The sequence below is a fragment of the Streptomyces sp. NPDC090025 genome (assembly GCF_044748125.1).
In the GTDB taxonomy this organism is placed as follows: Bacteria; Actinomycetota; Actinomycetes; order Streptomycetales; family Streptomycetaceae; genus Streptomyces.
In genome coordinates this window covers 67,513-122,599 of sequence record NZ_JBIVFL010000014.1, presented here as the reverse complement: position 1 = coordinate 122,599, position 55,087 = coordinate 67,513, and the positions used below count along the sequence as shown (strand labels likewise).

Genomic DNA, 55,087 nt, shown 5'->3' with positions numbered 1-55,087 from the left:
CCCACCACCCCCCGCCCGACCCCCGACGCCCCCGAGACCACGGGGACGACCGACCCGACCGACACCGGTGACCGGGGCGCGGCCCGCCGCTTCGGCCTGCCCGTCGCCACCGCACTCGTGGCGGGAAACATCATCGGCGGCGGGATCTTCCTGCTCCCCGCCTCCGTCGCCCCCTACGGCACCATCAGCCTGGTCGCGTTCGGCGTGCTCACCCTCGGTGCGATCGCCCTCGCCCTGGTCTTCGGGCGGCTTGCTCACCGGCTGCCGCACACCGGCGGCCCCTACGTCTACGCCCGCGCCGCCTTCGGCGACTTCGCCGGATTCCTCGCCGCCTGGTCGTACTGGATCACCGCCTGGGTCTCCAACGCGGCGCTCGCCGTCGCCGCCGTCGGCTACCTCGACGTGCTGATCCCGGTCCACGAGTCCAAGGCCGCCACCATCGCCGCCGCGCTGCTCTTCCAGTGGCTGCCCGCGCTCGCCAACCTGGCCGGCACCCGCTACGTCGGCGCGGTGCAGATCGTGGCGACCGTGCTGAAGTTCGTGCCGCTGCTCCTGGTCGCGGTCGGCGGCCTGTTCTTCTTCGACAGCGCCAACCTCGGGCCGTTCCGGGGCACCGACGGCAGCGCGCTCGGCGCGGTCTCCGCGTCCGCCGCGATCCTGCTGTTCAGCTACCTCGGCGTCGAGTCCGCCGCCGTCAGCGCGGGCGAGGTCCGCGACCCGCGCCGCAACGTCGGGCGCGCCACCGTCCTCGGCACCCTCGGCGCCGCGGCCCTCTACCTCCTCGGCACCGTGTCCGTCTTCGGCACCGTCGCCCACGACAAGCTGGTCGCCTCCACCGCGCCCTTCTCGGACGCCGTGAACGTGATGTTCGGCGGCTCCTGGGGCGGCACCGCCATCGCCTGCATGGCCATGGTGTCGATGCTCGGCGCGCTCAACGGCTGGACCCTGCTGAGCGCCCAGGCGCCGTACGCCGCCGCCCGCGACGGCCTGTTCCCGAAGGTCTTCACCGTCAAGCGGCGGGGCGTCCCGACCGTCGGCGTCCTGGTCACCGTCGTCCTCGCCTCGCTCCTGACCGTCTACAACTACACGGCCGGCACCAAGGGCGTCTTCGAGACCCTGGTCCTGGTCACCACCTTCACCGCCACCGTGCCCTACCTGCTGTCCACCGCCGCGCAGATCTACTTCCTGCTCACGGGCCGCGCCGACCAGGTCTCCAAGGCCCGGCTCGCCCGCGACGGCGTGCTCGCCGCCGCCGCCTTCGGCTTCTCGCTGTGGCTCGTCGCGGGCTCCGGCTACGCCGCCGTCTACCAGGGCGTCCTCTTCCTCTTCGTCGGCGTCCTGGTGTACGCGGTGATGGCCGCCCGCAAGGGGCGCGTCAACGGCGACGCCGCGCCGGACGCCCAGGACAACCCCGAGGGGTGAAAACCGGGGCCGTGACGTAGGCCGGGCGGGCGGATCTGCCGCCCCCGCCGGATCCGCCGGGCCCGCGCGGGGCAGTACGGATCACCGTGAGGCCCGTCCCCCGGTTCGCCTGCCGGTCCCTGCTCGCGGTGCTGCTCGTGCTCGCCGCGCTGCTCGGCGCGGGCACCGGCGGCGGGCCGACGGCCGCCGAGGGCGAGCCCCGGTCCCTCGCGGCAGCGGCCGCGGCCGCGACGACGGGCGGCGCCGAGCCCGGCCCTGGCCAGGGCCCCGCCCCCGGCCAGGGTTCCGCCCCCGGCTCGGGTACGGGCTCCGCCCCGGGGCCCGGCTCCGGCTCCGGCTCCGGCCAGGAGACCCTGGACGCCGCCGAGGCCGAATCCGCCACCCCGCCCGTACGACGGGACCGCAGGGAGCGCCGGCCCGCGCCGCCGCTCCGCGTCCGGCCGCTGCCGTCCCCGCGCGGACCGGCCGCCGGGCCCGTCCCCGTGCCCACCCCGCGCTCCGGCGCTCCCCGGTCGACGGTGATGCGGTGCTGAGAGGTCCCACCTCTCCCACGCACCCCCTCCTCATCACCTTCCACCGCAAGGAGCTCCACCATGCCCGTCGACCCCTTCGCCGTGCTCAACGCGATGCTGCGGGCCGAGGCCGCCCGCAACCGCACCGACGCGGCCGACACCGCTCAGCGACCCCCGAAGTCCACGAAGGCGGAACGCGAAACGGAACGGGCCGTCGCGCCCACCGCCTCCACCCCGGCCGGTGAACCGGAAGCCTGACCGGAAGCGAAATGCCCCGATCGGGGGCGGTGGGATGATTTGCGTCAGCCCGTACGGTGTAAGAGGCTGAGCGGATGACCTCGACCGACCGGCACCCCACCGCCCCCGATCGGTCCCCGGGCGACACCCCTCGTGCCGCCCGGCTGCTCGCCTTCGCCCGCCGCCCCTACACCGACCGGCACTGGCCCGATCTGGTCGCGCTCTGCGCCGGGACGCTGTTCTTCTGGGCCTCGCTCAGCCCCTCCCTGGTGCCCAGACCGTGGTACCTCCAGGGTCTGGTCGGCGGCATCACCGCGGCCATCGGCTACGCGCTCGGCGCGATGCTGTCCTGGCTGGTCCGGCTCGTCGTGCCGTGGCGGCCGAGCGCGCGGACCCGGGCCCGGCTCTGGCAGGGGTACTGGGTGCTCGCCCCGGCCGGCTCGGTCTGGCTGATCTCGGAGAGCGCCCGACTCCAGCGCGAACTGCGCGTCCTGCAGGGCCTGCCGCCCTCGCTGACCTGGCACACCCCGATGATCGCGCTGTTCGCGCTGCTGCTCTGGCTGGCGCTGCTGCTGATCGCCCGGGGCGTCCGGCTCGGCGGCCGGAAACTGATCCGGCTGCTCGGACGGCTGCTGCCGCGCCCCCTCGCGTTCGGGCTCGGCGCGCTGATCACCGCGCTGTGCGTGCTCGTCGGGGTCCGCGACATCGTCTTCGACCGGGGGATCGTCGACATCGCCGACCGGATCGCCGAGGCCACCAACCGCGACACCAAGGACAACATCCACCGCCCCGCCTCCCCCGCCGTGTCCGGCGGCCCGGGATCGCTGATCCGCTGGGAGGACCTCGGCTACCAGGGCCGCAACTTCACCGGCTCGGTGCCGAGCCGGGACGCCCTCACCGCCTGGACCGGGCGGCCCGCCCACGACCCGGTGCGGGTCTACATACCGTCGGCGCTGCCCGCCGCCTTCGAGGACGAGCGGCCGTTCGACGCGCAGGCCCGGCTCGCCGTCCGCGAACTGCGCCGCACCGGCGCCTTCGACCGCGCGGTGCTCGCCGTCGCGGGCACCACCGGCACCGGCTGGGTCAACCCGAACGTCGCCGAACCGCTGGAGTACATGTACGGCGGCGACACCGCGATCGTCGCCGTCCAGTACTCGTACCTGCCGAGCTGGGTGTCCTTCCTCGTCGACAAGGAGAAGGCGGGCCAGGCCACCCGGGCCCTCCTCGACGCCGTACGCGCCGAGCTCGACGCCCGGCCCGCAGGGCACCGGCCCAAGCTCGTGGTCACCGGCGAGAGCCTCGGCGCCTACGCCGTCGAGGCGTCCTTCGACAGCGCCGACGAACTGCTCGCCGCCACCGACGGCGCCCTGCTGCTCGGCGCGCCCAACTTCTCGCCGATCTCCGAGGAGATCCGCCGCGACCGCGACCAGGGCAGCCCGGTCTGGCGCCCGCAGTACCAGGGCGGCGCCCACTACCGCTTCGCCCAGTTCCCGCGCACCGACCTGGCCAGGCCCCCGGCCCGCTGGGAGTTCCCGCGCGCGGTCTACCTCCAGAACGCCTCCGACCCGGTCGTCTGGTGGTCGCCCGACCTGCTCCTGGAACGCCCGGCCTGGCTCCACGAACCCCTGGGCCCCGACATCACCCCCGCCATCGACTGGTTCCCGTTCGTGGCCTTCTGGCAGACCTCGGTCGACATGGCCGTCTCGTACGGGGTGCAGGCGCCGCACGGACACCGGTACGGCGCGGGCGCGGCCGACGGCTGGGCCGCGGTGGTCCCGCCCCCGGGCTGGACGCCGACGGACACCGACCGGCTGCGGGCGTTCATCGGCCACCGCAAGGCCGCCTACTGAGGCGTTCTGGCGGGTCCCACCCCCGTCACGGCATGACCGCGAACGCCTGCGCCACCAGGGTCCGTTCGAGCCGCTGCCGCAGCAGCCGGGCGGTGGGCCGCAGCCGGGACCGCTCCGCCAGCGGCAGCGAGAACCCGACCGCCGACACCACCCCGCCCACCGTGAGCGGAACCGCCGCGCACACCGTGCCGAGCACGTACTCCTCGATCTCGTGCACCGGCGCGCCCCGCCGCACCGCGGCGAGCCGCCGCATCAGCGCTTCCTCGTCCCGTACCGTCCGGGGCGTGAGCCGGGTCACCGGGTGGTGGGCGAGATAGCCGCGGCGGGCGTCGGCGTCGAGCTGGGCGAGCAGGCACTGGCCCACCGCGTGGGCGTGCGCGCTGGTGGCGAACGGCGTCCACTCCTCGATGGCGGGCAGGTCCGGCGAGTCCGCGTACGCGACCAGCTCGACCTCGCCGCCGTCGAGCACCCCGTAGTAGACCGGTGCCGTCAGCTCGTCCCTGAGCACCCGCAGCCAGTCCGGCAGCCGGGTGGCAGGACCGTGCCGCTGCCCGGCGAGCCTGGGCACTGAGGTGCCGAGCCGGTACGCGCCGTGCTCATGGTGCAGATAGCCGTCGTGCGCCAGGGTGCGGAGCAGGTGGTAGGTGGTGGCGAGCGGGATGCCGGTCATCCGGGAGAGGCGCTTGGCGGTGATCTCGCCGTGTTCGGCGACGGTTTCGAGGAGCAGCAGTGCCCGGCGGACGGAGCCGATGAGGGTGGGCGCGGTGGGAGGCATGGGGCCAGTGTGCATATCCGGAACGCCTCCCACCGCCGGGCCGGGCGGCCCTTGGAGGATCACCCGGTCACCGCGGGACCGCCCGGCGGGATCCTCCAAGGGGCGTCAGTTCCCGGCGGTGGCCGCGGAGTCGGCGCCGGCGGCGGTCCCGGCGGGGTGCGCCGGACGGTGCCGCGCGGGCTCGCCGCGGCCGTGCAGAAACACCAGGCCGAGCACGGCGGCGGCCAGCACCGCGAGCGCCACCAGGGCCGGGACCAACTCGACCAGCGGTCCCGCGGCGAGCCCGCAGACCCCGCCGACGAGCAGGACGGTGGGTCGCCGCCCGGTCGAGCGGAGCGTGATCAGGGCCGCCCCCAGCAGGAACACCCCGACCCCGCCCGGCAGCGACCAGGCGACCGTGCCGTGCAGCGGATCCGTCAGCGCGTAGTGCCCGGTGTCCGCCACCTGGGTGAGGACCTTCTTCATGCCGAGGGCGACCAGCACCACCCCCGCGACCAGCGGCAGATGCAGGAAGGTGTAGACGTCCCGGGCGAACCGGGTCCGCGCCTCGCCGTCGAGCGAGCCGAGCCGGTGCTCGGCGGGCTCGCCGAACCGCCGGAAGTACAGCGCCCACAGCCCGGCGGACAGCAGCAGCCCGGCCGCGCAGGCCGCGATCACGGCGACGGTCAGCGGGAAGTCGGCCACCCCGACGCCCATCGCCACGATCGACTCGCCGAGCGCGATGATGACGATGAGGCCGTGCCGTTCGGCGAAGTGCCCGGGGGAGTTGACCCGCCAGCCGGACGAACCGGTGACGTACACACCGCCGTAGTCGATCACCACCGCGCCGAGCCAGAGGAGCAGCCGCGGGGTCCCCTCGTACCAGCAGCCGATCAGGAGCAGCGCGAACGGCGGCAGGATCGAGAGCACGGCGGTGTGCCACAGGGTGCGGTGCAGGGCCGCGTCGCCGGGGCTGGAGATCCAGTACGAGGTCCAGTGCAGCGCCCGGACCAGGCCGTAGCAGACCACGAACACCACCGGCGCCGAGAGCCCGCCGGGCGCGTCCGCGAACACCTCGGGCACCGCGAGCGACACCACGAACACCACCGTCATCACGGTGACGAGCACCGCGAACAGCGCCCCGGCGTCCGCCCGTACGACATTCCCCAGCCAGGCGAAACAGCACCAGCACCACCACAGCAGCGCGAGCACCGTCATCGCCCCGACCACCCGCACCGGCGACGGCGCCGCCGCCATCAACGCGGTCACCTGGGTGATCGCGTACACGAAGACCAGATCGAAGAACAGTTCGGCGGGCGTCACCTTGTGATCCCCCTCGGCCGCGACCATCCGCGACCGTTCCCTGCCAGCCACCGCATTCCCCCCGAAACACCGGCCGCACACTTTCGGCCACCGGCGCGCACCCTACCGGCTGCGGTCGGCCGGATGCGCCGAACAGGACTCCGGAGCCGCGGAGTTGCGGCATCATCCGCCTCCATGAACGGGATACGGGGATGGCTGCGCACCCGCCGGGCGGGCGGACCGCGCGGCCGGACGGAGCGGACGATCGCCCGCGCGGAGGCGGACCTGCGGAGCCTGGGCCTCGACCCGCGGCTGCCGGGCCGGGTGCGGGCCGGGGTCCGGATCGGGAAGGCGGCTGCGACGCGCGCCGCGGCGGTGTCCAGCCTGTCCGTGGCCTTCTGCGTCCTCTTCGCCCTGGCGTGGTGGCAGGCACAGCTCCAGCGCACGCCCGGCTTCGGTGTGGAGTTCGAGCCGAGGGCCCGGGACTACTGGATCCACTCGGCCGACCGCGTGGCCCGGATCTGGTCGGACACCCACCGGGACGTGCTCGACGTTCTGGAGCTGTCCATGGTCGAGATCGCCTTCGTGGCGACCTTCGTGGCGCTCGGCGCGCTGCCCGCGCTCTACGCCCTGGGCGCCCTCGCCGGGTCGGCCGTGCCCCGCTGGCGCGTCTTCCACTACGCCCAGCGCCAGCTCCCGCTGCTCAACATCCTCGCCGCCGTGCACGCCTGCGCCGTCGCCCACCGGGCCACCCTGCTGCGCCGCCCGCACCGCCTCAAAGCCGTGTCGAGCCGGATCTCGGGCGTCGTCTTCGTCCTGCAACGCCTCCACCGCGGCCGGTCGGGGCTGCTGATCGGCCGCCGCCGACGCGCCCCGCTCAAGCACCACACCGCCCTCGTCGTCGCCGCCCTGCGGCGTGCCGAAGCCCGGCTCGACACCGAAGGCCCCGCCGCGCTGCCCGACCTCGCCGCGCTGCTGCTCACCATCGCCGACCGGTACGCGGCCGGACGCCACGGCGCCCTGCTCGACGACGCCGAACTGGCCGGACTGACCCCGGTCCGCGACTGGGAACCCGTCCGGATGGCCGTCTCCGCCGTCCTCATCGCGGCCTCGGCACTCACCGTCACCTGGCTGGACCTGCCGGAGGGCGCCGACACCTACGTCATCGGCGGCAGCGCCCTGCTGGTCCTGGTGCTCGTCTACGGCCGCCGGGTCCGCCAGGCCCTCGGCGTCCTCGCCGCGGTGCGCGGCGCCTGACCCGGGAATCCGCGCGGGCCCACGGCATTACCTGGGACGTAATCGACCCGCCCACCACCCCGACGGCATGCTCGGTGCACCGGGTCCCGGGCGGCGCACTCCGCTCGGGGGCCGGGCTCACGAGTCGTTCCCGTACGCCTTCCACGAAGGGTGATCCGCCATGTCCCAGGCCCTCCTCACCGGTCTCTCCCGCACCACCCGGCCCCGGTCCATGGTGCGCCGCTTCCTCGGGCTCGACGCGCTGGTCACCGGGGCGAACGGGGTCGCCTACCTCGTCGCCGCCGGGCCGCTCGGGGAGCTGTTCGGCGTCGACCGGGGCCTGCTGTCCGAGCTCGGGATCGTGCTCGTCGCCTACGCCGCCGGGGTCGCCTGGCTGGCCGGGCGGGCCGAGCCCGCCGCCGGCGGGGTGAAGGCCGTCGTCGACATCAACCTGGTCTGGACGGCGGCCAGTCTGGTCGCCCTGGTGGCCTGGCTGGAGCCGACCACCGTCGGCGCCGTCTGGACCGTCGCCCAGGCCGGCACCGTCGCCGGGTTCGCCGCGCTCCAGTGGGGCGCGCTGCGGCTCACCCGCTGACGGCGTCAGTCGGCGAGCGACTGGAGGTAGGCGACCGTCGCCGGGTCGGCCGGGAGCAGCGTCTCGATGGCCAGCTCGGCGACGGTCACGTCCATCGGCGTGTTGAACGTCGAGATCGACGACACGAACGACAGCACCCGCCCGTCGTGCTCGATCCGCAGCGGCAGCGCGAAGTACGGGTACGGCTCCGGGTCCTCCCGGTCGTCCGGCTCCGCCACGCCGTCCACCGGCGGCGGATACGCCGCCACCTCCTCGTACAGCGCGCGCAGCGGCTCCGAGCGGGCGAGCCCGATCTGCCGTTCCATCTGGGCCAGCAGATGCCCCCGCCACTCGCGCAGATTGCGGATCCGCGGCGCCAGGCCCTCCGGGTGCAGCGTGATCCGCATCGCGTTCAGCGGCGGCGTGAGCAGGTGCTCCGGCAGCCCCGCGAGCAGCAGTTGGATGCCCTTGTTCGCGGCCACCACGTCGTACGAGGCGTCGACCACCAGCGCCGGATAGGGCTCGTAGCCCTCCAGGAGCCGCGCGATGCCCTCGCGCAGCAGCTCCAACTCCGGTGCGTCGAGCGGCGACTCGGTGTAGCGGGGGGCGTAACCCGCCGCCAGGAGCAGGGCGTTGCGCTCCCGGACCGGTACGTCCAGATGCTCGGCGAGCCGCAGGATCATCTCCTCGCTCGGCCGCGACCGGCCGGTCTCGACGAACGAGATGTGCCGCGCCGAGGAGTCCGCCCGCAGCGCCAGCTCCAGCTGGCTCAGCCGCCGCCGCTCCCGCCAGCCGCGCAGCAGCGGGCCCACACCGGTCCCCGCGCCCGCGCCCGATGCCGCGCCCGTCCGCGTCCCCGCACCCGTGTCGCTCGCGACTGTCGTCATGACCAGACGGTATCCCAGAGGGGGAGCCGGGTACCTTCACCCGAGAACCCCACCCATGCGGCACCCCGGCATCGCGCGGTGCGTCGCACGACCGGAGGGAGCATCACGTGTCCACTCAGCCACAGCCGTTGTCGCAGAAGGAGATCGAGGACCGACTGCGGGAGCTCCCCGGCTGGTCCGTGGACGGCGACCGGCTCGGCCGCGGCTACCGCCTCGCCGACCACTTCGCCGCCACCGCCTTCGTCGTCCACATCGCCCAGATTCAGCAGGACCTGAACCACCACAGCGAGGTGACGCTCGGCTACAACACCGTCGCCCTCTCCGTGCACACCCACTCGGCGGGCGGCACCGTCACCGAGAAGGACTTCGAACTCGCCGAACGCGTCCAGGCGGTGGCCGCGGACCACGGCGCGAGCTGACCGACGGGACCCTCCGGACCACCGGCGCTCTACGATCCCCGCATGGCGGAGACACCGGAGACACCGGAGACACTGCTCGACTACGAGGCCGAGGCCGCGCACTACGACGAGACCCGCGGCGGGGTGCCCCGCGCCGCCGCCGCGGCCGGGGCCGTCCTCCGGCTGCTGCCGCCCGGCACCCGCACACTGCTCGACCTCGCCTGCGGCACCGGTCTCGTCACCGAGCGGATCGTCCGCCCCGGACTCACCGTGTACGGGGCCGACGCCGCCCACGCCATGCTGCGGGTCGCGTCGGTCCGGCTGCCCGGCCGGACCGTGCGCGCCGACGCCCGCCGACTGCCGCTGCCGGCCGGCGCGCTCGACGCGGTCAGCGCCGTCTGGCTGCTCCATCTGGTGCCGTTCACCGAGGAGATCGTCGCCGAGGCGGCCCGGGTGCTCCGCCCCGGCGGGGTCCTGCTCACCACCGTCGACAAGGACGCGAGCCACGACGTCGGCAGCGACATCGACGCCCTGCTCCGCCCGCACCGCTCCCACGCCGAGGGCCGTGACGGCGCCCGGCGGGTCACCGCCCTCGCCGCCGCCCACGGCCTCGACCCGGCGCCCGGCACCCGCTTCACCGGGCACGGCCAGGGCGCCACCCCGCGCGGCACCGCCACCAGGCTGCGCCGGGGCTACTACGCCTCCTGGTTCCACGGCACCGACACCGACGCCGCCGCGCTCGGCGCCGCCCTCGCCGCCCTCCCGGACCAGGACCGGCCGCGCCCCGAACCCGGCTACCGGCTCGCCCGCTTCGTCAGGCGCGGCTGAAGTCCATCACCCAGTTCCGCACCCACACCCCCGCGTCGTCGCCGCCGTCCGTGGCGCCGCCGTCCGTGGGGGCGAACCACTGCTCCCAGCGGGCCGTGTCCGGGCCGATCCCGGACCACCGGAACCGCACCCGCACCGGCCGCCCCGCGTAGTGGTCGTCGCCGAAGAACTCGCCCGTGCCGTCGGCCGCGAAGCGGCCCCGTACCGGCGGATCGAGCTTGCCGGTCCGGCTGTTGGACCAGTTCAGGGTCCACTCGTCGGTCTCCGGCTCGTACAGCCGCAGCGTCAGGCCGCGGAACCCCTTCGACGGGAACACGATCTCGTCGACATGGGCCCGGTCGCCCCAGAACAGCCGCCCGGTGGTGTAGCCGTCGAACTCCTCCCAGCCGCTGTCCGGGTCGAGGAAGTCGAGCAGCCGCCGGTTGCGCACCGCCCACCGGCCGTCCAGGAACCCGAACCCGCGCACCTCCGCACCGGCGGCCGTCGCCGCGCCCGCGCTCACGCGGTCACCGCCACGGCGTCCGTGCGGTCCGCCCGGATCCCCGCCGTCGTCCCCGCGCGCAGCGGGTCCGCCAGATAACCGGACAGATCAGGGACCTCCGGCGCCAGCATGTGCCGCACCCAGGCGTTCCGCTCGTGCACCAGCGGCGCCAGCTCCCAGACGCAGCCGATCCAGGACCGGTCGCGCTCGGTGCCGGACAGCGGCACGAAATGGGTCGGGTCGGTGTCCGGGCAGTCGAGCGCGGACTGACCGGCCGCCGCGCCCGCGAAGTGCAGCACGTTGTCCCACACCCAGCTGTAGACGTTCAGGTACGCGCCGGTGTCACCGCCCCGGTGCAGCACCACGAATCCGGCCGCCGGGGTGCCGTCCGACTCCGGCAGCAGCTCGGGGAGCAGCGCGTACGCCGCCTGGGCCACCTCCGGCTCGATGCCCGCCGGGTCCGAGGTCACGTGGTAGCGCTTCAGCGTCCGGCCGCCGACGGTGACCGGGTCGAGCACGATGAGGTTCTTCTCTTCGAAAGCCATGGCTGGACCGTAGGCCCCCTTCACTGACATCTTGTGTCAGTGAAGTCCAGCCGACTCCTGACGATCCTGCTGATGCTCCAGACCCGCGGCCGGCTGACCGCCGCCCAGCTCGCCGAGGAGCTGGAGGTCTCGGTCCGCACCGTCTACCGGGACGTCGAGGCGCTGCACGCCGCGGGCGTGCCGCTGTACGGGGACGCCGGGCACCGCGGCGGCTACCAGCTGCTCGCCGGACACCGCTCCCGGCTCACCGGCCTGTACGCGCGGGAGGCCGAGGCCCTGGTCCTGTCCGGACTCCCGGTCGCCGCCGACGAACTCGGCCTCGGCGGCCACTTCGCCGACGCCCAGCTGAAACTGCGGGCCGCACTCCCCGCCCCGCTGCGCGAGCACGTCGACCGGCTGCGCACCCGCTTCCACATCGACGCACCCGGCTGGTACACCCCGGACACCGAGGCCCCGTTCCTGCCGCTGGTCGCCGACGCGGTGCGGGAGGGGCGGGTGCTCGCCGTCCGCTACCGGCGCTGGAAGGCGCCCACCGACGTCGACCGGCGCCTCGAACCGTACGGACTCGTCCTCAAGGCCGGCCGCTGGTACCTGGTCGCGGGACCCGGGCCGCGCACCTACCGGGTCGACCAGATCCTCGACCTCACCGTCACCGACGAGGCGGCGGTCATCCCGGACGGCTTCGACCTGGCCGCCCACTGGCGGGCCGGACAGGCCGACTTCCACCGGCGGTTGCACCAGGGCGACGCGGAGGTACGGATCTCCCCGCGCGGCGCGGCCAAACTGACCGGCGCCGCCGCCCGGGCCCTCGCCGAGCACGGGGTGGCCGAGCCGGACGGCTGGACCCGCGCCACCCTGCCCGTCGAGGGGCCCGAACACGCCCACGACACGCTGCTCGCGCTCGGCACGGAGGTGGAGGTCCTCGGCCCCCCTGACCTCCGCGACCGGATCGCCGCCACCGTCCGCGCCCTCGCGGCCCGTTACGCCTGAGCCGACGGCACGGGCAGCGGCTCGGGCCGCGCCCCGGCCGCCGGGGCGGCGCCGTACGCCCGGTCCGCCCAGACCGAGAAGTCGCGCGGCGCCCGGCCGAGCACCCGCTCCACCCCGTCGGTCACCGCGCTGTTGTGCCCGTCGAGCAGCATCGCGAACAGGCCGGCCAGCCACACCGCCTCGGGCTCCGGAAGCCCGAACCCGACCATCATCGCGGCGAATTCGGCCTCGCTCAGCGGGGCGTACGTCACCTGCCGCCCGGTGACCCGGGTCAGCTCGGCCGCCACCTCGGCGAAGGTCAGCGCGCGCGGCCCGGTCACCTCGTGCGTACGGCCCGCGTGCGCGTCCCGCAGCAGCGTCGCCACGATCACCTCGGCCAGGTCGTCGGCGTCGACGAACGGCTCGGCCGTGCCGCCCGCCGGGAACGCGATCGTCCCGGCCGCGACCCCCTCCGCGAGCAGCCCGTCGTCGAAGTTCTGCGTGAAGAACGCGGCCCGTACCACGGCGAGTTCGACGCCCGGGGCGCCGAGCGCCCGCTCCGCCCGCTCGGCCTCCGGCTCGCCGCGCCCCGAGAGCAGCGTCAGCCGCCGCACCCCGTACACCGTCGCCCACTCCGCCGACGCCCCGCCGACCGCCGTCATCGGGCCCGGCGGCGCGTGCGCCACCCTCAGCGGGGAGCCGCTCGCCGAGACGATGAGCCTGGGCGTACGGACCTGGGGCAACGCCCCCGACGGCGGCACCACCGTGCTGGTCGGCACCTATCAGCTGGCCGGAGAGGTCAGCCGCCGCCTGCTCGACGCGCTGCCCGATCTGCTGCACCTGCCCGCCGAGGTGTGGCGCTGTCCGCTGATGCCGTTCCTGGAGGAGGAGATCACCCGCGACGACCCCGGGCAGAGCGTCGTCCTCGACCGGGTGCTCGACCTGCTCCTGATCGCCGTCGTCCGCGAATGGTTCGCCCGGCCCGGCGCGGCGGCGCCCGGCTGGTACCTGGCCATGGGCGACCCGGTCGTCGGCCGGGCGCTGCGGCTCCTGGAGGGCGACCCGGCGCACCCGTGGACGGTGGCGGCGCTCGCCGAGAAGGCGGGCGTCTCACGGGCCGCGCTCGCCCGCCGGTTCACCGAACTGGTCGGCGAGCCGCCGATGGCCTACCTCACCGGGCGGCGCATCGACCGCGCCGCCGACCTGCTGCGCGGCACCGGCACGACCGTGGAGGCGGTGGCCCGCCAGGTCGGCTACAGCAGCGCGTTCGCGCTCAGCGCCGCGTTCAAACGGGTACGGGGCGTCAGCCCGCAGGAACACCGGGCCACCGGCTGAGCCCGCACTTGCCGTACCGGCAAGTTTTCTCGCGCTTACGGCACCGGGCGCGCACCCTGTTCCCATGAGCGCACACCAGCACACCGGACACGACCACGGCCAGGGTCACGGCGAGGGCCACGACCACGGCCACGGGCACCAGGACAAGGGCCACGGCCACCACGACCACACCCACCTCGACTGGGCCGAGATGGCCCCGCTGCTCACCGCGCAGGCCGAGACCCAGAGCCCGATGTACGCGGCCGCCGCCGACTGGCTCGCCTCGCTCGCCCCGGCCACCGGTGCGGTGCGCCGGGTGCTCGACGTCGGCAGCGGTCCCGGTGTGGTCACCGCGCTGCTCGCCGAGGCGTTCCCCGAGGCCGAGGTGGTCGCCGTCGACGGCAGCCCCGAGCTCCTCGCGCTGGCCCGCGAGCGCGCCGACGCGCGCGGCCTCGGCGACCGGGTCGCCACCCTGCGCGCCGAACTGCCCGGCGACTTCGACCGGCTGGGCACCGCCGACCTGGTCTTCGCCAGCAACTCGCTGCACCACATCGGCGACCAGGGCGCGGCCGTCAAGGCGTTCGCCGGACTCCTCAACCCGGGCGGCGTGATCGCGCTCGCCGAGGGCGGCCTGCCCACCCGCCACCTGCCGTGGAACCAGGGCATCGGCCGTCCCGGCTTCGAAGCCCGGGTGGACGCGGAGCACGCCCACTGGTTCGGCGAGATGCGGGCCGCGCTGCCCGACGCCAAGGACGAGATCGACGACTGGGCGGCACTGCTCACCGGCGCCGGGCTCACCCCGAGCGGCACCCGCAGCTTCCTCAGCGACGTCCCCGCCCCGGTGCCGGACGCGGTGCGCGCGCAGATCGTCGCGCACTACACCCGGCTGCGGGAGGGCTGGGCCGAGCGCCTGGACGGCGACGACCGCACGACGATGGAGCGGCTGCTCGACCCGGCCGAGCCGCTGTCCCTGCACCGGCGCCCCGACCTGTTCCTGCTGACCGCCCGTACCGTGCACACCGGCCGCAAGGTCTGAGCCACCCGCACCGCCGCACGGCGAACATGCCCGAGGGCACGGCGGTCAGGACCGCCGTGCCCTCGGCACGTACCGCCGGAGCGGCCTTCGTCGGCTCAGGCGCCGACGTGGAACTCGGCCGGGTCCGGGCCCAGACGGCGGCCCTCGTCGAGCGCCGCGAAGCCCGCCAGGTCCTCGGCGTCCAGCTCGAAGCCGAAGACGTCGATGTTCTCCCGGATGCGGGACGGGGTGACCGACTTGGGGATCACCACGTTGCCGATCTGGAGGTGCCAGCGCAGCACCACCTGGGCGGGCGTCACCTCGTGCTTGCGGGCGATCGCCACGATCGCCGGGACGTCGAGCAGACCACGGCCCTGGCCCAGCGGCGACCACGCCTCGGTCGCGATGCCGTGCGCGGCGTGCACCTTCCGGAGCTCGGCCTGCTGGAGCTGCGGGTGCAGCTCGATCTGGTTGACGGCGGGGACCACCGAGGTCTCACCGAGCAGCCGCTCCAGGTGCTCCGGGTGGAAGTTCGACACGCCGATGGCGCGGGCCTTGCCGTCGGCGAGGATCTTCTCGAGGGCGCGGTAGGTGTCGACGTACGTGTCCTTGGCCGGCAGCGGCCAGTGGATCAGGTACAGGTCGACGTGGTCCAGGCCGAGCTTGCCGAGCGACTCGTCGAAGGCGCGCAGCGTCGAGTCGTAGCCCTGCTCGCTGTTCCACAGCTTGGTGGTGACGAACAGTTCCTCGCGGGGGAGACCGGAGGCGGCGAGGGCCTTGCCGGTGCCCGCCTCGTTCCCGTAGATCGCGGCGGTGTCGATCGAGCGGTAGCCCGCCTCCAGGGCGGTGGCCACGGCGGACTCGGCCTCGGCGTCCGGCACCTGCCAGACGCCGAAGCCCAGCTGGGGCATCCGCACGCCGTTGTCGAGGGTGAGGAAGGGGACCTTGTTGTCCGTGCTCACGAGGGGTGGATCCTTACGTCGTCGGGGTACTCCACCCAGCTCCAACGATCACCACCGCGGTCGCATTCCTTCCCACCGGTCTCGATCCGGTTGCGACCGGTCAGCCGGTGCCACCCCCGCCCGGGGCGGCCGGCGCGCCCAGATAGGCGGTACGGACCCGGGGATCGGCCCGCACCTCGGCCGCCGGGCCCTCGGCGAGCACCCGGCCCAGGTCGAGCACCACGACCCGGGCGCACAGCTCCATCACGAACGACACATGGTGCTCGACGAGCAGCACCGCGCAGCCCTCCCGCTCCGCGAGGTGCCGGACCACCGCGGCGAGCCGTTCGCGTTCGTCGGCCGACATGCCGGAGGCCGGTTCGTCGAGCAGCAGCACCCGGGGCGGGTCGGCGAGCGCCCTGGCCAGCTCGGCCATCCGGGCCCGGCCGACCGGCAGTACACCCGCGTGGGTGTCGGCGAACGCGTCGAGCCCGCAGTCCCGCAGCACCTCGGCGGCCCTGGCCCGCCGGGCGGCGCCCGCCGCCCGGCCGCCGCCGCGCCGCCACTCCTGGGCGACGACCAGGTTGTCCGCGACGGTCAGCTGCCCGAAGAGCTGCTGGCGCTGGAAGGTGCGGCGCAGCCCGTGCCGGGCCCGCCACACGGGGGAGCGGCGGGTGATGTCGGCGCCGTCGAGGAGGATCCGGCCCCGGTCGGGGCGGCGGATCCCCGACAGGGCGTCGAACAGGGTGGTCTTCCCGGCGCCGTTCGGCCCGATCAGACCGCAGATCTCGCCCGGCCGGACGGCGATCGTGACGTCGTCGAGCGCCCGGACCCCGCCGAACCGGACCCCGACCCCGTGCGCCGCGAGGATCGCGCCGTCGTCGCTCATGCCCGTACCCCCATGCCCAGATAGGCGTCGGCGAGCCGGTCGGCGTCCGCCTCCGCGCGCGGCCCGCACCACACGATCCGGCCCTCCGCGAGATACGCGACGGTGTCCGCGATGCCCAGCGCCTCGGCCGCCTTCTCCTCGACCAGGAGCAGCGCGGTGCCGCGCGCCCGCAACTCGGTGAGCAGCGCGAACACCTCGTCGACGACCCGCGGCGCGAGCCCGAGCGAGGGTTCGTCGGCGATCAGCACCGCCGGTGGCCGCTGGAGCAGCGGGGCGAGCGCGAGGAGTTGCTGCTCGCCGCCGGACAGCGAGCCCGCCGCCACGGTGCGGCGGGCCGCGAGCGCCGGGAACCGCTCGTACACGGCGTCCCGGTCGGCGGCGGCGGTCAGCTGGAGCGCCAGGTTCTCCTCGATGGTCAGGCCCGCGAAGATCCCCCGGCCCTCGGGCGCGAGCCGCACCCCGCGGCGGGCCCGCGCGACCACGGAGTCGCCGCCCGCCGCAGCCCCGCCGACCAGGACCCGGCCGGTGCGGGCGCCGAGCAGCCCCCCGGCCACTCGGCACAGCGTCGACTTCCCGGCCCCGTTGGCCCCGAGCACGGCCACGATCTCCCCGCCGCGCACGGTGAGCCCGACGCCGTGCAGCACGTCCGCCCCGCCGCCGTACCCGGCCCGGACCCCGGCCAGTTCGAGCGCGGCGGGCCCGGACTCCGCGTGCGCCTTCGCGTCCGCCGCCGGGGCGGGGACGGCAGCGGCGGGGGTCTCCGGCTCGGCCGGGCGGGCGTGCCGTCCGGTGCGGGACGCGTCGGCGCCGGAGGCGCCCGTACCCCTGGCGGACGGGACCGGGACGGCGCCGGGGCCGGCCACGGCGGGGTCACCGCCACCGGTCCCGTCCGACGCCCTGGCCCGACGCTCGCGCCACGCGGCCCAGCGGGCCGGGACCGCCGCCACATACCCGTCCGGATCGTTCGCCAGGGCAAGACCCGCGAGGCCGAAGAGCACCACCGGCAGGTGCGCCGAGTCCGTCACATAGCTGGCGAGCAACTGCGGGGCGACCGCGAAGACCAGGCCCGCGACCACCGCGTACTGCGGGCGCCGGACGCCCGCCGCGACCGCCACCGCCAGCCAGACCAGACCGGCCATCGCCGGGAAGTCGGTGGCGGTGATGCGGGTGTTGTACGAGGCGTAGAGCACGCCGCCGAAGCCCGCGAGGCCCGCCGAGACGGTGAACACCAGGAGCTTCGTGCGGACCACCGACACCCCGGAGGCCGCCGCCGCGGCCGGGGCCGAGCGGACCGCGAGCATCGCGCGCCCGTGCCGCGAGTTCCGCAGCCGGCTCAACGCGGCCACGCCCACCGCGCAGAGCACCACGAGCGTGACGCCCATCGCCCGGTCGTCGGACAGGTCGAGCGGGCCGAGCACCGGGCGCGGGATCTCCCAGCCGGTGTCGCCGTTGCGGAGCCAGCCGAACTGGAAGAGGACCTGGTCGGCGAGGAAGCCGAGGGCGAGCGTGGCGAGGGCGAGCGAGCGCCCGCCGAGCCGCAGCGCGGGCAGCGCCACCACCGCGCCGAGCAGCGCGGCCCCGGCGGTACCGGCGAGGGCCGCGGCGGCGAACGGCCAGCCGTGGCTCATCAGCAGCCCGGCGACCAGCGCGGCGCCGGTCACGAAGGTGGCCTGCGCGAGCGACACCATCGCGCCGAGCCCGGTGACCACCGAGAACGACAGGAACACCAGGCCGACCGCGAGGCCCTGCGCGAGGATCCCGCTCCAGAACGGCGTGGTGACCGTGTAGAACGCGACGGCGAGCAGCGCCCCCGCCACCGCCCACGGCCCCCACCGGCGGCCAGGACCGAGCCGGGCGAGCCGGGCGGGCCGGTCTTCGGGTGGCGGGTCGGCCGCCGCGGTGCCCGCGACCCTGGCCCGCCGGGCGAGCAGCAGCAGCCCCGCGAACAGGATGAGGAAGGGGACGGCGGTACGGAAGCCGGTGATGCCCTCGGCGAAACTCGCGTATCCGGCGACCAGGTTCTGCACCACCCCGAGGCCGAGGCCGCCCGCGAAGGCCAGCGGCACGGACGCGAAGCGGCCGAGCACCGCCGCCGTCGCCGAGACGAACAGAAAGAGGGTGTAGTCGTGCGCGGAGAGGCCGAGCAGCGGCGTGGCGAGCACCCCGGCCAGGCCCGCGAGCCCGGACGACAGCATCCAGGCCACCGAGGAGAGCCGGTCGGCGTCGACCCCGCGCAGCTCGGCGAGCGACCGGTTGTCGACGGCGGCCCGCAGCCGCAGCCCGAGCCGGGTGTGCCGCAGCAGCACCCAGAGTCCGGCGGCGACGGCCGCTGTCGCCAGCCAGGTGATCAGCTGGTCGGAGTCGACGCCGACGCCGTCGACGCCCAGTGCCTCGAAGGGCTGCCAGGACACCGCCGGGCTGGGCCCGACGCCGGGCAGCCCGAACTGGTTCTCGGCCGGTTTCACCGGCGCCCCGGCCCGGCCGAGCAGGTCGACCGCCCACAGCCCGGCCGCCGGGAGCGCGACCAGGAGTCCGATGGTGGCGGTGATCTGCGCGGTCTCGCCGACCCGGGCCAGCTTGCGGAACATCAGCCGGTCCAGCGCCCAGCCGAGGCCCGGCGCGACCACCAGGACAAGCAGCAGCGCGGTGGGGACGGCGGGCCAGCCGAAGCCGGAGTGGAGTTCGTAGAAGGCGAGCGCGCACAGATAGGCGGTGGCGCCGTGCGCGAAGTTGAAGAGCCCGGAGGCGGCGGACGAGAGCACCAGGCCGGTCGCGAGCAGCGCGTAGAGCGCGCCCGAGACCAGCCCGCTGAGGACGAAGCCGAGCAGGTCACCCACGGCGCCGCCCCCTAGTGGAAGGGGATCGGCGGGTAGCAGCGGAACGGCACGGCGATCTCGTACCGGCCGCCGGTCAGCCGGACCAGCGCGCCGCAGCCGAAGCTCTCCTTCTGGCCCTTGGGTTCGGCGCGGTCGCCGACCAGGGTGCCGGTGTCGGAGAAGCCGTTCGCGGCCCGCTGGAACGACTCGACGCTGAGGTCCTTGCCCGCCTTGGCGGCGACGGACAGGAACAGGTCGGCGCTCATGTATCCAGTCATCATGTGCATGTTGAGCGGCACGTCCTTGCCGCCCGCCGCCTTCCTGATGTCCTCCTTGAAGGTCCGCATCGCCGGGCTGTCCGCCTCGAACGGCTGGAACTGCAGCAGCACCACGACCCCGTCGAGCGCTTGCCGGGTGGCGTCCTTGGCGAGCAGCCCCGGGTCGTAGTCGGTCGGGTCGGACAGCACGCCCCGGTACCCGGCCCGCTTCAGGGCGGTGAACAGTCCGATGTTGTACGGGGTCTGCATCACGGACACCACGGCGTCGGGTGCCTTGCCGCCGGGCCCGGAGCGCAGGATCTCCTTGACGTACGCGGACCAGTCGTTCGGCAGCGCGGTGGCGGGCACCGAGGGCTTGGCGTAGGCGAGTTGGAACCCGGCCGCCGTGAAGCCCTGGGTGAAGGTGCGGATGCCGAACTTGCCCGCGTCGTTGTCCCCGGCGATCAGCGCGACCGAACGGCCCTTCGCGCCGCCGAGGATGGTGGCCAGACCCTCCGGCCAGGTCTGGTTGAGGGTGCCGCCGGGGGTGGGCACCAGGCAGCCGTTGAAGCCGTAGAGGTGCTTGGGGCCGCAGAACGACGGCAGGGTGCCCCAGCCGACGGTGGGCACCGCCTGTCCGTCGAGGAAGTCGGCGCCCGCGAAGGTGACCGAGCTCATCGGCGCGACCGCGAACACCTTCTCCTGCTGCACCAGTTTGCGGGCGGCGGCGAGATTGCGGGCCGGGTCCTGGCCGTCGTCCTCGGCGCCCAGGTAGTCGATCCGGCGGCCGTTCACGCCGCCCTCGGCGTTGGCCCGGTCGTAGCGGGCCTTGGCGCCGAGGTCGGTGTCCTTCTTGGAGTAGCCGCTGGCGCTCGTCATGGAGACGATGCCGCCGACCTTGATGGAGTCGGCGGTCACTCCCCGCACGGTGCCGGCCGGTCCGCCGGAGCCGCCGCCGCCCGGCTTGTCCGAGGCGCCGCCGGTGGAGGCGGAGTTGCAGGCGGTGGCGAGGAAGAGCGCCGCCGCGGCGGCGGCGAGGGTGCGGAGCGTTCTGGACACGGTCGGTCATCCCTCCGTCGGGTGACCGCATTCTGTGAGTGACCTGACGAACCGTCAAGAACTGACGCATCGTCAATTGACTTTGAGGCAGGGGTCTTGACCAGGAACGGAATCGATGCGGGGCGGGTCCGGACCGGCCCGCATCGGCCTGGCCCGGCCTGGCCCGGCCTGGCCCGGAGGGGTCGCGGCTCAGCCGTACAGGGCCTCGACCTCCACCGCGTACGCCGACTCGATCGCCTTCCGCTTCAGCTTCAGGGACGGGGTGAGCAGCCCGTGCTCCTCGCTGAACGGATGCGCCAGGATCCGGAAGGTGCGGATGGACTCCGCCTGCGACACCTTGGTGTTGGCGGCCACCACCGCCCGCCGGATCTCGCTCTCAAGCGCCGGATCGTGCACCAGCTCGGCGGGCGGCAGTGGCGGCCGCCGCTGCATCGCCAGCCAGTGCTCCACCGCTTCCTGATCCAGCGTCACCAGGGCTGCCACATAAGGCCGGTCGTTGCCCACCACGATGCACTGGGACACCAGCGGATGCGCCCGCACCCGCTCCTCGAGACCCGCGGGCGACACGCTCTTGCCGCCCGACGTCACCAGGATCTCCTTCTTCCGCCCGGTGATCGTCAGATAGCCGTCCTCGTCGAGCATCCCCAGATCGCCGGTGGCCAGCCAGCCGTCGTTCAGGACCGCGCCGGTGGAGTGCGGATCGTTCAGATAGCCCGAGAACACATGGGCGCCGTGCAGCCACACCTCGCCGTCCTCCGCGATGTGCACCGTCGTCCCCGGCACCGGCTGCCCCACCGTGCCGTACTTGGTGCGCTCCGGCGGGTTCGCGGTCGCCGCCGCCGACGACTCCGTCAGGCCGTACCCCTCGAAGACCGTCACCCCCGCCCCCTCGAAGAACAGACCGAGCCGCCGGTCCATCCCCGAACCGCCCGACATCGCGTGCCGCACCCGGCCGCCCAGCGCCTCGCGGACCTTCCCGTACACCGTCTTCTCGAAGAACTGGTGCTGCATCCGCAGCCCGGCCGACGGGCCGGGACCGAGGTCGAACGCCCGGTGCTCCACCGCCTCCGCGTACTTCACGGCCACGTCCACCGCCTTGTCGAACGGGCCGCGCCTGCCCTCCGACTCGGCCCGGCGGCGCGCCGCGTGGAACACCTTCTCCAGGACGTACGGCACCGCGAGCACGAAGCTCGGCCGGAACGCCTGCAGATCGGGGAGGAGTTCGGCGGCGGCGAGCACCGGCTGATGGCCCAGCTTCACCCCGCCGCGGATCGCCGCCACCTCCACGATCCGCCCGAAGACATGCGCGAGCGGCAGGAACAGCAGCGTGGACGCCTCGTCGCCCGGCTTGGAGTGGAACACCGGCTCCCAGCGCCCGATCAGCATCTCCGTCTCGAACATGAAGTTCGCGTGGGTGATCACGCACCCCTTGGGGCGGCCGGTGGTCCCCGAGGTGTAGATCACCGTCGCCACCGAGTCCGGCGTCACCGCCCTGCGGTGCCGCTGCACCACGTCCTCGTCGATGTCCGCGCCCGCCGCCATCAGCTCCGCCACCGCGCCGTCGCCCGCGTCGAGCTGCCACAGCCGCTGCAACCGGGGCAGCCGGTCGACCACCGAACCGATCGTCATCGCGTGGTCCTCGTGCTCCACCACGCACGCCGTCACCTGCGCGTCGTGCAGCATCCACAGCACCTGGTCGGCCGACGAGGTCGGATAGACCGGCACCGACTGCGCGCCGAGCGTCCACAGCGCGAAGTCGAACAGCGTCCACTCGTAGCGGGTCCGCGACATGATCGCGACCCGGTCGCCGAACCGCACGCCCTGCGCGATCAGACCCTTCGCAAGGGCCAGCACCTCGGCCTTGAACTGGGCGGCGGTCACGTCCCGCCAGACCCCCGCGGCGTCCTTGCGGCCGAGCGCGACCCGCTCCGGGTCCCGCTCGGCATGGTCGAACACGGCGTCCGCCAGACCGCCGACCTGAGGCGCCGCCTCGACCGGCGGCACGGTGAACTCGCGCACTGACCTGCTCCCTCGCCCGCTCGACGTCGCACTCCGTACGGCGCGGGTGAACCTACCCCACGCCGAAGCCCGGCGGGAGGGCCTTCACCAAGCCGCGACATTGCGCGTATCCACAGGTCAGCGACCGGAAGGCGGGCAAGTGGGCGTACGCCGGGGCACGTTGTGTGACCGCCGGTAAGCCCCGGCGGCCCCGATCTCCACGGAATCTGTACGGTGCGCACACCGGGCCCGACCTGCGGCCCGGCCGCCGGGGGCGCCGCGCCGGGCGCTCAGCGCGGACGCGGCGGGCGGTGCAGCCGGTCGCCGCCCGCCAGGATCGCCGCCGCCAGCGCGTCCGCCGCGTCCTGCGTCGCCCCGCGCCGCCGCCCCTTGCGCAGCACGAAGTCCACCGCGCCGAGCTCCGGAAGCCCCGCCCTGGCCGGCAGCTCCACCAACTCCGGCGGCAGCAGCCCCCGGGTGTGCGCCATCACCCCGAGCCCGGCCCTGGCCGCCGCCACGTTCGCGCTCAGACTGGTGCTGGTGCACGCGATACGCCACGCCCGCCCCTGCGTCTGGAGGGCCGCCAGGGCGCGGGCCCGGGTGATCCCCGGCGGCGGGAAGACGATCAGCGGCACCGGCCGCTCCGGATCGAGCCGCAGCCGGGGCGCACCGATCCACACCAGCGTGTCCTGCCAGACCAGCTCCTCACCCGGATGCTCCTCGCCGGGGTGCGCCCCGCCCGCAGCCCCGTCGGGCGCGCCGGGCGTGCCCGGGGGCCCGCCACCGCGCCGCTTCGCCAGGATCAGATCGAGCCGACCCGCGTCGAGCCGCGCCTGCAGCGTGCCGGACAGCTCGACCGTCAGCTCCAGATCGACCTCGGGGTGCTCGCGCCGGAACGACTCCAGGATCTCCGGAAGGCGTGTCATCACGAAGTCCTCGGACGCCCCGAACCGCAGCCGCCCGCGCAGCCGGGTCCCGGTGAAGAACGCCGTCGCCCGCTCGTGCGCCTCCAGGATCGAGCGCGCGAAGCCGAGCATCGCCTCGCCGTCCTCGGTCAGCTCCACCCCATGGGTGTCCCGCACGAACAACGGCCGCCCGGTCGCCTCCTCAAGACGCCGTACGTGCTGGCTCACCGTCGACTGGCGCAGCCCGAGCCGCCGGGCGGCCCGGGTGAAACTGAGGGTCTGCGCCACCGCGAGGAAGGTGCGCAGGAGCGTCGGCTCGTACACCCCTCCGACCGTAGCGGCCCCCGCCCGGTTATCGCGATCCGTGATGACAGTCAGTGCGCTGTACGGCGTTCCCGATCACGGGGCCGTCCACCAGGATGGACGTATGAGTCCCCGCCCGTCCGCAGCCGCCGCACCCTCCGCGTCACCCGGGTCACCCGGCGCCGCACCGCCCGGCCCGCCCGCGCCCAGCCGGTCCCTGATCCCGTCCTGGCTGCCGGTCGACCCGTACATACTCGCGCTGCTCGGCACGGTCGGTCTCGCCGCGCTGCTGCCCGCGTCGGGGACGGCGGCGGCGGTCGCGAACGGCACGGCGACCGGAGCGGTCGCCCTGCTCTTCTTCCTCTACGGCGCCCGGCTCTCCACCCATGAGGCGATGACGGGACTGCGCCACTGGCGGCTCCACCTCACCGTCCTGGCCTGCACCTTCCTGCTCTTCCCGGTGCTCGGCCTGGCCGCCCGTGGCCTGGTGCCGACGATCCTCACGCCCGACCTCTACAGCGGCCTGCTGTTCCTGTGCCTGGTCCCCTCGACCATCCAGTCGTCGATCGCGTTCACCTCGATCGCCCGCGGCAACGTCCCCGCCGCCATCTGCGCGGGCTCCTTCTCCTCCCTCGCCGGGATCGTCGTCACCCCGCTGCTCGCCGCCCTGCTGCTCACCGGCAGCGGCATCAGCGGCTCCGGCGGCTTCTCCGCCGACTCCCTCCTCAAGATCGTGCTCCAGCTCCTGGTGCCGTTCCTCGCCGGACAGCTGCTGCGCCGCTGGGTCGGCGGCTTCCTGGTCCGGCACAAGAAGGTGCTCGGCTACGTCGACCGCGGCTCGATCCTGCTGGTCGTCTACACCGCCTTCAGCGAGGGCATGAACCGGGGCGTCTGGCACCTGGTGACCCCGGCCAGGCTCGGCCTGCTGCTGCTCGTCGAGGCCGTACTGCTCACGGTCATGCTGACGGTCAGCTGGTACGGCGCCAAGCGCCTCGGCTTCGGCCGCGGCGACCGGATCGCCATCCAGTTCGCGGGCTCCAAGAAGAGCCTGGCCGCCGGACTCCCCATGGCCAGCGTCCTGTTCGGCGCGCACGCCTCGCTCGCCGTGCTGCCGCTGATGCTGTTCCACCAGATGCAGCTGATGGTCTGCGCGGTCCTCGCCCGCCGCCGCGCCCGCGACCCGGAGGAACCCGCAGCCACGGCCGCGCCGGAGACCCCGGCCCCCACGGCCGGTGGCGAGATCGCGACCCCGGCCCGCCCCTGATGATCATCCGGGCCGCTACGGTGCTCCCATGCCCGCACTCGATCCCGGCCGCACCGCGCTCGTCCTCGTCGACCTGATGGAGCGCATCGTCGCACTGCCCCTCGCCCCCCGCCCCGGCACCGACGTCCTCGCCACCGCCGGACGCCTCGCCGCCGCCTTCCGCACCGCCGGAGCGCCCGTCGTCCACATCCGGGTCGAACGGCCGGGCATCGACACCCAGCCGCCCGGCAGCGACCTGGTCCCCGAACTCGTCCACGACGGCGACGCCGTCGTCGTCAAGCGCACCGTCGGCGGCTTCCACGACACCGGCCTGCACGAAGTCCTCCAGAAGTCCGGCGCCACCACCCTGGTGTTCGGCGGCATCGCCACCAACCTCGGCGTCGAGTCCACCGCCCGGGCCGCCGCCGACCTCGGCTACGACCTCGTCTTCGCCGAGGACGCCATGACCGCGCTCACCGCCGACGAGCACCGTGCCTCCGTCCAGCTGGACTTCCCGCGCCTCGGCACGGTCGCCCCGGCTGCCGCGATCGGCTTCGGCGGTACGGAATGACCCCGGTGCCGATACGGTACGGGCCCCGGCCCTGCTCCCTGGTCGTCTGCCGCGGCTGCTGCTGCGGCGACGCCCGCAAGAACCCCGGCCAGGACCACGACGGCCAGCTCACCCGCCTGAAGGCCGCCGCCGCGGCCTCCGGCGGCCGCCTCGTCGTCCGCACCAGCGACTGCCTCGGCCCCTGCGCCCAGGCCAACGTCCTGGTCGTCCAGCCCTCCACCGAGGGCCGCCGCCGCGGCGGCCGCGCCGCCTGGCTCGGCTGGAGCGCCGACCAGGACTGCCTCGACGAGGTTCTGGCCTGGACGGCGGCGGGCGGCCCGGGCGTCGCGCCCGCCCCGGCGACCCTGGAACTCCAGATGATCGACCCCCCGAAGCCCTGACGCATGGAGGGCGGAGCCCCACCCGCCCTGGCCCACCCTCACCACCCAACGGTGGGGCGGGGGCCCACCCCCACGGAGGCCCCGGCCCCCGCACCACCGACGGCCCGCAACCGACAACCCACCGGCAACCGTTACGCGCCGGCGCCCAGCACGATCCGCTCCTCACCCGCGTACACATTCATGTCCCGCCCCCGCAAGAACCCCACCAACGTCAACCCCGACTCCACCGCCAGATCCACCGCCAACGACGACGGCGCCGACACCGCCGCCAACACCGGTATCCCCGCCATCACCGCCTTCTGCGCCAGCTCGAACGACGCCCGCCCCGACACCAGCAGCACCACCCGCGACAACGGCAACCGCCCCTCCGTCAACGCCCGCCCCACCAGCTTGTCCACCGCGTTGTGCCGCCCCACGTCCTCCCGCACGTCGAGCAGCTCACCGTCCTCCGAGAACAGCGCCGCCGCGTGCAGCCCCCCGGTCCGGTCGAAGACCCGCTGCGCCGCCCGCAACCGGTCGGGCAGCGCCGCGAGCAGATCGGGCGTCACCCGCATCACCGGGCTGTCCGCCACGCCGAAGCGCGACGACGTGCGCACCGCGTCCAGGCTCGCCTTTCCGCACAGGCCGCACGACGACGTCGTGTAGACGTTCCGCTCGAGCGTGATGTCGGGGACCTCGACGCCCGGCGCCAGCTGCACGTCCACCACGTTGTACGTGTTGGTGCCGTCGGCGGTGGCGCCCGCGCAGTACACGACGTTCCGCACGTCCGACGCGGACCCGAGCACGCCCTCGCTCACCAGGAACCCGACGGCGAGCGCGAAGTCGTCACCGGGGGTGCGCATGGTGATGGCGAGCGGCCGGCCGTTCAGCCGGATCTCCATCGGTTCCTCGGCGACCAGGGTGTCCGGCCGGGTGTTCACCGCCCCGCCGCGGATCCGCACCACACGCCGCCGTTCCGTGACCCGTCCCATGGCCGCTGCACCCTTTTCCCGTCCGTTTTCCCGCCCGTACGGGCCGCCGATCGTCCCCGCGGTCCGCCCCCAGGGGCCTGACCGGGCCATTCTCCTCTTGTCACGGTCGAACAGGCACTTAGGGGGAATCTTGGTGGTTTACGTCACCGGTTACCCGTCAGTCGCTGACAAGACTGGGTCCTCCTGCCGCCACGCCGACCGAACCACCGAGGGGGTCCCGGGATGACGGGCACTCGAATCGCCGCGCTCGGGCACTACCAGCCCGCCAAGGTGCTCACCAACGACGACCTGGCCGCGCTGGTCGACACCAGCGACGAGTGGATCACGAGCCGGGTCGGCATCCGCACCCGGCACATCGCCGGGCCGGAGGAACCCGTCGACGAGCTGGCGGCGCACGCCGCGGGCAAGGCGCTCGCCGCCGCCGGGCTTGCCGCCGGTGACATCGACCTGGTGCTTGTCGCGACCTCCACGGCGATCGACCGCTCGCCGAACACGGCGGCCCGGGTCGCCGCCCGGCTCGGCATGGCCTCGCCCGCCACCATGGACCTCAATGTGGTCTGCGCGGGCTTCACCCACGCCCTTGCCACCGCCGACCACGCCATCCGGGCGGGCGCCGCCCGCCGCGCCCTGGTCATCGGCGCGGACAAGATGACCGATGTGACGGACTGGACCGACCGCACCACCTGCGTGCTGGTCGGCGACGGCGCGGGCGCCGCCGTGGTCGAGGCCACGGACGACGATGACGCCGCGATCGGCCCGGTGCTGTGGGGCTCGGTCCCGGAGATGGGCCACGCCGTCCGCATCGAGGGCACCCCGCCGCGCTTCGCCCAGGAGGGCCAGTCCGTCTACCGCTGGGCCACCCACCAGCTCCCGGCCCTCGCCCGCCAGGTCTGCGCCCGGTCCGGCATCGTGCCCGAGGACCTCGCCGGGGTCGTCCTGCACCAGGCGAACCTGCGGATCGTCGAACCGCTCGCCGCCCGCATCGGCGCGGTCAACGCGGTCGTCGCCCGCGATGTCGTCGACTCCGGCAACACCTCGGCCGCCTCCGTGCCGCTGGCCCTGGCCAAGCTCGTCGAGCGGGGCGAACTCCCGTCCGGGGCACCGGTGCTGCTGTTCGGCTTCGGCGGGAACCTGTCGTACGCGGGCCAGATCATCCGCGTTCCGTAGGGGGCGCCGGGCGCCGCCCGCGAGCTGGTACGCCAGGCCGGTGCGCCGGGCGCCGGCGCGGCCACCCAGCGCGACCGCTCCGTGACCCGATCGGCGGAGCCCGGTGGCGGGGCACCCGGGGCGCGCCTAGCTTCGATCGCGGCGAGGGTTCTTCACCGGACCATCCGCGGAAACGCTCCGCGTACCGCCCTCGCGTGATCTGGAGGATCGCCATGCGTGCGATACGTGCCGCTTCCGCCGCCGCCCTGCTCGGTCCGCTCGCCGCCGTCTCGCTCGCCCTCGCCGCACCCGCGACGGCGGCCGACGACGGCTTCGCGCCGGGCGACATCGGCTTCCTGAAGGACGACGTACCGCCCAGGGAGGACCCCAAGGAGGACGGCGGGGGCAGCGGCCACGACATCACCTCCTTCGGCTTCTCCGTCACACCGAGCACGGTGGCGGCCGGCGGCACGGTCACGCTCAAGGCGGACGGCTGCGAAGTCCCCACCGTCACGGTCGAGTCGGGGATCTTCGACACGGTGACCCTCAACGAGGGCCACCAGGGCACCGCCACCGTCGACACCGACGCCAAGGCCGGTGCCCAGTACGAGATCACCTTCGTCTGCAAGGGCGAACGCGGCACCACCACGCTCACCGTCGCCGACCACCAGGGCGGCAATCACCAGAGCGGCGACCACCAGGGCGGCGCCCACAAGGGCGTCAAGGCCGGGTACGGCAGTGGCGCGACCGACGCCGTCGGCGTGCCCGCCGACAGCATCGGCGTCACCGAACTCGCCACCGGCGGCGTGCTCATCGCGGGCGCCCTCGGCGCCGCCGTCGTGCTGATGCGCCGCCGCGACACCACCGGGTCCTGACCGCCCGGTCCGCAAACGGCTCCTCCGCCCCGGTGTGACGAGGTCCGGGGCGGAGGAGCGCCATTTCGTCGAGCGTCGTCGAGTGTCGTCGAGCATGGTCGAGTGTCGTCGTGCCGGGGAGGCGGAGGCAGGTGCAGGGGTCGAACGGGCCGGGGCGGCGCGGCGCCTGGGGGCTGATCGCCGTGGTGCTGCTCGTGGGCGTGCACCTGGTCAGGGGCGGCGCGGGGGAGTGGCCGGTGGGCGGGCCGCCGCAGCCGCTCGCCGCCGCCGCGCCCGGCCGGGCCCCGGGCACGACCGGGACGGCCGCCGCCGCGCCGCTGCCCGCGTCCGTGCCGGTACGGGTCCGGGTCCCGGCGGTCCGGATCGACGCGCCCGTCACCCGGGTCGCCCTGGACGCCGAGGGCTGGATCGACGCCCCCTCCCCGGACGACGCCAACCTCGCGGGCTGGTTCACAGGCGCCGTCTCGCCGGGCGAGCGCGGCACGGCGGTCGTCGTCGGCCATGTCGACATCCCCGCGGGCCGCGCCGTCTTCTACGACCTCGGGGCGCTCTCCCGGGGCAAACGGATCGAGATCGTGCGCGCGGACGGCCGGACGGCGGTCTTCACCGTGTACGGCATCGAGGTCGTCCCCAAGGACGACTTCCCCGCCGATCGGGTGTACGGCTCCACCGGGGACCCGGAACTCCGGCTGATCACCTGCGGCGGCCGGTACTCGCCGGACGGCGGGTACGAGGGCAATGTCGTCGTCTCGGCACGGCTGACCGGGGTCCGCTGAGCACCGCCCGAACCGCCCGGACCGCCCGGACCGCCGGGCCCGAGCAGGAGCCCGGCGCCCCCCGACGCCGGTTCCCGGGGCCACTCTGCCGACCGGACACCACCCCCGGTCCACTCGGCCGCCGGAGTCCGTCAGGTCGTACGGCCGCCCGCTCCGCGCCCTCCGCGCCTGCCCCCGCGCCCCCTCCCCGGGGTTCAGCCGATGCCCTGCCGGTCCGGTTCGAGCGCGAACGACCGGTCCGCCGCTTCCGGAACCGTCCGTACCACCCGCTCCACGAGCAGCGCGCGGTGCCGCAGCAGCGGCTCACGGCGTTCCGCCGGGACCATCGCGAGCAGGTCGTCCAGGGCCGCCACCATCCGCCGGGACACCTGGGGGCTCTCGCCCGCGCAGCCCCGGATCTCGGCGAAGCCCAGGTCCACCAGGTCCGTCCAGCCCGGCACGTCCTGCACGAGCCGCACCGCGCCTTCGCCGTTCCGGCCCTCCCGGTAGGCCACCGCGCCCAGCGGCCGGTGGGCGATCGCGGTCAGGAACTGGGTGATCCGGTCCAGCGCCTGCACGGCCGTGGTCGGGTCGTTCACGGCGGGCGACAGGGCCCGCAGCCCGATGTCGGCGAGCTGGCGAAGCCCGAAGCCGAGGTCCTGGTGGAAGGTCCGCTCGATGCCCACGGACACGGCCGAGGCGAGCCCCTTCGGGGCCGCCCCGCCGTGCACCGCCAGGATCGGGGTGCCGGGCACCACGAAGTCGCCGATCCTCGGCAGCAGCCGCAGCACCAGGCCGTTGCGGCGGGCGGAGCGGACGAGCCGGGCCACGTTCACGTCCCGCAGCACCCCGGCGTCGCCCCGGTACACCACATGGCCGGTGACCGGCCCGAGATCGCCGGCCCCGCCCTCGTACCAGGGCATCTTCGTCAGCACCCGGAACGCCTCCCAGGTGATCCGGTCCACCACGTGCCCCACCCGCATCAGCCGCAGGGTGGAGTTCACGTACGCCACGAAGAGCAGCAGGCTGAGCCCGACCATGGCGAGGGTGAGGATCGACTGGACCAGCGGCACGGTGGTGACGAGCCGGGGGTCGGTCTCGCTCTCGTAGGTGGCGAGGACGAGGAGCGACAGCAGGAAGGTGGCGAGGAAGACCGAGAGGGTCGCCTTGGTGATCCGGCTGCGGATGAAGATCCGTACCACCCGGGGGCTGAACTGGCCGCTCGCCATCTGCACCGCGACCAGCGAGATCGAGAAGACCACACCGATGAAGGTCATCATCGCCGAGCTGATGGTGGTGACCACCGTCTTGGCGTCCTCGGAGATCCCGACCAGGTCGCCCAGGGCCTCGTACTCCCCGGCCTCGCGCAGCGCGTCGACGATCTCGGTGTCGATGCCGTCGCACAGCCACCACACCAGGAGCACCGCCGCCATCGCGGCGACCGGCGCGAACCAGAAGGTGTCGCGCAGATGCTCGCGCAGCGGCGACAGCATCCGGGGGCGGCGGTAGCGGGCGTTGGGTGGCGGTGGGGCGGCGAGATGGGTCACCCGGCGCAGGGTAGGGCGCGGCGTCCCCTAGGGTGCGGCGACGCCCCGTGCGCCCCGAGTCGTACCCGGAACGGTCCTCCGGACGTACGAGAACCGGCCGGTTCGGCGCCCAGCATGGAAGACATGAAGCGCACCTCTCTCGCCCTCGCCCTCGGCGGCACCCTCGCCGCCGCCGTCTTCACCGCCACCGTCGCGGTTCCCGCGGCCGCCGACTGGTTCGAGAAGCGCCACGACGAGTACGGCTCGTACCGGACCGGCGCGGAAGCCAAGAAGGACCGGGCCTCGGTGCCGCGCTGGCTGCCGGACGACGCCGCCAAGGTCGAGTACGCGATGAAGACGACCGGCGGCGAGCGGGCCCTGATGGCGACCCTGAGCTCGCCCGCGCTCCCGGCGGGCTGCACCCCGATGCCGACGGGCGCCGACCGCCCGGCCCCCGCCCTCACTCCCTCCTGGTTCCCCAAGGACGCCCGCGACAAGGCCACCGCCCGCTGCGGTCTCTACTACACGTACGTGGACGGCCACACCCTGTACGCCTGGCAGGACAACGACGACTGGATCAAGCAGAACAAGTCCGGCTCGCCGCACTGACCACGGGAAACGCTGGTGAAAGCCACCCCGAACCCCTGGTAGAGTTACGTATGTCGCCGCGGGGAACACCGCGGTCGGCATCACCCCGTCCGGGTGGCGGAATGGCAGACGCGCTAGCTTGAGGTGCTAGTGCCCTTTATCGGGCGTGGGGGTTCAAGTCCCCCCTCGGACACCACACGGAAAGACCCTGACCTTCAGGTCAGGGTCTTTCCGTATTCACGCTTCCCGCGTTCGCATCGCCTTCCGCGCCACCACCAGGCGGCAGCGCGGCCCGCCGTCCGCCCGGTGCCCGAACGTCTCCATCGTCCGCAGTTCCACCGTGAAGCCCGTATCGCCGAGGCGCCGCAGCACGTCCTGGAGCCGGAAGGTGCGGTAGTACATGACGAACGGCGGCCGCCACAGCGCGTTGCGCACCCGCATCACCGCGTCGAAGCCGAACAGCGTCCAGTACGGGGCCGAGCCCACCGGCGGGGGCGCGGGCAGCGGGAAGGCGAAGGTGCCGCCGGGGCGGAGCGCGGTGTGGACCTGGTGGAAGAGGGTGCGCTGCTCGGCCGGGCGGAAGTGACCGAAGGCGCCGAAGCTGACCGCGAGGTCGAACTCCGGGCCGAACGGCAGGGCCAGCGCGTCGGCCCGGATCAGGGTGGCGTCGGGGTGGGCGCGGCGGGCCTCGTCGAGCATGCCGGCGCTGAAGTCGACCCCGGTGATCCGGCCCGCGCACACCGAGCGCAGCACCGGGAGGCCCGCGCCGGTGCCGCAGCAGACGTCGAGTCCGGTGTCGAAGGGGCCGAGCGGGGCGAGGGCGTCCGCGACCGCCGTGAGCAGCCGGTCCGAGGTCCGGAACGGGGTGGCGTCGAACTTCGTCGCGAGCAGGTCGTAGCCGCGCTCGACGGACGTCATCGCCTGCCGGGTGAGTTCGAGCAGGCTGGGACCCTCGGGGGAGAACATGCCCCGACCCTACGGCCTCGCGGCCCGGCCGGGCCTCAGCGTGCGGTGCGCAGCCGCGGCGGGCCGCTCCACGCGGGCGCGGTGCCGGTCAGCTGGCAGATCAGCAGGTAGAGGGGGATGGGCGGGGTGTAGGGGGAGCCGCCGTCGGGGTGGTGGATCAGCCGGGGGCCGCGGTCCGGGATGACGGCGCCGGGCGCGTAACAGGCGGGCAGCGGCCACACCAGGTCGAGGTCGGAGCCGGCCGGGACCAGCCACCACCACCAGTCGCCGTCCGCGTACACGCAGCCCTTGGCGGGCAGCCGGGACAGGGTGCGGAAGCCGTAGCGGGCCGGGACGCCGACGGCGTCGCAGCCGAGGGTGGCCGGCAGGTCGGCGGGGACGGGCAGCCGGGTCACCGCGAGCGGACCGGCGGCGGAGGCGGTCCGGCCGGTGCCGGTCCCGGTGCCGGTGCCGATGGCGGTGCGGGGGCCGGGGGCCTGGGGCCTGGGGGTGTTCTCGGGGCTGCGCCGGGCGCGCGGGACCAGCAGGGTCGACAGCGCCGACAGGGTCGACAGGGTCCTCAGCACGGCTCTCCCGCGCCGTGCGCCAGCTCCGCCCAGACGATCTGCGCCGTGCCGTGACCGGTGCGGTCGGCGCCCCAGGCCGCGCACAGGGCGTCGACCAGGATGAGGCCGCGGCCGCGCTCCTCCTCGCCGCACTCGCGGATCCGGGGTCCGGCGGGCCCGCCCTCGTCCCGTACCGCTATCCGCAACCGCTCGTCGCCCTCCCGCAGTTCGCAGACGACCCGGGCGCTGGCGGTGTGCACGACGGCGTTGGTGACGAGCTCGGAGACCACCAGGGCGGCGGTGTCACGTATCTCCCCGGCGCAGCCCCACATCGCGAGGCGTTCCTCGGCGAGGTGCCGGGCGCGGGCGACGGACTCGGTGCGGGCGGGGAGTTCGAAGGCGAAGCGGCGGTGGTGGCCGACGGCGGTGACGCCGTGAGCGGTGCCGTGGGCGGCGTGGGCGGTGTCGTGGGGGTGCGCGGGTCGCGGGCGCTGGTTCATGACGCGGGGGCTCATGAGACCTGAGGAATGCGCGTTACCAGAAGCCACGACCGGATCCTCACAATGTGGGCAGGAGTGCCGTACACACCCCACCGTGATGAAACGCTCGGCGTCGTGCGTACTGGTTCCCGGAATACTGTGCTCCTGAGTCGGACACTTGGCAAGTGGCACTCTGAAAATTGCAGAGTGCGGTGTTCTCTCTGGCCGGGTTCGTGGCACACTCGTCGAAACAGCGCGTCGGGGAGGTCTGAGAGTGAGCGAGCCGCGGTCCGCCCCCACGGTGGGACAGGTCGTACTCGGCAAGCGTCTGCAGGATCTGCGCGAGCGGGCCGGCCTCAAGCGTGAAGAGGCCGCCAAGATCCTCCGGGTCGCCCCGGCCACGATCCGGCGCATGGAGACCGCGGAGGTCGCGCTGAAGATCCCGTACGTCCAGCTCCTGCTGAAGGCGTACGGCATCAAGGACTCCGAGGCCGAGGGCTTCATCGCCCTCGCGGAGGAGGCCAACCTCCCCGGCTGGTGGCAGCGGTTCCACGACGTGCTGCCCGGCTGGTTCTCCATGTACGTCAGCCTGGAGGGGGCCGCCAGCCTCATCCGGGAGTACGAACCGCAGTTCGTCCCCGGTCTGCTGCAGACCGAGGGGTACGCCCGTGCCATTCTGCGCAGCGGGGCCGTCGGCGGCAGCAGTGCCGAGGAGATCGACCGTCATGTAGCCCTCCGGATGGAGCGCCAGCCCCTGCTCACCAGGGAGGACGCGCCCAAGTTCTGGGTGATCATGGACGAGACGGTCTTCCGCCGCCCGGTCGGCGACGGGCCACAGGTGATGCGCGACCAGCTCGACCGGCTGCTCGAGGCGTCGGAGCTGCCGAACGTCACCCTGCAGATCGCGGAGTTCGCGTCCGGCCATCACCCGGGCACCTACGGTCCGTTCGTCCTCTTCCGGTTCGCCATGCCCGAACTCCCGGACATGGTCTACAGCGAGTACCTGACCGGCGCCGTCTATCTCGACGCGCGCCCCGAGGTGGCCTCCCACCTCGAGGTCATGGACCGGATGGCGGCCCAGGCCGCGACTGCACAACGCACGAAGGAGATTCTCCGGAATCTCCGCAAGGAGCTGTGAATGGATCGCATATACAACGGCATGCCCGCCGCCGAGCTCGGTGCCGAAGGCTGGCACAAGCCGTGGAGCGGCGGGAACGGGGGGAACTGCGTGGAGGCCATGAAGCTGGCCGACGGCAGGATCGCCGTGCGACAGTCCGCAGACCCGGAAGGACCCGCGCTCATCTACACCCACGGGGAGATCGCCGCCTTCATCCAGGGGGCCAAATCCGGTCAGGCTGACTTCCTGCTCACCTGACCCCTTCCGTCCCACCCGCTCCATCGCGTAACTCTTGCTCTGTCACTACCGTGATCCCCGCACGTTCGCCCGAACTCCCGCTGTGAGCAACACCGTTCGTCCCGCCGAGGAGAGCCGATGACCCCCCAGGACATTCGCATCGACACCAGCAAGCCGCACCCCGCGCGGATGTACGACTGGTTCCTGGGCGGCAAGGACAACTACCCGGTCGACGAGGAGATGGCCCGGCAGCTGCTCACCGTCGACGCCCGGGGCCGGGACATGGCCCGGGTCAACCGCGCCTTCATGCACCGCGCCATCCGCTGGCTCAGCGCCGCCGGGGTGCGCCAGTTCCTGGACGTGGGCACCGGCATCCCGACCGAGCCGAACCTGCACCAGATCGCGCAGGGCGCCGCCCCGGAGTCCCGGATCGTCTACTGCGACAACGACCCGATCGTGCTCGCGCACGCGGCCGCGCTGCTGCGCTCGACGCCCCAGGGGGCCACCGAGTACATCCAGGCGGACGCCCGGGACCCCGAACTGATCCTCGAAAGGGCCGGAAAGGTCCTTGATTTCGACCAGCCGATCGCGCTGTCGATGCTCGCGCTGCTGCACTTCCTCGGCGACGAGGACGGCGCCCAGGACCTGGTCGGCAAGCTGGTCGACCAGCTCGCCCCCGGCAGCTACCTGGTCCTCTCGCACGTCACCGGCGACTTCGACCCGGAGGGCGCGGCGAAGGCCGCCGCGATGTACCGGGCCCGCGGACTGACCCTGCGGCCGCGCTCGCGCGACGAGCTGGCCGCCTTCTTCGACGGCCTCGACCTGGTCGAGCCGGGCGTCTCGCTGACCGCCGAATGGCACCCGGAGCTGGGCGAGCCGGTCCCGGTCCCGGGCGACGAGCCGATCCCCGGCTGGGCGGCGGTCGGCCGCAAGCGCTGAGCGGCGGCGGGGGCGCCGCCGTGACCGGCCGGGCGGCCGGTCACGGCCGGGGCGGCTCCAGGGTCACCAGGAAGGTGCGCGGACGGCTGATGTTCCCGGCCGCGTCCACCGTCCGGTGCTCCACCGTGTGGGTGCCGTAGTCGGGCGTGGCGTCGTCCCACGGCACCGCCCGGCTCCGGCCCAGCTTTCCGTACACCAGATCGTCGATCACCGTGCCCGAGGGCGAGAGGCGGAACGGCGCGGTGGCGTCGGTCGGCCAGCCGTAGTAGGTGTACCAGCCGTCGCCGTCCACCCGGAACTGGCTGACCACCACGCCCTGTTGGTCGTCCTGCGCGGTCAGCCGCAGATCGAAGGCGCCGTCGTAGACGTACTCCACCGGACGTCCCGGGCGGCGCACCGTCCGCACCGGTTCCGAGAGCTGGTACGCGCCCGAGGCCGGTGACGCGTCCACCATCCAGCGCAGCTCCCGCGCGGCGCCGTCGAGGCGCGCCGTCAGGATGTGGACGCCGGGCGAGAGCCGCAGCGAACCCAGGTCCAGATCAAGGGCGTTGCCCGGGTTCGGCACCGGGCGGCCGTCGAGCGTCCAGCGCACCACGGGCAGCCGCCGCACCGGGTGGGAGGTGTCCACGTACACCACCGAGCGGGCGCCGACCGGGGTGCCGGTCGCGGTGTGCCCGGTGAACTCCGCCCGGGTCAGGTCCACGGGGGTGGTCGCGGCCGGGTCCACGGTCCACCGCACGGTACGGGTCAGGGCGGCCGAGCCGCGCACCGCAGGGTCCCGCACGAACGGGGTCGGATCGGTGACGGTCGCCGTCAGCTCGTACCGCCGCCCCGGCGTCAGCCGCAGCTCCCGCAGGTCCCGCAGCTCCCGCAGGTCGATCGTGCGGGCCCCGTCGGTCCGCAGGCGGCGGCCGTCGAGCCGCCACGACACGGCGAGTTCGCCGCCGACCGGATGCAGGGTGTCCACCCACACCGTGCGGTCGGCGCCGATCGGCGCCGTGTTCGGGGTGTGGCCCTGGACCAGGTCGACCTTGGCGGATATGGCCTGCGTCATCACCTCGCGCTCCACCTGGTCGAAGGCGTAGCCGAGGGTCTTCATCATCGAGTGCCGGCTGGGCCGCCACACTCCCTGGGTGCTGTAGAGACCGCCCTCGTAGCGGCCGATCGGACCGCCCGACTCGCTCTCCTCGCCCAGCCAGCGCCACCACTTGGCGTGCCGCTCCCGCAGCTGATCCTCGGTCAGGAGGGTGTGGTGGGCGGAGGCGGGCTCGCCCTCGTCCTCGTAGCGGCCGCCCGGCACCCCGCGCGCGTAGTAGTCGTACTCGTCCTGCAGGCCGCCCAGCGAATGCCCCAGCTCGTGCGGGGTGATGAGGGCGGAGAGCGCGTTGCCGCCGGACGCGGTCGCGTAACTCCCGCCCGCGCCCCCGTAGGTGGAGCTGTGGGCGAGGGCGACGATCTGCCGGTTGGCCTGCCGGGTGCCGGGCACCAGATCCGCGTAGCCGCCCGCCTTGGCGCTGTTCACGGTGAGCAGCCGCTGCACGCTGTCCGGGTTGCAGCCGCCCCAGAAGCCCATGTCGAGCGCGGTGTCCCGGGCGGGCGCGTCGAGCGCGGGGTCGCAGTCGACGCCGGAGTCCTTCGACGGGATCTCCACCGCCCACACATTGATGTAGGAGCGGTACGAGGCGAACGGCTCGATGCTCCACAGGGTGCTCAGATGCCGTTCCAGGTCGGCCCGGAACAGCGGCAGCTCGGCCGCCGTGTACCCGTCGCCCAGCACCACCAGGTTGAACCGGCGGTCGGCGGGTCCGGTGGTCTGCACCGGTACCACCGTGGCCCCGCCGGTCTCGGCGGCGGCCGGGGCTCCGGCGGCCGCCGTCCCGGTGCCCACGAGTCCGGCGGCGATCAGGAGGCCCGCGAGCAGCCGGGCCACCCCGCGTCGAACACGTATGCGTCGCTGTGCGGTCATGAGGGGCGAGCCTAGGGCGCGCCCCTCATGACGTAAAGCTGTTCGTCAGCCGTCCATGTCACCGCCGCAAGTACGCAAGTCCCGCGTGTTCGGCGGAATATCCGTCGAGCAGCCGCCGGGCGACGCTCACCGAATCCACCAGCGGATGCAGCGCGAACGCCTTCACGGCCGCCGCCCGTGAGCCGCCCTCGGCCGCCGTGAGCACCTCGCGCTCCACCGCCTTGACCGCCGTCACCAGACCCACCGCGTGGTACGGCAGCGGGTCCACCGACACCGGATGGGCGCCGGCCGCGTCGACGAGGCACGGCACCTCGATCACCGCGTCGGCGTCGAGCACCGAAAGCGTGTGCCGGTTGCGGACGTTGAGGATCAGGGTGGCCCGCTCGTTCCGGGCAACCGCCCGCATCAGGGCGAGCGCGACCTTCTCGTAGCCGCCCGACTCCAGGTCCTCCTCGTCGCGCTCGCCGACCCCGGCGGCCTCCCGGTTGTGCGCCATGTAGGTGGCCTCGCGGTCCGCGAGCACCCGGTGCCAGGTGGCCAGCGGGGGAGTGTCCGGCTTCGCCATCTCCTCGTAGAAACCGGCCTGTTGGTCCAGGAGGTAGGCGCCGCGGGTCCGCTCGGCGGACCGATAGGCGTGCACCGCCTCGCGGTTGAAGTAGTAGTAGTGCAGATACTCGTTCGGCACCGCGCCGAGCGAGCGCAGCCACTCGGTGCCGAAGAGCTTGCCCTCCTCGAACGACCCGAGCAGCGTCTCGTCCTCGAAGAGCCGGGGCAGTATGTCGACTCCGTCGACCGTGAGGCCGCGCAGCCAGCCCAGGTGGTTGAGCCCCACGTAGTCGATCCACGCCCGGTCCGGATCGGCGCCGAGCACCCGGGCGACCCGGCGGCCGAGACCCACCGGCGAGTCGCAGATGCCGATCACCCGGTCGCCGAGGATCCGCGCCATCGCCTCGGTGACCATCCCGGCCGGATTGGTGAAGTTGATCACCCAGGCGTCCGGGGCGAGTTCGGCGATCCGGCGCGCGATGTGGGTGACCACCGGCAGCGTCCGAAGCCCGTACGCGATCCCGCCCGCGCCCACCGTCTCCTGGCCGAGCACCCCCTCGGCCAACGCGATCCGCTCGTCGGCGGCCCGGCCCGCGAGACCGCCCACCCGGATCGCCGAGAAGACGAAGTCGGCGCCCCGCAGTGCCTCGTCGAGGTCGGTGGTCGCGTGCACCACGGGCGCGTCGGGCATCCCCGCGGCCTGCTCGGCGAGGACCCGCGCGACGGCCGAGAGCCGGTCCCAGTCCAGGTCGAACAGGGTGACGTGGGTGACCCGCCCCTCGGCGTGGTCGCCGAGCAGGGCCCCGTACACCAGCGGCACCCGGAATCCGCCGCCTCCGAGAATCGTCAGTTTCATGCCCTCACGCTACTGGGCCGGTCCGGCCCGCCCCGGGTACGCGACACGGGGTGAGACGCGCCGTGAGACAGGCCGGGGGACGGGCCACGGATAAGGGCTGGATAAAGAGTCCATAGGCGCGGCGGCGCGCGAGCTGCCAGGGTGGCGGGGTCGCGGCGGACCACCTGAGGGGAGACCTGGGCATGGGCAGGGACAAGGAGGAGCGGAGCACGGACGAGGCCACGGGCACGACGGCGCCGGGCGGTGAGGCGGCCCCCGGGGTGACGCCGAACGAGGGCACGGTGCCGGTGCTGCCCTGTGTGTCGGTGCCGGAGACGCTGGAGTTCTACCGGGCCCTCGGCTTCGTCACGACGTACGAGCAGACCCGCCCGTACGTCTACCTGGCCCTCTCCTACAGCGGCTTCCAGCTGCACTTCGGCAAGGCGCCCGAGCACCTGGACCCGAGCCGTGAGGACGGCGGCGGCTGCCTGGTGATGGTCGACGCGGTCGCCCCGTACCACGCCGCCTTCAGTACGGCGATGCGCGCCGCGTACGGCAAGGTGCTCGGCACCGGGCGGCCCCGGATCACCCGCCACCGCAAGGGCGCGAGCCGCTTCACGCTGGTCGACCCCTCCGGGAACTCCCTCATCTTCATCCAGCGGGACGAACCGGCCGAGCTGGAGTACGGCGGCTCCAGGAAGCTGAAGGGGCTCGCCAGGGCGCTGGACAACGCGCGGATCCTCAGCGAGTTCAAGAACGACGACCGGACCGCCGTGAAGGCGCTGACCGTGGCGCTCGGCCGGTACGGCGACACCGCGCCGCACGACGAGCTGGTCCGCGCCCATGAGTTCCTGGTCGAGCTGACCACCGCGCTCGGCGAGCCCGAGGAGGCGGCGGCCTGGCAGGGGCGGCTCGCCGCGCTGCCCGCGGTGGGCACGGCCTAGGAGGCGACCCCGGTGCGGGCTTCAAGATCGTTTATGCGCAGAATGGGCGCATGGCGACAGCGAACATGCCCCGGAAAGCGGTCCTCGACGACGACCAGGCGATCAGCCGTGCCCTGGCCCTGGCCTTCGACGACGACCCGATGATGCGCTGGTTCTTCCCCGAGGAGGCCACCCGCGAGGCGACCCTCACCCGGTACTTCTCGACGATCTTCACCGGCCAGTACCTGGCCAACGGCGTCTGCGAACGCACCGAGGACGCGGCGGCGTTCTGGGTCCCGGCCGGGGCCCGGGCGGTGCCCGACGACGAGACCATCCAGCGGCTGATCGGGATCCTCGGCGACCGGGCGGGACTCTTCAAGGAGGCCGTCGGCACCGCCGCCGAGCACACCCCGGCCGAGGCCCACTGGTCGCTCGCGCTGATCGGCGCCGCCCCCGCCGCCCAGGGCACCGGGCAGGGCGGCGCGCTGCTCCGGTCCGGCCTCGCCCAGGCCGACGCGGCGGGCCTGCCGGTCTACCTGGAGTCCTCCAAGGCCGCGAACCTGCCGGTGTACCGGCACTTCGGCTTCGAGGTGCGCGAGGAGTTCGCGCTGCCGGGCGGCGGCCCGGTGCTGTGGGGGATGTGGCGCGCGGCGCGCTGATCCGCTCGGGCGGGGCGCGACAATGGACGCATGTCCCGACGCAAGCCCCGCCCCACCCCTCCCGTCCGCCCCACCGGTATCGCCGCCGACGCACCCTGTCCCTGCGGTCTCCCGGCGGCCTACGGCGGCTGCTGCGGCCGGTTCCACCAGGGGCCCGCGACCGCCCCGACCGCCGAACTCCTGATGCGCTCCCGCTACAGCGCCTTCGTCGTCCGGGACGAGCCCTACCTGCTGCGCACCTGGGCGCCGGGGACCCGCCCCGCCGACGTCGACTTCGACCCGGGGCTGCGCTGGGCGGGGCTCGACATCGAGGACACCACCGACGGCTCCGCCTTCCACCAGCAGGGCACGGTCACCTTCCGGGCCCGCTTCCGCCAGGACGGCACAGCGGGCGAACTGCACGAGCGCAGCCGGTTCGCGCGGCACGAGGGCGCCTGGGTGTACGTGGACGGGGAGTTCCTGGACTGAGGGACGGGACGTCCCGTACGGGAGGGGCGTACGGGACCGGCGGAGCCGTCTCGGGCCCGCCGGGCCCGGGGCTCAGCGCGCGCCCGCGATCGCCTTCTCGTGCTGCGGAAGCCCCTGCGCCAGGTCCTCCGCGATCAGCTTCTTCGCGATGGAGTCGGTCGCCGCCCGCAGCTCCGGGCCGCTGGGGCGGCCCCGCTCCTGCTCGACGCGCTCGGCCAGCCAGTCGCCCCACGCCTTGGTGATGACGTCCGCCTCGCGCTTCCCGGCCGTGGTGTGCGAGAGCACATTGCCGTACCGGGTGAGGAAGCCCTCGTCGACCATCCGGTCGAACACCGGCAGCAGGACCTCGGGCGGGACGCGGCGGCCCGCCGCGATCAGGCCGAGGCTGGCGTGGCCGACCGAGCGGGTGAAGAGCTCGACCTGCATGACGGCCCAGGCGCCCGCCACGTCGAGCCGGGTGTCGGAGGCGTCGACGATCCGCCGGGCGGTGTCCAGGTCGGTCCTGCGGACGATCCGGGCGACGGACAGTTCGAGGAGCTTGGCCGAGTCGCCGGTGGCGGTGGGGGAGGCGAAGCCCTCGCCCATGTCGGAGGCCGAGGCGCGGGCCGTGTCGCGCAGCGCCACCTGCTTGAGGAAGAACGCGACGACGAAGCCGACCGCGGCCACCGGCACCGTCCACAGGAAGACGGTGTGCAGGGTGTCCGCGTAGGCCCGCACGATCGGCTCGGCGACCTGGTCGGGCAGCCCGTGCAGGCCGGCCGGGCTCTGCGCGGCCTTCCCGACCGACGCCGGGTCGAGACCGAGGCTCGCCGCCCGCGCCGACGCCTCGCCGACGCCCTCGGTGAGGTTGGGCTTCAGGGAGTTGGCGTAGATGGTGCCGAACACGGCGGTGCCGAAGGAGCTGCCGAGGGTACGGAAGAAGGTGACGCCCGAGGTGGCGGTGCCGAGGTCGGTGTACTCGACGGTGTTCTGCACGGCGATGGTGAGGACCTGCATGCACAGACCGATGCCGACGCCGAGCACGAACATGTACAGCGATTCCAGCCAGGTGCTGGTGCCGGGGCCCATCAGGGAGAGCAGATACAGGCCGACGCCCATCACCAGGCAGCCGACGATGGGGAAGATCCGGTAGGTGCCGGTCTTGCTGACGACATTGCCGCTGAAGATCGACGCGATCAGCAGACCGACCACCATCGGCAGGGTGCGGATGCCGGAGATCGTCGCCGAGTCCCCGTCCACGTACTGCAGATACGTCGGCAGGAAGGTCATCGCGCCGAGCATCGCGAAGCCGACGACGAAGCTCAGCACCGAGCAGACCGTGAACACCGGATTGCCGAACAGCCGCATCGGCAGCATCGGTTCGGGCGCGCGGGTCTCCGCCCAGCAGAACAGGGCGAGTGCGATGAGCCCGCCCGCGAACAGGCCGATGATGACACCGGAGCCCCAGGCGTACTCGTTGCCGCCCCAACTCGTCGCCAGGATCAGGGCGCTGGAGCCGATGGCGACCAGCGCGATGCCCAGGTAGTCGATGACCGGGCGGCTGGTGGAGCGCACCGAGGGAATGGTGCGGGCGGCGGCGATGACGACCAGGATCGCGATGGGCACATTGACGTAGAAGGCCCAGCGCCAGCTGAGGTGGTCGGTGAACAGCCCGCCGAGCAGCGGCCCGATGACGGTCGAGACACCGAACACGGCGCCGATCGCGCCCTGGTACTTGCCGCGTTCGCGCAGCGGGATGACGTCGGCGATCAGCGCCATCGCGGTGACCATGAGGCCGCCGGCGCCGATGCCCTGGAGGCCGCGCCACACGATGAGCAGCGTCATGTTGGTGGCGAGGCCGCAGAGGAACGAGCCGGTGATGAAGACGACCGCGGAGATCTGGAAGATCACCTTGCGGCCGAAGAGATCGCCGAACTTGCCGACCAGGACGGTCGCGACGGTCTCCGCGAGCAGGTACGAGGTGACCACCCAGGACATGTGGGCGGCGCCGCCGAGGTCCGACACGATCGTCGGGAGCGCGGTGCCGACGATCGTCTGGTCGAGCGCGGCGAGCAGGACGCCGAGCATGATCGTGCCGAAGACGATGTTGCGGCGGCGGCCGTCGAGCACCGGCGGCTCGGCGGCGGGGGGCGCGGGCGCTGCTTCGCTGGTGGTGGTCACCCTCGCAGGCTCACACCGCTCCCGGTGTCCTGCATCCGGAGTACGCCCGAACCGGTGACCAGGGCATCAGTACCCGGGGCGCACCGGCAGCTTCGGGTGGTGCTTGGCAAGCACCTTGTTCGCGCGGGCGAGGGCCGCGAGGGCGTACTCGCGGTCGGCGTGGTCCTCGGGGCAGAGCGGGCCGCGGAAGCGGTACACCTCGCGCGCCGCGCTGTCCGCGTCGACCTCGGCCTGCAGCACGTGCAGCGGCAGGCAGGAACCGATCAGCGCGGCGACGCGGTCGGGGATCGGTACGGGTACGAGGGTCGAGGGCGAGATGATCACGAGCGGTCCTTGTGGGGGTCGTCGGGCGGCGAGAGGGTTGCTCTCTTCGGTACGTACGTCACGTACTTCCATACGTACCGGATGGCGGTGCCGGTTCGACGACGCCTCCGTCACCGCCGGGCAACAGCCGTCGGACGTCTTCGGCGAGGCGTACGGGAGGACCGGCCGCGGCCCGCGCGCGGTGCCGCGCGTTCCCGCAGGTGCGCCGGGGTGCGACGGCGGGACCGTGCGTCAGTCCGTCGAACGCGTGGCTTGATCAAGTCCCTTGCCGCGCAAACCTGGTGTGGGGCATCTCACGTCCGGCCGGAAGCCGTCGACGGGTCGTTCGCGACCCGGTGCCGTGGCGGTCCCGGCCCCCGGGACGGCTCAGTCGCGGCCCAGGATCTCCGCCAGGTCGTACGACACCGGCTCCTCCAACTGCCCGTACCCGCACGATTCGGGCGTCCGGTCCGGGCGCCAGCGCTTGAACTGGGCGGTGTGGCGGAAGCGGTCGCCCTCCATGTGGTCGTAGCCGACCTCGCAGACCCGCTCCGGCCGCAGCGCCACCCACGACAGGTCCTTCTTCCCCGACCAGCGGCTCGGTGCCCCCGGCAGCCGCGCGCCCTCGTGCGCCGCCTCCTCGGCCCAGGCCGCCCACGGGTGCCCGGTGGCCGGATCCATCACCAGCGGGGCCAGCTCCTCGATCAGCTCGGCCCGCCGCTTGGCGGTGAACGCGGCGCACACGCCCACGTGCTGGAGCGCGCCCCGGTCGTCGTACAGACCGAGCAGCAGCGAGCCGACCACCGGGCCGCTCTTGTGCAGCCGGTACCCGGCGACCACCACGTCCGCCGTCCGCTCGTGCTTGATCTTGTACATCAGCCGTTCGTCCGGCCGGTACGGCAGATCCAGCGGCTTGGCGATCACCCCGTCGAGCCCCGCGCCCTCGTACTGCTCGAACCAGCGGGCGGCGACCGCCGGGTCCCGGGTCGCGGGCGCCAGGTGCACCGGCGGCGTCACCCCGGCGAGCACCCGCTCAAGGGTGGCGCGCCGCTCGGCCAGCGGGGTGTCCAGGAACGACTCGTCGCCGAGGGCGAGGAGGTCGAACGCGATGAACCGGGACGGCGTGGTATCCGCCAGCATCCGCACCCGCGACTCGGCCGGGTGGATCCGCTCCGAGAGCCGGTCGAAGTCGAGCCGCCCGTCGTGCTCGATGACGATCTCGCCGTCCACCACGCACCGCTCCGGAAGCCGCGCGAGCAGCGCGTCGGCCAGCTCGGGGAAGTAGCGGCCGAGCGGCTTGCCGGTGCGGCTGCCGAGGAAGAGCTCCGCGCCGTCGCGGTGCGCCAGGGCGCGGAAGCCGTCCCACTTGGCCTCGTACTGCATCCCCGGCGGGATCTTCTTGACGGCCTTCGCCAGCATCGGTTTCACGGGTGGCATCACCGGCAGGTCCATGCGCCGAGTCTAGAAGTCGTGCACTGATTCGTCCCGATATGCGGCCTCTGAGGGTGCGACCTAGGCTGACCGGCATGGCAGGCAAGGCGGCAGCGGTGGAGCTCGAGGTCGGCGACCGGATCGTGAAGGTGTCGAACCCGGACAAGGTGTATTTCCCCGAGCCCGGCTACACCAAGCTCGACATGGTCCGTTACTACCTGGCCGTCGGCGACGGCATCACCCGCGCGCTGCGCGACCGCCCCACCACGCTGGAGCGTTATCCCGACGGGGTGACCGGCGAATCGTTCTTCCAGAAGCGCGCTCCCAAGTACCTGCCGGACTGGATCCCCACCGCCCACATCACCTTTCCCAGCGGGCGTTCGGCGGACGAGATGTGCCCCACCGAACCGGCCGCCGTGCTGTGGGCGGCCAACCTCGGCGCCGTCACCTTCCACCCCTGGCCGGTCCGCCGCGAGGACACCGACCACCCCGACGAACTGCGCATCGACCTCGACCCGCAGCCCGGCACCGACTACGCCGACGCCGTCCGCGCCGCCCATGAACTGCGCGCGGTGCTCGACGAGCACGGACTGCGCGGCTGGCCCAAGACGTCCGGCGGGCGCGGCCTGCACGTGTTCGTGCCGATCCTGCCCGACTGGACGTTCACACAGGTCAGAAGGGCCGCGATCGCCGTCGGCCGGGAGCTGGAACGCCGCATGCCGGAGAAGGCGACCATCAAGTGGTGGAAGGAGGAGCGCGGCGAGCGGATCTTCGTCGACTACAACCAGACCGCCCGCGACCGCACCATCGCCTCCGCCTACTCGGTCCGCCCGCGCCCGCACGCCCCGGTCTCCGCGCCGCTGCGCTGGGACGAGATCGACGACGTGGTGCCACGCGACTTCGACATCCGCACCATGCCCGAGCGGTACGCCGAACTCGGCGACGTCCACGCCGACATGGACGACGAGCGCTTCAGCCTGGAGTCGCTGCTCGAACTCGCCCGCCGTGACGAGGCCGACCACGGCCTCGGTGACCTGCCCTATCCGCCGGAGTACCCGAAGATGCCGGGCGAGCCGAAGCGGGTGCAGCCGAGCCGCGCCAAGAAGGAGTGACCGGCCGCGCCGGTGGCTACGCCTCCGGGGCGCGCCGCTCGCCCGGCGGGAGCAGCAGCACTTCGAGCGCCCGGGCGCACGCGCGGGCCTGCGCCAGGAACCAGTCGAGCCGGCTGTCGCTGAGCACCGAGGGCGCGGCCCGCAGCCCGAGCGCGAACCGGGCGTGCCCGGACCGGTCCAGGACCGGTACGGCGAGGGTGCGGGCGCCGAAGGACGGCTCGTCGTCCGCCAGGGCGTGCCCCCTGGCCCGTACGAGCGCCGACGTGTGATCCTCGGGGTCCGGCGGACCGCCGTGGCCCGGCACCTCGTCGGGCGCGCCGGCGGCGGGCCAGGCGAGCAGCACCGTGCCGAGCGCGGTGGAACGCAGCGGACGCCGCAGACCCACCTTGGGGGTGACCGTGCCGCCCGCGACGATGACGGCGTGGCCGCCGCCGCGCAGCGCGAGGGCGGTGCCGGTGCCGGTGCGGTCGGCCAGGTCGCGCAGCTCGGGGCCGGCCAGCTGCAGACCGCGCTGGTGGTACGAGAGGCGGCCGAGCTCGGTCACGGTGGGGCCGAGCCGGTAGCGGGCGGTCCGCGGGTCCTGTTCCAGGAAACCGCCCGCGAGCAGGGTTCTGGCCAGCCGGTGCGCCGTGGAGGTGGACAGGCCGAGGCGGCGCGCCAGGTCCGACGCGGTCGGATCGGGCCCGTTGTCGTGGAACCCCTGGAGCATGTCGAGCGCCCGCCGCACCGCCTGGGCGCCGGCGGGCACGGGGGCGGACGGCTGCGGTGCGATCCGGGGCGTGGCCTGCGTGCTCGTGGCCTGCGTACTCATGGCCCCACGCTGCCACATCGCGGGAGCCGTTCCGGGGCTGAACGCCGTTCTGGAAACACACCGTTCACGCGTCGTCCCACCCGGTGGGCACGGCCAGGGCATGACTGGCCGAAAACGGTGGGGTGAACACCCCGGCGCGCCGTGTTGACGGTGCCCGGTGGGCGCGTTGATCGGACGTTGATGACCCGTTTAGGGCGCCCGACCAGGCTGTTCCCCATGCAGACCGACACGATGACCGCCGCCCCGCAGCCCCTCCTGACCGAGGACCTCTCCTGGCAGCGGGACGCCCTGTGCGCCCAGGCCGGACCCGAGTTCTTCTTCCCGGCGCCCGGCTCCTCGACCCGTGAGGCCAAGCAGCTGTGCGGGGCGTGCGAGGGGCGGGTGGCCTGCCTGGAGTACGCGCTCGCGAACGACGAGCGGTTCGGGGTGTGGGGCGGGCTCTCGGAGAAGGAGCGCTTCAAGCTGAAGCGCGTACGGGGCTGACGCCCGCCCCGGGACCGGACTCAGCCCGCCGCGCGGGCCGCGAGCCGGGCCTTGCGGGCGGCCAGCCGCTCGTCGAACTTGCGGGCCTCGCCGTCCAGGCCGTTCATGAACAGGCCCAGCTCCTCCTGGGCCGCCAGGCCGTCCGGGCCGAGCCCGCCGATCTCCAGGACCTTGAGGAAGCGCAGCACCGGCTGGAGCACGTCGTCGTGGTGGATGCGCATGTTGTAGACGCCGCCGATGGCCATCTGGGCCGCCGCCCGCTCGAAGCCGGGCATGCCGTGGCCGGGCATCCGGAAGTTGACGACGACGTCGCGGACCGACTGCATGGTGAGGTCGGGCGCCAGCTCGAAGGCGGCCCGCAGCAGGTTGCGGTAGAAGATCATGTGCAGGTTCTCGTCGAGCGCGATGCGCGCGAGCATCCGGTCGCAGACCGGGTCGCCGGACTGGTGGCCGGTGTTGCGGTGCGAGATGCGGGTGGCCAGCTCCTGGAACGCCACGTAGGCGATGGAGTGCAGCATCGAGTGACGGTTGTCGGACTCGAAACCTTCACTCATATGGGCCATGCGGAATCGTTCCAGCTCGTCCGGGTCCACCGCGCGGGAGGCCAGCAGGTAGTCCCGCATGACGATGCCGTGGCGGCCCTCCTCGGCGGTCCAGCGGTGCACCCAGGTGCCCCAGGCGCCGTCGCGGCCGAAGAGCGTGGCGATCTCGTGGTGGTAGCTGGGCAGATTGTCCTCGGTCAGCAGGTTCACCACCAGGGCGATCCGGCCGATGTCGGTGACCTTGGACTGCGAGCGGTCCCACGCCTCGCCGTCCTCGAAGAAGCCGGGGAAGTTGCGGCCGTCGGACCAGGGCACGTACTCGTGCGGCATCCAGTCCTTGGTGACCTTCAGATGGCGGTCGAGCTCCGTCGCCACCACCTCTTCCAGGGCGTACAGGAGCCGCGCGTCGGTCCACCCTGCGGAACTGCCGAGGTGGGGAGAGGTGATCGTCACGGGAACTCCTGGGGACGGAGAAGGGCATAAGGAACTACCTACGGATTCGTAGGTTACGAGACCGTAGGTTAAAGGCCCCATAAGCCGGTGGCCAAGCCCGTCCGGGTGATGTCCGATTACGTTCCGTTATGCGCCCGGCTCCCGCGCCCGCGTACGAGCGCGCAGGAGATCCAGGTCACGCGCCGATGCGCCCGTCGCGGCCCGCGCCCCAGGCCGCCGGGCGGCTACTCAGAGCAGATGATCGGCCGCGCCCGCCTTCACAGCGGAGATCAGCGCCCGCAGGGCCTCGACGGAGTCGCTGACATAGCTGTCCGGGGCCAGGGTCGAACCGATGTACGCCTGTCCCGCGTCGTCCAGGCCGAAGCGGAAGCAGTTCGCGCCCTCGCTGCAGAACGCCTCGTTCCAGTCGATCTCCCGGCGGGCCCCGACGGAGTGGACGGCGCTGTCGTTGAAAGGGTTCATGTGCGGGTACCTCACAGGTCCTGGGCGATGGTGCGGATGAAGTCGCGGGAGGCCGGAAGCGGCAGCGCGAGCCCGCGCAGTCGCTCCAACAGGCTCCGGTAGCGCCGCAGTTGCATATCGGTGTCGAGGAGTATCGAGCCGTGCGACGAGTCGAGCTGCACGGTGTCGAGCTGCGGCACGGGCGCGCCCACGTAGGTGAACGACTGGCCCGCCCCGGGGAAACCGCCGGCCGTGAAAGGGATGACCCGGACGGTGATCGTCTCGCGCTCCGAACGCTCCAGGATGTGTTCCAGCTGCGCCCGCGCGACCTTCGGGCCGCCGAACTGCATGCGCAGCGCCGCCTCGTGGATCACCGCCTCGTACAGCGTGGGCCGGTCCCGGTCGAGCACCTCCTGGCGGCGCAGCCGCAGTTCGAGCCGGGCCTCCAGATCGGGATCCGGCAGCGCCGGGACCGCCGTGTCGAAGACCGCCCGCGCGTGCTCCTCGGTCTGCAGCAGGCCGGGGATGTGGGTGGTGACCCCGGTGATCAACTCATGCGCGTGGAACTCGAGTTCGGCGATGTCGAGCAGGGCGGGCGGCAGCAGTCCGCGGTGCTGCTCCCACCAGCCGCGGTCGCGCTCCTGCGCCGTCGCGGCGAGCAGGTCGATCAGACCGGCGTCCGGGCAGCCGTAGTTGAAGGCGAGGGTGCGGACCCGTTCCGGGCTGATGCCGAACCGTCCGGACTCGATGTTCGGGATGCGGGTGCGGTCCACGCCCAGGAGGGCCGCGGCCTGCTGGGCCGACATGCCGGACTGTTCGCGCAGTTTGCGCAGTTCTAGCCCGAGGCGCTGCTGACGCGCGGTCGGGGTGCTCCTGGGTGGCACGCTCGATCTCCCCCTTGGTTGGTCCGGGGGTGCAACCCCGGACGAATGAGCCGGAACGACACAAGTGCGAGTGACTACTTCCAAGTAGTAGCACTGTGCTCCGCTCGTACGCTACGGTCGGTAGCGCAAGTCTCACACGGGGCTATCGCTTTCGGCTGTGAGCACCCCCACACCAGAGGAAATGTGAGCGAAACCTGATGAAGGGCGCCATGCGTTGCCTTCCGACCTCCGCCGCGGCGGCGGCCGGACCCATACCTCCCGCGGTCGAGAACCTCAGCTACTCGATGCTGCTCCCCGGGGGTGCCTACTGCGCCGGACTCGCCCGCGAGTCGCTGCGCACCCTGCTGAACCGGCACGGCCTCGCCGAGCTGTGCGACACCGCCGCGCTCGCCGCCTCGGAGCTGGTCTCCGCCGCGTACCGGTTCACCCCCGACCGCGAGATGATCCTGCGGGTGCGCTGGCAGTACGACGCGCTGCGCATCGTGCTGTACGACCAGCACCCCGCCCATGACGCGCCCACCGCGGCCGAGGAATGCCGCGACCGCCGCAGCCGCAGCATGTGGCTGCTGGCCGCGGCGGTCCAGGCGCACGGCGGCGACTGGGGACTCGCCCCGGTCCTCACGCCCGGTGGCGGCACCAAGTCCTGGGCCTTACTCCACCGCTGACATCCCACGGCGGATTCGCCCAGGCCGGTAGCCCCGGCGTTCGTCCCCGACCCGTACCTCCCGGTGCCCGTGCCCCGGACCGTACGTCTCGGTGGTCGCGCCCCGGCTCACGCGCCCCGGCGGAGTTCCGCACCCCCCACACCCCGCAGTCCGCTCCGGGCCTCCCTCCAGGCCCTCCGCACGGTCCCCTACGGGCCCGTCACCCCCTCGCTCTCCCGGTCCTCCGCCAGCTCCTCGGCCCGCACGGCGGCAGCCGTCGTCGGCCGCAGCTCACCGTCGAGCCGCAGCCAGCGGGTGATGCCCAGCGACTCCAGGAACGGCACATCGTGGCTGACCACGATCAACGCCCCCGCGTACGCGTCGAGCGCCGACGTCAGGCTCCGAACCGACGCCAGATCCAGATTGTTCGTCGGCTCGTCGAGCAGCAGCAGCCGCGGCGCCGGTTCGGCGAGCAGCAGCGCCGCGAGCGCCGCGCGGAACCGCTCGCCGCCCGACAGCGTCCCGGCCGCCCGGTCGGCCCGGCCGCCCCGGAACAGGAACCGGGCAAGCCGCGCCCTGATCTCGTTGGGGGTCGCGCCCGGCGCGAACCGGGCCACGTTCTCCACCACGCTGAGCCCGTCGTCCAGGATGTCCAGGCGCTGCGGCAGGAACCGCAGCGGAACCCGCACCGCCGCCTCGCCCGCGACCGGCGCCAGCTCACCCGCGATCGTCCGCAGCAGGGTCGTCTTCCCGGCCCCGTTCCGGCCGAGCAGTGCCACCCGCTCCGGGCCCCGCAGCTCGAAACCGCCGGCCACCCGGCTCCCGTACGGCAGCTCCAGATCCTGCAGGAGCAGCACCTCACGGCCCGGATGCACGGTGGTGCGCGGCAGCTCGATCCTGATCTCGTCGTCGTCGCGCACCGCCTCCACCGCCGCGTCGAGCCGCGAACGCGCCTCGGTGAGCCGCTCGGTGTGCAGCGCCCGGTGCTTGCCGGACGACACCTCCGCCGACGACCGCCGGCTGTTCGCGACGATCTTCGGCACCACCTTGTTCTCGTAGCTCTTCTGCGCGTACCGCTTGCGGCGGGCCAACTTCATCTGGGCGTCGCCCAGTTCGCGCCGCTGCCGCTGTACGTCGGCCTCGGCGACCCGCACCATCCGTTCCGCCGCCTCCTGTTCGGCGGCAAGCGCCGCCCGATAGTCCGACCAGGCGCCGCCGTACCAGCGCACCTCGCCGTCCCGGAGATCGGCGATCTGGTCGACCCGCTCCAGGAGTTCACGGTCGTGGCTCACCACGAGCAGCACCCCGGACCAGGCGTCGACCGCCTCGTACAGCCGCCGCCTGGCCCGCAGATCGAGGTTGTTCGTCGGCTCGTCGAGCAGCAGCACATCGGGCCGGGCCAGCAGCAGCGCGGCCAGCCGCAGCAGCACCGACTCGCCGCCGGAGAGCTCGCCGATGGTGCGGTCGAGCCCCACGTGCCCGAGCCCGAGCTGATCGAGCACCGCCACGGCCCGCTCCTCCACGTCCCAGTCGTCACCGACGGCCGTGAAGTGCGCCTCCGAGGTGTCGCCCGACTCGATCGCGTGCAGCGCGGCCCGGGCGACGTCGATCCCCAGCACCTCGTCGACCTTCAGTCCGGTGGCCAGGACCAGGTTCTGCGGCAGATGCCCGACCTCGCCCGCGATCCGGACGGTGCCCTCGGCCGGGGTCAGCTCCCCGGCGATCAGCTTCAACAGGGTCGACTTGCCGGAGCCGTTGAGCCCGACCAGACCGGTGCGCCCGGGACCGACCGCGAGCCGGAAGTCCGTCAGGACGGGCGTGCCGTCCGGCCAGGCGAAGGAGACGTCGGTGCAGTGGACGAAAACGGGGCGTGCTGACATGAGGTGCCTCCCGGTGAGGGTGCGAAGCGTGGAAAAGGGCTACGCGTGAGACACCGGGACGCGGGTGGGAGCCGGGGACGACGGAGAACGCCGAAGAGATCCGGATCGGAGCTGTGCTCGCACACCGAGGTCGAGGACGGCACACGCGGCGGCGGAGCGGCACGCGCGGCACGGTGTCTCGGACCTCAGCAGAACAACGGCTTTCTCCGATCGGCGGCGACAACGACGGGGAGAACGCTACGGCCGGGAGGAGGGCGGAGCAATCGAATTAACGGGCCTCGATCCCCGAGGCCCCGTCCTGAAGGCCCGTCCTGAAGGCCCGTCCTACGGGTGCTCCTCGAGGAGATGCGCCAGGTCCTGGTCCCAGTCCAGGTACTGGTGCTCACGGCCGGACGGCACCAGATGCTGCGAGCGCTCCAGGAAGCTGCGCAGCTCGGAGGTGCGGATGTGGACCATGGCCACGCCCTCGGGCGCGTGGAACTCGACGACCGTGCGGTCGTAGCCGTACGGGCGGAGCCGGACGTCACCGACCCCGGCCGGTCCGTCCACGCCCTGCACGAGGAGTTCTCTGGCGAAGGCCCACGAGACCTCGACGCCTTCGAGGGTCGCCGGTGGCGGGAACGCCATGCTCACGGCGTACGGATCCTCGCGGTCGTAGCGCAGGGTGGCGGCGACGGACTCGGCGCGGGGCGCGGACGCGACCAGTCGCGCCTGCACTGCCTGCTCGATGACGGTGGACATGGCCAGCCTCCTGCCGGGGTTTACTTCTGGTTCTCCTGGCGTCTCCCTGACACAAGAAGAGACGAACGGCGGGGGCCGAACGTGCACTGGAGGGGTACGTGAGCTGTGTCACCGCTCCGCGGCGATGTCGAAGTCGCCGTTCGCACACGGCCCGGAATGATCGCAGTAGGGCTGGTTCGCGGAGTCGCCGCAGCCACAGAGCACCGCTCTCACCTCGTGCCGCTCACCCGCCGCGGTGCCGCCCGGGCCCGTCCGTACCAGGAGGTCGCCCCGTACCAGGAGCCGGCCGTCCGACAGTCGCTGGACCGTGGTGGGGGAGTCCGGCGCCTCGGCCGCCCCGTCGGCGAGCCGGTAGCGCAGGGCGCCCGACGGACACCGCCTGATCACCTCGGCGACCCGCTCGGCGGACGCCTGGTCGGGCTGCACCCAGGGCCGTTTCTGCAGGTCGAAGACGTCGGGCAGGCCATGGACGCACGCGGCGGCATGCAGACAGCGGCGCGGCTCGAAGGTGACGGTGATGCCCTCGCCGTCGTACTCCTTGAGCTTCGGCGCCTCGTCCGGGCTGGGGTCGCTGGTGCGGTCCGTCATGCGGCCCAGCCTAGGAAGGCGGGGCCGGGTACGCACTCTGGACGGGATCATCGCGGTGGGCTAGCTTCCGGCGCCATGACCCTGACACGAGCGGTACGGACGGAACGGGCAGGACACGCGGTACGGGTGGGACGGGCGGGGCGATCGAGGGTCGCGGGGCTCGCGGGGGCGGCGCTCGCGCTGGTGCTCGCGGTGCCGGGCGCGGCACACGCGCAGACGCAGGACCGGGCGGGGGAGCGGCCGCAGGGGCACGGCGCCCCCGGGCTCGGGTGGCGGCTGACCCCGACCGGGACGGACGCCCGTTTCCGCGGGCTCGCGGCGGTGGACCGTTCGGTGGCCTGGGCCGCCGGATCGAAGGGCACGGTGCTGCGCACCACCGACGGCGGCCGGAGCTGGCGAAACGTCTCGCCGCCCGGGGCGGGGCCGGACGGGCTGGAGTTCCGTGACGTCGAGGCGTTCGACGCGCGGCGGGCCGTGGTCCTCGCGATCGGCGAGGGCGAGGCGTCCCGGGTGCTGCGCACCGAGGACGGCGGGGCGACCTGGACGGAGTCGTTCCGGAACACCGACCCGCGGGCCTTCTACGACTGCATGACCTTCTTCGACCGGCGCCACGGCCTCGCGATGAGCGACCCGGTGGACGGCCGGTTCCGGATCCTGTCGACCCGGGACGGCGGCCGGAGCTGGACGGTGCTGCCGGACGCCGGGATGCCCGCCGCGCTCCCCGGCGAGGCAGGGTTCGCCGCGAGCGGTCAGTGCCTGGTGTCGGCCGGGCCGCGCGATGTGTGGCTGGCGACCGGCGGCGGCGAGCGGGGCCGGGTGCTGCACTCCGCCGACCGGGGGCTGACCTGGACCGCGACCGGGACGACCGTCCCGGCGGGGGAGGGTGCGAAGGGCGTCTTCGGTCTGGCCTTCCGCGACCGGTGGCACGGCATCGCGGTCGGCGGCGACTACCGCAAGGACCAGCCGTCGCCCCTGGCCGCCGCGACCACCCGCGACACGGGCCGCACCTGGACCGCCGCCGCCACCCCGCCGCCCGCCTACCGCTCGGGCGTCGCCTGGCTGCCCGGCAGCCGAAGCGCGGCCCTGACCGTCGGCCCCACCGGCACCGACCTCAGCACCGACGCGGGCCGCAGCTGGCGGACCGTCGACCCCGGCTCGTACGACACCGTCGACTGCGCGGCCGACGGCGCCTGCTGGGCCTCCGGCGAGCAGGGCAGGATCGCCCGGCTGACCCTGCGGCGCTGACCCGGGCGGTACCGGCCGCGGGGGGGGGGGGGGGGGGGGGCCCCCCCCCCCCCCCCCCGCCCCGCCGCCGGGCCCCCCCCCCCCCCGCGGGGGGGGGGGGGGGGGGGGGGCCGGGCGGGGGGGCGGGGGGGGCGGGGGCGGG

Annotated in this window: 57 protein-coding genes and 1 tRNA gene (1 of these 58 cut by a window edge); 29 read left to right on the top strand and 29 right to left on the bottom strand. The window is 73.6% G+C overall.

The window, feature by feature from the left end; all coding sequences use genetic code 11:
- The 4 genes from ACIPXM_RS27780 to ACIPXM_RS27765 form a co-directional block, all read left to right on the top strand.
- Positions 1-1,422: the 3' portion of an amino acid permease gene (locus tag ACIPXM_RS27780; RefSeq protein ID WP_401660710.1), read on the top strand. It extends 12 nt beyond the left edge of the window; 1,422 of the gene's 1,434 nt are visible here — the last part of the coding sequence; its start codon lies off the left edge, out of view; it ends in the stop codon at positions 1,420-1,422.
- Positions 1,423-1,508: 86 nt separating this feature from the next.
- Complete coding sequence (locus ACIPXM_RS27775; protein ID WP_401660708.1) at positions 1,509-1,955, top strand: hypothetical protein; 447 nt, start codon at positions 1,509-1,511, stop codon at positions 1,953-1,955.
- Between the two features lie 60 nt (positions 1,956-2,015).
- The gene (locus tag ACIPXM_RS27770) at positions 2,016-2,192 is read left to right on the top strand and encodes a hypothetical protein (protein WP_401660705.1); all 177 of its coding nucleotides are present in this window, start codon (positions 2,016-2,018) and stop codon (positions 2,190-2,192) included.
- A gap of 74 nt (positions 2,193-2,266) precedes the next feature.
- On the top strand, positions 2,267-4,021 hold the full coding sequence (locus ACIPXM_RS27765) for an alpha/beta hydrolase (protein ID WP_401660702.1): 1,755 nt from the start codon (positions 2,267-2,269) through the stop codon (positions 4,019-4,021).
- Positions 4,022-4,046: 25 nt separating this feature from the next.
- Here the strand turns inward: ACIPXM_RS27765 and ACIPXM_RS27760 are convergent, their stop codons facing one another.
- A complete protein-coding gene (locus ACIPXM_RS27760) occupies positions 4,047-4,796 on the bottom strand; it encodes an IclR family transcriptional regulator (protein WP_401660699.1) in 750 nt (249 codons plus the stop codon).
- Positions 4,797-4,901: 105 nt separating this feature from the next.
- The gene (locus ACIPXM_RS27755; RefSeq protein WP_401660696.1) at positions 4,902-6,125 is read right to left on the bottom strand and encodes a low temperature requirement protein A; all 1,224 of its coding nucleotides are present in this window, start codon (positions 6,123-6,125) and stop codon (positions 4,902-4,904) included.
- A 147-nt stretch (positions 6,126-6,272) separates the two neighbouring features.
- On the opposite strand from ACIPXM_RS27755, the gene ACIPXM_RS27750 reads away from it, so the two are divergent.
- Together ACIPXM_RS27750 and ACIPXM_RS27745 are read left to right on the top strand one after the other, a co-directional pair.
- On the top strand, positions 6,273-7,334 hold the full coding sequence (locus ACIPXM_RS27750; RefSeq protein WP_401660693.1) for a hypothetical protein: 1,062 nt from the start codon (positions 6,273-6,275) through the stop codon (positions 7,332-7,334).
- 160 nt (positions 7,335-7,494) lie between these two features.
- A complete protein-coding gene (locus tag ACIPXM_RS27745) occupies positions 7,495-7,908 on the top strand; it encodes a hypothetical protein (protein WP_401660690.1) in 414 nt (137 codons plus the stop codon).
- Between the two features lie 5 nt (positions 7,909-7,913).
- On the opposite strand, the gene ACIPXM_RS27740 is transcribed toward ACIPXM_RS27745, so the two are convergent.
- Positions 7,914-8,774, bottom strand: coding sequence for a helix-turn-helix domain-containing protein (locus ACIPXM_RS27740; protein ID WP_401660687.1), 861 nt, complete (start codon positions 8,772-8,774; stop codon positions 7,914-7,916).
- A 107-nt stretch (positions 8,775-8,881) separates the two neighbouring features.
- Between ACIPXM_RS27740 and ACIPXM_RS27735 the strand changes: the two genes are divergently transcribed.
- Positions 8,882-9,193, top strand: a complete 312-nt coding sequence (locus ACIPXM_RS27735) for a 4a-hydroxytetrahydrobiopterin dehydratase (protein ID WP_401660685.1) — start codon at positions 8,882-8,884, stop codon at positions 9,191-9,193.
- Between the two features lie 72 nt (positions 9,194-9,265).
- Positions 9,266-10,000, top strand: coding sequence for a class I SAM-dependent methyltransferase (locus ACIPXM_RS27730; protein WP_401660959.1), 735 nt, complete (start codon positions 9,266-9,268; stop codon positions 9,998-10,000).
- Here the strand turns inward: ACIPXM_RS27730 and ACIPXM_RS27725 are convergent.
- Together ACIPXM_RS27725 and ACIPXM_RS27720 are read right to left on the bottom strand one after the other, a co-directional pair.
- The gene (locus ACIPXM_RS27725; protein WP_401660682.1) at positions 9,987-10,502 is read right to left on the bottom strand and encodes a hypothetical protein; all 516 of its coding nucleotides are present in this window, start codon (positions 10,500-10,502) and stop codon (positions 9,987-9,989) included. The genes ACIPXM_RS27730 and ACIPXM_RS27725 overlap by 14 nt on opposite strands.
- Positions 10,499-11,026: a hypothetical protein gene (locus ACIPXM_RS27720; RefSeq protein ID WP_401660679.1), complete on the bottom strand. Its 528-nt coding sequence runs from the start codon at positions 11,024-11,026 to the stop codon at positions 10,499-10,501. Before ACIPXM_RS27720 ends, ACIPXM_RS27725 begins: the two co-directional genes overlap by 4 nt.
- Before the next feature lie 39 nt (positions 11,027-11,065).
- Here ACIPXM_RS27720 and ACIPXM_RS27715 point away from each other — a divergent pair, with 39 nt between their 5' ends.
- The gene (locus ACIPXM_RS27715) at positions 11,066-12,016 is read left to right on the top strand and encodes a helix-turn-helix transcriptional regulator (RefSeq protein WP_401660677.1); all 951 of its coding nucleotides are present in this window, start codon (positions 11,066-11,068) and stop codon (positions 12,014-12,016) included.
- Here ACIPXM_RS27715 and ACIPXM_RS27710 read toward each other — a convergent pair.
- Complete coding sequence (locus ACIPXM_RS27710) at positions 12,007-12,387, bottom strand: hypothetical protein (RefSeq protein WP_401660674.1); 381 nt, start codon at positions 12,385-12,387, stop codon at positions 12,007-12,009. The genes ACIPXM_RS27715 and ACIPXM_RS27710 overlap by 10 nt on opposite strands.
- 58 nt (positions 12,388-12,445) lie before the next feature.
- Here ACIPXM_RS27710 and ACIPXM_RS27705 point away from each other — a divergent pair, with 58 nt between their 5' ends.
- Both ACIPXM_RS27705 and ACIPXM_RS27700 read left to right on the top strand, forming a co-directional pair.
- The gene (locus tag ACIPXM_RS27705) at positions 12,446-13,330 is read left to right on the top strand and encodes a cupin domain-containing protein (RefSeq protein WP_401660957.1); all 885 of its coding nucleotides are present in this window, start codon (positions 12,446-12,448) and stop codon (positions 13,328-13,330) included.
- Between the two features lie 64 nt (positions 13,331-13,394).
- Complete coding sequence (locus tag ACIPXM_RS27700; protein ID WP_401660671.1) at positions 13,395-14,345, top strand: class I SAM-dependent methyltransferase; 951 nt, start codon at positions 13,395-13,397, stop codon at positions 14,343-14,345.
- 95 nt (positions 14,346-14,440) lie between these two features.
- Here the strand turns inward: ACIPXM_RS27700 and ACIPXM_RS27695 are convergent, their stop codons facing one another.
- The 6 genes from ACIPXM_RS27695 to ACIPXM_RS27670 all read right to left on the bottom strand — a co-directional run bounded on the left by ACIPXM_RS27695 (position 14,441) and on the right by ACIPXM_RS27670 (position 23,513).
- Positions 14,441-15,235, bottom strand: coding sequence for an aldo/keto reductase (locus ACIPXM_RS27695; protein ID WP_401660954.1), 795 nt, complete (start codon positions 15,233-15,235; stop codon positions 14,441-14,443).
- Between the two features lie 151 nt (positions 15,236-15,386).
- Complete coding sequence (locus ACIPXM_RS27690; RefSeq protein ID WP_401660667.1) at positions 15,387-16,154, bottom strand: ABC transporter ATP-binding protein; 768 nt, start codon at positions 16,152-16,154, stop codon at positions 15,387-15,389.
- A complete protein-coding gene (locus tag ACIPXM_RS27685; RefSeq protein WP_401660664.1) occupies positions 16,151-18,991 on the bottom strand; it encodes an ATP-binding cassette domain-containing protein in 2,841 nt (946 codons plus the stop codon). Before ACIPXM_RS27685 ends, ACIPXM_RS27690 begins: the two co-directional genes overlap by 4 nt.
- A gap of 11 nt (positions 18,992-19,002) precedes the next feature.
- Positions 19,003-20,286 (bottom strand): ABC transporter substrate-binding protein, encoded by a 1,284-nt coding sequence (locus ACIPXM_RS27680; RefSeq protein ID WP_401660661.1) that lies wholly within the window; start codon positions 20,284-20,286, stop codon positions 19,003-19,005.
- Positions 20,287-20,475: 189 nt separating this feature from the next.
- Positions 20,476-22,305: an AMP-dependent synthetase/ligase gene (locus tag ACIPXM_RS27675; protein ID WP_401660659.1), complete on the bottom strand. Its 1,830-nt coding sequence runs from the start codon at positions 22,303-22,305 to the stop codon at positions 20,476-20,478.
- Between the two features lie 269 nt (positions 22,306-22,574).
- Positions 22,575-23,513, bottom strand: coding sequence for a LysR substrate-binding domain-containing protein (locus tag ACIPXM_RS27670; RefSeq protein ID WP_401660656.1), 939 nt, complete (start codon positions 23,511-23,513; stop codon positions 22,575-22,577).
- A gap of 103 nt (positions 23,514-23,616) precedes the next feature.
- On the opposite strand from ACIPXM_RS27670, the gene ACIPXM_RS27665 reads away from it, so the two are divergent.
- The 3 genes from ACIPXM_RS27665 to ACIPXM_RS27655 are packed head-to-tail and all read left to right on the top strand — an operon-like array spanning position 23,617 to position 25,686.
- Complete coding sequence (locus ACIPXM_RS27665; RefSeq protein ID WP_401660653.1) at positions 23,617-24,756, top strand: bile acid:sodium symporter family protein; 1,140 nt, start codon at positions 23,617-23,619, stop codon at positions 24,754-24,756.
- A gap of 28 nt (positions 24,757-24,784) precedes the next feature.
- Positions 24,785-25,306 (top strand): isochorismatase family protein, encoded by a 522-nt coding sequence (locus ACIPXM_RS27660; protein WP_401660651.1) that lies wholly within the window; start codon positions 24,785-24,787, stop codon positions 25,304-25,306.
- The gene (locus ACIPXM_RS27655) at positions 25,303-25,686 is read left to right on the top strand and encodes a (2Fe-2S) ferredoxin domain-containing protein (protein WP_401660649.1); all 384 of its coding nucleotides are present in this window, start codon (positions 25,303-25,305) and stop codon (positions 25,684-25,686) included. The genes ACIPXM_RS27660 and ACIPXM_RS27655 overlap by 4 nt, the downstream gene beginning before the upstream one ends.
- 131 nt (positions 25,687-25,817) lie before the next feature.
- Here ACIPXM_RS27655 and fdhD read toward each other — a convergent pair whose 3' ends face one another.
- Entirely contained in the window at positions 25,818-26,657 is an 840-nt protein-coding gene (fdhD, locus tag ACIPXM_RS27650) for a formate dehydrogenase accessory sulfurtransferase FdhD (RefSeq protein ID WP_401660646.1), read from the bottom strand.
- A 222-nt stretch (positions 26,658-26,879) separates the two neighbouring features.
- On the opposite strand from fdhD, the gene ACIPXM_RS27645 reads away from it, so the two are divergent.
- From ACIPXM_RS27645 to ACIPXM_RS27635, 3 genes are all read left to right on the top strand, one after another.
- A complete protein-coding gene (locus ACIPXM_RS27645; RefSeq protein WP_401660643.1) occupies positions 26,880-27,824 on the top strand; it encodes a beta-ketoacyl-ACP synthase III in 945 nt (314 codons plus the stop codon).
- Positions 27,825-28,036: 212 nt separating this feature from the next.
- Positions 28,037-28,678, top strand: a complete 642-nt coding sequence (locus ACIPXM_RS27640; RefSeq protein ID WP_401660640.1) for a hypothetical protein — start codon at positions 28,037-28,039, stop codon at positions 28,676-28,678.
- A 131-nt stretch (positions 28,679-28,809) separates the two neighbouring features.
- Positions 28,810-29,454, top strand: a complete 645-nt coding sequence (locus tag ACIPXM_RS27635; protein WP_401660638.1) for a class F sortase — start codon at positions 28,810-28,812, stop codon at positions 29,452-29,454.
- Positions 29,455-29,648: 194 nt separating this feature from the next.
- On the opposite strand, the gene ACIPXM_RS27630 is transcribed toward ACIPXM_RS27635, so the two are convergent.
- The gene (locus ACIPXM_RS27630; RefSeq protein WP_401660952.1) at positions 29,649-30,926 is read right to left on the bottom strand and encodes a DUF2254 domain-containing protein; all 1,278 of its coding nucleotides are present in this window, start codon (positions 30,924-30,926) and stop codon (positions 29,649-29,651) included.
- Positions 30,927-31,103: 177 nt separating this feature from the next.
- Between ACIPXM_RS27630 and ACIPXM_RS27625 the strand changes: the two genes are divergently transcribed.
- Positions 31,104-31,568 carry a hypothetical protein gene (locus ACIPXM_RS27625; RefSeq protein ID WP_401660636.1) on the top strand — a complete coding sequence of 155 codons (465 nt, stop codon included), beginning with the start codon at positions 31,104-31,106 and terminating at the stop codon, positions 31,566-31,568.
- Between the two features lie 87 nt (positions 31,569-31,655).
- Positions 31,656-31,743: transfer RNA gene (locus ACIPXM_RS27620), tRNA-Leu, on the top strand.
- A 41-nt stretch (positions 31,744-31,784) separates the two neighbouring features.
- On the opposite strand, the gene ACIPXM_RS27615 is transcribed toward ACIPXM_RS27620, so the two are convergent.
- The 3 genes from ACIPXM_RS27615 to ACIPXM_RS27605 all read right to left on the bottom strand — a co-directional run bounded on the left by ACIPXM_RS27615 (position 31,785) and on the right by ACIPXM_RS27605 (position 33,558).
- Entirely contained in the window at positions 31,785-32,513 is a 729-nt protein-coding gene (locus ACIPXM_RS27615) for a class I SAM-dependent methyltransferase (protein ID WP_401660633.1), read from the bottom strand.
- A gap of 35 nt (positions 32,514-32,548) precedes the next feature.
- Positions 32,549-32,968 (bottom strand): hypothetical protein, encoded by a 420-nt coding sequence (locus tag ACIPXM_RS27610; RefSeq protein WP_401660949.1) that lies wholly within the window; start codon positions 32,966-32,968, stop codon positions 32,549-32,551.
- A gap of 104 nt (positions 32,969-33,072) precedes the next feature.
- On the bottom strand, positions 33,073-33,558 hold the full coding sequence (locus ACIPXM_RS27605) for an ATP-binding protein (RefSeq protein WP_401660630.1): 486 nt from the start codon (positions 33,556-33,558) through the stop codon (positions 33,073-33,075).
- A gap of 253 nt (positions 33,559-33,811) precedes the next feature.
- Here ACIPXM_RS27605 and ACIPXM_RS27600 point away from each other — a divergent pair, with 253 nt between their 5' ends.
- From ACIPXM_RS27600 to ACIPXM_RS27590, 3 genes are all read left to right on the top strand, one after another.
- Entirely contained in the window at positions 33,812-34,675 is an 864-nt protein-coding gene (locus ACIPXM_RS27600) for a helix-turn-helix transcriptional regulator (protein ID WP_401660627.1), read from the top strand.
- Positions 34,676-34,912 (top strand): DUF397 domain-containing protein, encoded by a 237-nt coding sequence (locus ACIPXM_RS27595; RefSeq protein ID WP_345484461.1) that lies wholly within the window; start codon positions 34,676-34,678, stop codon positions 34,910-34,912.
- 117 nt (positions 34,913-35,029) lie between these two features.
- Positions 35,030-35,830, top strand: a complete 801-nt coding sequence (locus tag ACIPXM_RS27590; protein ID WP_401660624.1) for an SAM-dependent methyltransferase — start codon at positions 35,030-35,032, stop codon at positions 35,828-35,830.
- A gap of 40 nt (positions 35,831-35,870) precedes the next feature.
- Here ACIPXM_RS27590 and ACIPXM_RS27585 read toward each other — a convergent pair whose 3' ends face one another.
- Complete coding sequence (locus tag ACIPXM_RS27585) at positions 35,871-37,796, bottom strand: M64 family metallopeptidase (RefSeq protein WP_401660621.1); 1,926 nt, start codon at positions 37,794-37,796, stop codon at positions 35,871-35,873.
- 58 nt (positions 37,797-37,854) lie between these two features.
- On the bottom strand, positions 37,855-39,198 hold the full coding sequence (locus ACIPXM_RS27580) for a 6-phospho-beta-glucosidase (RefSeq protein WP_401660618.1): 1,344 nt from the start codon (positions 39,196-39,198) through the stop codon (positions 37,855-37,857).
- Positions 39,199-39,380: 182 nt separating this feature from the next.
- Here ACIPXM_RS27580 and ACIPXM_RS27575 point away from each other — a divergent pair, with 182 nt between their 5' ends.
- Genes ACIPXM_RS27575 through ACIPXM_RS27565 form a run of 3 tightly spaced genes read left to right on the top strand, consistent with a single transcriptional unit; the run spans position 39,381 to position 41,227 of the window.
- Positions 39,381-40,121, top strand: a complete 741-nt coding sequence (locus ACIPXM_RS27575) for a glyoxalase (protein ID WP_401660615.1) — start codon at positions 39,381-39,383, stop codon at positions 40,119-40,121.
- A 50-nt stretch (positions 40,122-40,171) separates the two neighbouring features.
- Entirely contained in the window at positions 40,172-40,759 is a 588-nt protein-coding gene (locus ACIPXM_RS27570; protein WP_401660612.1) for a GNAT family N-acetyltransferase, read from the top strand.
- Between the two features lie 30 nt (positions 40,760-40,789).
- Positions 40,790-41,227, top strand: a complete 438-nt coding sequence (locus ACIPXM_RS27565; RefSeq protein WP_401660609.1) for a YchJ family protein — start codon at positions 40,790-40,792, stop codon at positions 41,225-41,227.
- Positions 41,228-41,299: 72 nt separating this feature from the next.
- Here ACIPXM_RS27565 and ACIPXM_RS27560 read toward each other — a convergent pair whose 3' ends face one another.
- The 3 genes from ACIPXM_RS27560 to ACIPXM_RS27550 all read right to left on the bottom strand — a co-directional run bounded on the left by ACIPXM_RS27560 (position 41,300) and on the right by ACIPXM_RS27550 (position 45,142).
- On the bottom strand, positions 41,300-43,387 hold the full coding sequence (locus ACIPXM_RS27560; protein WP_401660606.1) for an MDR family MFS transporter: 2,088 nt from the start codon (positions 43,385-43,387) through the stop codon (positions 41,300-41,302).
- Between the two features lie 66 nt (positions 43,388-43,453).
- Complete coding sequence (locus tag ACIPXM_RS27555; RefSeq protein ID WP_401660946.1) at positions 43,454-43,705, bottom strand: hypothetical protein; 252 nt, start codon at positions 43,703-43,705, stop codon at positions 43,454-43,456.
- 372 nt (positions 43,706-44,077) lie between these two features.
- Positions 44,078-45,142, bottom strand: a complete 1,065-nt coding sequence (locus ACIPXM_RS27550; RefSeq protein WP_401660603.1) for an ATP-dependent DNA ligase — start codon at positions 45,140-45,142, stop codon at positions 44,078-44,080.
- 74 nt (positions 45,143-45,216) lie between these two features.
- Here ACIPXM_RS27550 and ligD point away from each other — a divergent pair, with 74 nt between their 5' ends.
- On the top strand, positions 45,217-46,233 hold the full coding sequence (gene ligD, locus ACIPXM_RS27545) for a non-homologous end-joining DNA ligase (protein WP_401660600.1): 1,017 nt from the start codon (positions 45,217-45,219) through the stop codon (positions 46,231-46,233).
- 16 nt (positions 46,234-46,249) lie between these two features.
- Here the strand turns inward: ligD and ACIPXM_RS27540 are convergent, their stop codons facing one another.
- Positions 46,250-47,044, bottom strand: a complete 795-nt coding sequence (locus ACIPXM_RS27540; protein ID WP_401660597.1) for an IclR family transcriptional regulator — start codon at positions 47,042-47,044, stop codon at positions 46,250-46,252.
- Positions 47,045-47,260: 216 nt separating this feature from the next.
- On the opposite strand from ACIPXM_RS27540, the gene ACIPXM_RS27535 reads away from it, so the two are divergent.
- Positions 47,261-47,527, top strand: a complete 267-nt coding sequence (locus tag ACIPXM_RS27535) for a WhiB family transcriptional regulator (protein WP_401660594.1) — start codon at positions 47,261-47,263, stop codon at positions 47,525-47,527.
- 20 nt (positions 47,528-47,547) lie between these two features.
- Here ACIPXM_RS27535 and ACIPXM_RS27530 read toward each other — a convergent pair whose 3' ends face one another.
- From ACIPXM_RS27530 to ACIPXM_RS27520, 3 genes are all read right to left on the bottom strand, one after another.
- Positions 47,548-48,522 carry an acyl-ACP desaturase gene (locus ACIPXM_RS27530; protein ID WP_401660591.1) on the bottom strand — a complete coding sequence of 325 codons (975 nt, stop codon included), beginning with the start codon at positions 48,520-48,522 and terminating at the stop codon, positions 47,548-47,550.
- 228 nt (positions 48,523-48,750) lie between these two features.
- Entirely contained in the window at positions 48,751-48,984 is a 234-nt protein-coding gene (locus ACIPXM_RS27525) for a hypothetical protein (protein ID WP_401660588.1), read from the bottom strand.
- Between the two features lie 11 nt (positions 48,985-48,995).
- A complete protein-coding gene (locus ACIPXM_RS27520; RefSeq protein ID WP_401660585.1) occupies positions 48,996-49,847 on the bottom strand; it encodes a helix-turn-helix transcriptional regulator in 852 nt (283 codons plus the stop codon).
- A 209-nt stretch (positions 49,848-50,056) separates the two neighbouring features.
- On the opposite strand from ACIPXM_RS27520, the gene ACIPXM_RS27515 reads away from it, so the two are divergent.
- Positions 50,057-50,512 (top strand): ATP-binding protein, encoded by a 456-nt coding sequence (locus tag ACIPXM_RS27515; RefSeq protein WP_401660582.1) that lies wholly within the window; start codon positions 50,057-50,059, stop codon positions 50,510-50,512.
- 188 nt (positions 50,513-50,700) lie between these two features.
- Here ACIPXM_RS27515 and ACIPXM_RS27510 read toward each other — a convergent pair whose 3' ends face one another.
- The 3 genes from ACIPXM_RS27510 to ACIPXM_RS27500 form a co-directional block, all read right to left on the bottom strand.
- Positions 50,701-52,371 (bottom strand): ABC-F family ATP-binding cassette domain-containing protein, encoded by a 1,671-nt coding sequence (locus tag ACIPXM_RS27510; RefSeq protein ID WP_401660579.1) that lies wholly within the window; start codon positions 52,369-52,371, stop codon positions 50,701-50,703.
- A gap of 324 nt (positions 52,372-52,695) precedes the next feature.
- Positions 52,696-53,112, bottom strand: a complete 417-nt coding sequence (locus ACIPXM_RS27505) for an SsgA family sporulation/cell division regulator (protein WP_401660576.1) — start codon at positions 53,110-53,112, stop codon at positions 52,696-52,698.
- A 108-nt stretch (positions 53,113-53,220) separates the two neighbouring features.
- A complete protein-coding gene (locus ACIPXM_RS27500) occupies positions 53,221-53,700 on the bottom strand; it encodes a (4Fe-4S)-binding protein (RefSeq protein WP_401660573.1) in 480 nt (159 codons plus the stop codon).
- Positions 53,701-53,775: 75 nt separating this feature from the next.
- Between ACIPXM_RS27500 and ACIPXM_RS27495 the strand changes: the two genes are divergently transcribed.
- A complete protein-coding gene (locus tag ACIPXM_RS27495; RefSeq protein WP_401660570.1) occupies positions 53,776-54,945 on the top strand; it encodes a WD40/YVTN/BNR-like repeat-containing protein in 1,170 nt (389 codons plus the stop codon).
- The last annotated feature ends 142 nt before the right edge of the window (positions 54,946-55,087 follow it).

Coding starts and splice junctions, on each gene's coding strand:
- ACIPXM_RS27580 (WP_401660618.1), bottom strand. CDS start 39,198: ATGAAACTGACGATTCTCGGAGGCGGCGGATTCCGGGTGCCGCTGGTG.
- ACIPXM_RS27765 (WP_401660702.1), top strand. CDS start 2,267: ATGACCTCGACCGACCGGCACCCCACCGCCCCCGATCGGTCCCCGGGC.
- ACIPXM_RS27540 (WP_401660597.1), bottom strand. CDS start 47,044: ATGAGTACGCAGGCCACGAGCACGCAGGCCACGCCCCGGATCGCACCG.
- ACIPXM_RS27700 (WP_401660671.1), top strand. CDS start 13,395: ATGAGCGCACACCAGCACACCGGACACGACCACGGCCAGGGTCACGGC.
- ACIPXM_RS27695 (WP_401660954.1), bottom strand. CDS start 15,235: ATGCCCCAGCTGGGCTTCGGCGTCTGGCAGGTGCCGGACGCCGAGGCC.
- ACIPXM_RS27690 (WP_401660667.1), bottom strand. CDS start 16,154: ATGAGCGACGACGGCGCGATCCTCGCGGCGCACGGGGTCGGGGTCCGG.
- ACIPXM_RS27585 (WP_401660621.1), bottom strand. CDS start 37,796: ATGACCGCACAGCGACGCATACGTGTTCGACGCGGGGTGGCCCGGCTG.
- ACIPXM_RS27495 (WP_401660570.1), top strand. CDS start 53,776: ATGACCCTGACACGAGCGGTACGGACGGAACGGGCAGGACACGCGGTA.
- ACIPXM_RS27525 (WP_401660588.1), bottom strand. CDS start 48,984: ATGAACCCTTTCAACGACAGCGCCGTCCACTCCGTCGGGGCCCGCCGG.
- ACIPXM_RS27510 (WP_401660579.1), bottom strand. CDS start 52,371: ATGTCAGCACGCCCCGTTTTCGTCCACTGCACCGACGTCTCCTTCGCC.
- ACIPXM_RS27720 (WP_401660679.1), bottom strand. CDS start 11,026: ATGGCTTTCGAAGAGAAGAACCTCATCGTGCTCGACCCGGTCACCGTC.
- ACIPXM_RS27740 (WP_401660687.1), bottom strand. CDS start 8,774: ATGACGACAGTCGCGAGCGACACGGGTGCGGGGACGCGGACGGGCGCG.
- ACIPXM_RS27515 (WP_401660582.1), top strand. CDS start 50,057: ATGCGTTGCCTTCCGACCTCCGCCGCGGCGGCGGCCGGACCCATACCT.
- ACIPXM_RS27550 (WP_401660603.1), bottom strand. CDS start 45,142: ATGGACCTGCCGGTGATGCCACCCGTGAAACCGATGCTGGCGAAGGCC.
- fdhD (WP_401660646.1), bottom strand. CDS start 26,657: ATGGGACGGGTCACGGAACGGCGGCGTGTGGTGCGGATCCGCGGCGGG.
- ACIPXM_RS27655 (WP_401660649.1), top strand. CDS start 25,303: ATGACCCCGGTGCCGATACGGTACGGGCCCCGGCCCTGCTCCCTGGTC.
- ACIPXM_RS27645 (WP_401660643.1), top strand. CDS start 26,880: ATGACGGGCACTCGAATCGCCGCGCTCGGGCACTACCAGCCCGCCAAG.
- ACIPXM_RS27630 (WP_401660952.1), bottom strand. CDS start 30,926: ATGCTGTCGCCGCTGCGCGAGCATCTGCGCGACACCTTCTGGTTCGCG.
- ACIPXM_RS27605 (WP_401660630.1), bottom strand. CDS start 33,558: ATGAACCAGCGCCCGCGACCCGCGCACCCCCACGACACCGCCCACGCC.
- ACIPXM_RS27590 (WP_401660624.1), top strand. CDS start 35,030: ATGACCCCCCAGGACATTCGCATCGACACCAGCAAGCCGCACCCCGCG.
- ACIPXM_RS27625 (WP_401660636.1), top strand. CDS start 31,104: ATGAAGCGCACCTCTCTCGCCCTCGCCCTCGGCGGCACCCTCGCCGCC.
- ACIPXM_RS27570 (WP_401660612.1), top strand. CDS start 40,172: ATGGCGACAGCGAACATGCCCCGGAAAGCGGTCCTCGACGACGACCAG.
- ACIPXM_RS27595 (WP_345484461.1), top strand. CDS start 34,676: ATGGATCGCATATACAACGGCATGCCCGCCGCCGAGCTCGGTGCCGAA.
- ACIPXM_RS27615 (WP_401660633.1), bottom strand. CDS start 32,513: ATGTTCTCCCCCGAGGGTCCCAGCCTGCTCGAACTCACCCGGCAGGCG.
- ACIPXM_RS27770 (WP_401660705.1), top strand. CDS start 2,016: ATGCCCGTCGACCCCTTCGCCGTGCTCAACGCGATGCTGCGGGCCGAG.
- ACIPXM_RS27640 (WP_401660640.1), top strand. CDS start 28,037: ATGCGTGCGATACGTGCCGCTTCCGCCGCCGCCCTGCTCGGTCCGCTC.
- ACIPXM_RS27665 (WP_401660653.1), top strand. CDS start 23,617: ATGAGTCCCCGCCCGTCCGCAGCCGCCGCACCCTCCGCGTCACCCGGG.
- ACIPXM_RS27535 (WP_401660594.1), top strand. CDS start 47,261: ATGCAGACCGACACGATGACCGCCGCCCCGCAGCCCCTCCTGACCGAG.
- ACIPXM_RS27575 (WP_401660615.1), top strand. CDS start 39,381: ATGGGCAGGGACAAGGAGGAGCGGAGCACGGACGAGGCCACGGGCACG.
- ACIPXM_RS27750 (WP_401660693.1), top strand. CDS start 6,273: ATGAACGGGATACGGGGATGGCTGCGCACCCGCCGGGCGGGCGGACCG.
- ACIPXM_RS27745 (WP_401660690.1), top strand. CDS start 7,495: ATGTCCCAGGCCCTCCTCACCGGTCTCTCCCGCACCACCCGGCCCCGG.
- ligD (WP_401660600.1), top strand. CDS start 45,217: ATGGCAGGCAAGGCGGCAGCGGTGGAGCTCGAGGTCGGCGACCGGATC.
- ACIPXM_RS27505 (WP_401660576.1), bottom strand. CDS start 53,112: ATGTCCACCGTCATCGAGCAGGCAGTGCAGGCGCGACTGGTCGCGTCC.
- ACIPXM_RS27500 (WP_401660573.1), bottom strand. CDS start 53,700: ATGACGGACCGCACCAGCGACCCCAGCCCGGACGAGGCGCCGAAGCTC.
- ACIPXM_RS27660 (WP_401660651.1), top strand. CDS start 24,785: ATGCCCGCACTCGATCCCGGCCGCACCGCGCTCGTCCTCGTCGACCTG.
- ACIPXM_RS27755 (WP_401660696.1), bottom strand. CDS start 6,125: ATGGTCGCGGCCGAGGGGGATCACAAGGTGACGCCCGCCGAACTGTTC.
- ACIPXM_RS27760 (WP_401660699.1), bottom strand. CDS start 4,796: ATGCCTCCCACCGCGCCCACCCTCATCGGCTCCGTCCGCCGGGCACTG.
- ACIPXM_RS27565 (WP_401660609.1), top strand. CDS start 40,790: ATGTCCCGACGCAAGCCCCGCCCCACCCCTCCCGTCCGCCCCACCGGT.